The 52,525-nt window shown below is 65.5% G+C and carries 63 protein-coding genes, 1 tRNA gene and 1 pseudogene (1 of these 65 cut by a window edge); 32 read left to right on the top strand and 33 right to left on the bottom strand.

Annotated elements, in window-relative coordinates; genetic code table 11:
* Nucleotides 1-580, bottom strand: partial view of a hypothetical protein gene (locus tag CHB74_RS21645; RefSeq protein ID WP_144033802.1) — the 5' portion only. The gene continues 218 nt to the left of window position 1, outside the view; 580 of the gene's 798 nt are visible here — the first part of the coding sequence; it begins with the start codon at nt 578-580; its stop codon lies off the left edge, out of view.
* 159 nt (nt 581-739) lie between these two features.
* Nucleotides 740-3,637: an excinuclease ABC subunit UvrA gene (gene uvrA, locus CHB74_RS14810; protein WP_089220407.1), complete on the bottom strand. Its 2,898-nt coding sequence runs from the start codon at nt 3,635-3,637 to the stop codon at nt 740-742.
* Nucleotides 3,638-3,775: 138 nt separating this feature from the next.
* Between uvrA and CHB74_RS14805 the strand changes: the two genes are divergently transcribed.
* Nucleotides 3,776-4,255, top strand: a complete 480-nt coding sequence (locus CHB74_RS14805) for a GFA family protein (protein WP_245842944.1) — start codon at nt 3,776-3,778, stop codon at nt 4,253-4,255.
* Here CHB74_RS14805 and CHB74_RS14800 read toward each other — a convergent pair whose 3' ends face one another.
* The 3 genes from CHB74_RS14800 to CHB74_RS14790 are packed head-to-tail and all read right to left on the bottom strand — an operon-like array spanning nt 4,256 to nt 6,799.
* Nucleotides 4,256-4,849, bottom strand: coding sequence for a hypothetical protein (locus CHB74_RS14800; RefSeq protein WP_089220406.1), 594 nt, complete (start codon nt 4,847-4,849; stop codon nt 4,256-4,258).
* 10 nt (nt 4,850-4,859) lie between these two features.
* Complete coding sequence (locus CHB74_RS14795; RefSeq protein ID WP_089220405.1) at nt 4,860-6,038, bottom strand: M48 family metallopeptidase; 1,179 nt, start codon at nt 6,036-6,038, stop codon at nt 4,860-4,862.
* A gap of 8 nt (nt 6,039-6,046) precedes the next feature.
* A complete protein-coding gene (locus CHB74_RS14790) occupies nt 6,047-6,799 on the bottom strand; it encodes a hypothetical protein (protein ID WP_179220852.1) in 753 nt (250 codons plus the stop codon).
* A 224-nt stretch (nt 6,800-7,023) separates the two neighbouring features.
* Between CHB74_RS14790 and CHB74_RS14785 the strand changes: the two genes are divergently transcribed.
* Together CHB74_RS14785 and CHB74_RS14780 are read left to right on the top strand one after the other, a co-directional pair.
* Nucleotides 7,024-7,299 (top strand): GlsB/YeaQ/YmgE family stress response membrane protein, encoded by a 276-nt coding sequence (locus CHB74_RS14785; RefSeq protein ID WP_179220851.1) that lies wholly within the window; start codon nt 7,024-7,026, stop codon nt 7,297-7,299.
* Between the two features lie 275 nt (nt 7,300-7,574).
* Nucleotides 7,575-8,423 carry an HpcH/HpaI aldolase/citrate lyase family protein gene (locus CHB74_RS14780; RefSeq protein WP_089220404.1) on the top strand — a complete coding sequence of 283 codons (849 nt, stop codon included), beginning with the start codon at nt 7,575-7,577 and terminating at the stop codon, nt 8,421-8,423.
* Nucleotides 8,424-8,439: 16 nt separating this feature from the next.
* Here the strand turns inward: CHB74_RS14780 and CHB74_RS14775 are convergent, their stop codons facing one another.
* Nucleotides 8,440-9,339, bottom strand: coding sequence for a LysR family transcriptional regulator (locus CHB74_RS14775; protein WP_089220403.1), 900 nt, complete (start codon nt 9,337-9,339; stop codon nt 8,440-8,442).
* Between the two features lie 269 nt (nt 9,340-9,608).
* Between CHB74_RS14775 and CHB74_RS14770 the strand changes: the two genes are divergently transcribed.
* The gene (locus CHB74_RS14770; RefSeq protein WP_144033801.1) at nt 9,609-10,436 is read left to right on the top strand and encodes a hypothetical protein; all 828 of its coding nucleotides are present in this window, start codon (nt 9,609-9,611) and stop codon (nt 10,434-10,436) included.
* Nucleotides 10,437-10,439: 3 nt separating this feature from the next.
* On the opposite strand, the gene CHB74_RS14765 is transcribed toward CHB74_RS14770, so the two are convergent.
* Nucleotides 10,440-11,741 carry a dicarboxylate/amino acid:cation symporter gene (locus CHB74_RS14765; RefSeq protein ID WP_281253551.1) on the bottom strand — a complete coding sequence of 434 codons (1,302 nt, stop codon included), beginning with the start codon at nt 11,739-11,741 and terminating at the stop codon, nt 10,440-10,442.
* A gap of 222 nt (nt 11,742-11,963) precedes the next feature.
* On the opposite strand from CHB74_RS14765, the pseudogene CHB74_RS14760 reads away from it, so the two are divergent.
* The 3 genes and pseudogenes from CHB74_RS14760 to CHB74_RS14750 all read left to right on the top strand — a co-directional run bounded on the left by CHB74_RS14760 (nt 11,964) and on the right by CHB74_RS14750 (nt 14,255).
* Nucleotides 11,964-12,254 (top strand): annotated as a pseudogene (locus CHB74_RS14760) (GIY-YIG nuclease family protein).
* Between the two features lie 250 nt (nt 12,255-12,504).
* Nucleotides 12,505-13,014 (top strand): hypothetical protein, encoded by a 510-nt coding sequence (locus CHB74_RS14755; RefSeq protein ID WP_089220400.1) that lies wholly within the window; start codon nt 12,505-12,507, stop codon nt 13,012-13,014.
* 614 nt (nt 13,015-13,628) lie between these two features.
* Nucleotides 13,629-14,255, top strand: coding sequence for a glutathione S-transferase family protein (locus CHB74_RS14750; RefSeq protein ID WP_089220399.1), 627 nt, complete (start codon nt 13,629-13,631; stop codon nt 14,253-14,255).
* A gap of 294 nt (nt 14,256-14,549) precedes the next feature.
* Here the strand turns inward: CHB74_RS14750 and tig are convergent, their stop codons facing one another.
* The 3 genes from tig to CHB74_RS14735 all read right to left on the bottom strand — a co-directional run bounded on the left by tig (nt 14,550) and on the right by CHB74_RS14735 (nt 17,072).
* The gene (tig, locus tag CHB74_RS14745; protein ID WP_089220398.1) at nt 14,550-16,160 is read right to left on the bottom strand and encodes a trigger factor; all 1,611 of its coding nucleotides are present in this window, start codon (nt 16,158-16,160) and stop codon (nt 14,550-14,552) included.
* Nucleotides 16,161-16,226: 66 nt separating this feature from the next.
* A tRNA-Leu gene (locus CHB74_RS14740) sits at nt 16,227-16,311 on the bottom strand.
* 170 nt (nt 16,312-16,481) lie between these two features.
* Nucleotides 16,482-17,072, bottom strand: a complete 591-nt coding sequence (locus tag CHB74_RS14735) for a DUF924 family protein (protein ID WP_089220397.1) — start codon at nt 17,070-17,072, stop codon at nt 16,482-16,484.
* On the opposite strand from CHB74_RS14735, the gene dapF reads away from it, so the two are divergent.
* Genes dapF through ispZ form a run of 4 tightly spaced genes read left to right on the top strand, consistent with a single transcriptional unit; the run spans nt 17,071 to nt 20,664 of the window.
* The gene (dapF, locus tag CHB74_RS14730; RefSeq protein WP_089220396.1) at nt 17,071-17,865 is read left to right on the top strand and encodes a diaminopimelate epimerase; all 795 of its coding nucleotides are present in this window, start codon (nt 17,071-17,073) and stop codon (nt 17,863-17,865) included. The genes CHB74_RS14735 and dapF overlap by 2 nt on opposite strands.
* Complete coding sequence (gene mtaB, locus CHB74_RS14725) at nt 17,862-19,130, top strand: tRNA (N(6)-L-threonylcarbamoyladenosine(37)-C(2))-methylthiotransferase MtaB (protein WP_089220395.1); 1,269 nt, start codon at nt 17,862-17,864, stop codon at nt 19,128-19,130. Before dapF ends, mtaB begins: the two co-directional genes overlap by 4 nt.
* Nucleotides 19,127-20,053: a signal recognition particle-docking protein FtsY gene (gene ftsY, locus CHB74_RS14720; protein WP_089220394.1), complete on the top strand. Its 927-nt coding sequence runs from the start codon at nt 19,127-19,129 to the stop codon at nt 20,051-20,053. The genes mtaB and ftsY overlap by 4 nt, the downstream gene beginning before the upstream one ends.
* On the top strand, nt 20,050-20,664 hold the full coding sequence (gene ispZ / locus CHB74_RS14715) for a septation protein IspZ (RefSeq protein WP_089220393.1): 615 nt from the start codon (nt 20,050-20,052) through the stop codon (nt 20,662-20,664). The genes ftsY and ispZ overlap by 4 nt, the downstream gene beginning before the upstream one ends.
* Before the next feature lie 28 nt (nt 20,665-20,692).
* Here ispZ and CHB74_RS14710 read toward each other — a convergent pair whose 3' ends face one another.
* The 3 genes from CHB74_RS14710 to pspF all read right to left on the bottom strand — a co-directional run bounded on the left by CHB74_RS14710 (nt 20,693) and on the right by pspF (nt 22,995).
* Complete coding sequence (locus CHB74_RS14710) at nt 20,693-20,962, bottom strand: hypothetical protein (protein WP_089220392.1); 270 nt, start codon at nt 20,960-20,962, stop codon at nt 20,693-20,695.
* A gap of 141 nt (nt 20,963-21,103) precedes the next feature.
* Nucleotides 21,104-21,730, bottom strand: coding sequence for a superoxide dismutase (locus CHB74_RS14705; protein ID WP_089220391.1), 627 nt, complete (start codon nt 21,728-21,730; stop codon nt 21,104-21,106).
* A gap of 215 nt (nt 21,731-21,945) precedes the next feature.
* Nucleotides 21,946-22,995 (bottom strand): phage shock protein operon transcriptional activator, encoded by a 1,050-nt coding sequence (pspF, locus tag CHB74_RS14700; RefSeq protein WP_089220390.1) that lies wholly within the window; start codon nt 22,993-22,995, stop codon nt 21,946-21,948.
* A gap of 251 nt (nt 22,996-23,246) precedes the next feature.
* Here pspF and CHB74_RS14695 point away from each other — a divergent pair, with 251 nt between their 5' ends.
* The 8 genes from CHB74_RS14695 (at nt 23,247) to CHB74_RS14660 (ending at nt 26,497) form a co-directional block, all read left to right on the top strand.
* On the top strand, nt 23,247-23,756 hold the full coding sequence (locus CHB74_RS14695) for an energy transducer TonB family protein (protein ID WP_179220849.1): 510 nt from the start codon (nt 23,247-23,249) through the stop codon (nt 23,754-23,756).
* An 81-nt stretch (nt 23,757-23,837) separates the two neighbouring features.
* Nucleotides 23,838-24,512, top strand: a complete 675-nt coding sequence (gene pspA / locus CHB74_RS14690) for a phage shock protein PspA (protein WP_089220388.1) — start codon at nt 23,838-23,840, stop codon at nt 24,510-24,512.
* 7 nt (nt 24,513-24,519) lie between these two features.
* Nucleotides 24,520-24,831: an envelope stress response membrane protein PspB gene (pspB, locus tag CHB74_RS14685; RefSeq protein ID WP_089220432.1), complete on the top strand. Its 312-nt coding sequence runs from the start codon at nt 24,520-24,522 to the stop codon at nt 24,829-24,831.
* A 28-nt stretch (nt 24,832-24,859) separates the two neighbouring features.
* Entirely contained in the window at nt 24,860-25,240 is a 381-nt protein-coding gene (gene pspC / locus CHB74_RS14680; RefSeq protein WP_089220387.1) for an envelope stress response membrane protein PspC, read from the top strand.
* 26 nt (nt 25,241-25,266) lie between these two features.
* Nucleotides 25,267-25,560, top strand: a complete 294-nt coding sequence (locus CHB74_RS14675; protein ID WP_089220386.1) for a hypothetical protein — start codon at nt 25,267-25,269, stop codon at nt 25,558-25,560.
* 66 nt (nt 25,561-25,626) lie between these two features.
* Nucleotides 25,627-25,956: a hypothetical protein gene (locus CHB74_RS14670; protein ID WP_089220385.1), complete on the top strand. Its 330-nt coding sequence runs from the start codon at nt 25,627-25,629 to the stop codon at nt 25,954-25,956.
* 32 nt (nt 25,957-25,988) lie between these two features.
* Nucleotides 25,989-26,240, top strand: a complete 252-nt coding sequence (locus CHB74_RS14665; RefSeq protein WP_089220384.1) for a hypothetical protein — start codon at nt 25,989-25,991, stop codon at nt 26,238-26,240.
* A gap of 14 nt (nt 26,241-26,254) precedes the next feature.
* Complete coding sequence (locus CHB74_RS14660; protein ID WP_089220383.1) at nt 26,255-26,497, top strand: hypothetical protein; 243 nt, start codon at nt 26,255-26,257, stop codon at nt 26,495-26,497.
* A gap of 23 nt (nt 26,498-26,520) precedes the next feature.
* Here CHB74_RS14660 and CHB74_RS22640 read toward each other — a convergent pair whose 3' ends face one another.
* The gene (locus CHB74_RS22640) at nt 26,521-26,646 is read right to left on the bottom strand and encodes a hypothetical protein (RefSeq protein WP_281253548.1); all 126 of its coding nucleotides are present in this window, start codon (nt 26,644-26,646) and stop codon (nt 26,521-26,523) included.
* A gap of 39 nt (nt 26,647-26,685) precedes the next feature.
* On the opposite strand from CHB74_RS22640, the gene CHB74_RS14655 reads away from it, so the two are divergent.
* Both CHB74_RS14655 and CHB74_RS14650 read left to right on the top strand, forming a co-directional pair.
* A complete protein-coding gene (locus CHB74_RS14655; protein WP_089220382.1) occupies nt 26,686-27,108 on the top strand; it encodes a SufE family protein in 423 nt (140 codons plus the stop codon).
* Nucleotides 27,105-27,482 carry a SecDF P1 head subdomain-containing protein gene (locus tag CHB74_RS14650; protein ID WP_089220381.1) on the top strand — a complete coding sequence of 126 codons (378 nt, stop codon included), beginning with the start codon at nt 27,105-27,107 and terminating at the stop codon, nt 27,480-27,482. Before CHB74_RS14655 ends, CHB74_RS14650 begins: the two co-directional genes overlap by 4 nt.
* 146 nt (nt 27,483-27,628) lie before the next feature.
* On the opposite strand, the gene CHB74_RS14645 is transcribed toward CHB74_RS14650, so the two are convergent.
* Together CHB74_RS14645 and CHB74_RS14640 are read right to left on the bottom strand one after the other, a co-directional pair.
* On the bottom strand, nt 27,629-28,150 hold the full coding sequence (locus CHB74_RS14645; RefSeq protein ID WP_089220380.1) for a GNAT family N-acetyltransferase: 522 nt from the start codon (nt 28,148-28,150) through the stop codon (nt 27,629-27,631).
* Nucleotides 28,151-28,253: 103 nt separating this feature from the next.
* Nucleotides 28,254-29,804: a M23 family metallopeptidase gene (locus CHB74_RS14640; RefSeq protein ID WP_089220379.1), complete on the bottom strand. Its 1,551-nt coding sequence runs from the start codon at nt 29,802-29,804 to the stop codon at nt 28,254-28,256.
* A 227-nt stretch (nt 29,805-30,031) separates the two neighbouring features.
* Here CHB74_RS14640 and CHB74_RS14635 point away from each other — a divergent pair, with 227 nt between their 5' ends.
* The 4 genes from CHB74_RS14635 (at nt 30,032) to CHB74_RS14620 (ending at nt 34,047) form a co-directional block, all read left to right on the top strand.
* On the top strand, nt 30,032-32,575 hold the full coding sequence (locus tag CHB74_RS14635) for a helicase-related protein (RefSeq protein WP_089220378.1): 2,544 nt from the start codon (nt 30,032-30,034) through the stop codon (nt 32,573-32,575).
* A complete protein-coding gene (locus CHB74_RS14630; RefSeq protein ID WP_089220377.1) occupies nt 32,568-32,858 on the top strand; it encodes an RNA-binding S4 domain-containing protein in 291 nt (96 codons plus the stop codon). Before CHB74_RS14635 ends, CHB74_RS14630 begins: the two co-directional genes overlap by 8 nt.
* Nucleotides 32,859-32,942: 84 nt before the next feature.
* Nucleotides 32,943-33,281 (top strand): ferredoxin FdxA, encoded by a 339-nt coding sequence (gene fdxA / locus CHB74_RS14625; protein ID WP_089220376.1) that lies wholly within the window; start codon nt 32,943-32,945, stop codon nt 33,279-33,281.
* A 247-nt stretch (nt 33,282-33,528) separates the two neighbouring features.
* A complete protein-coding gene (locus tag CHB74_RS14620) occupies nt 33,529-34,047 on the top strand; it encodes a CarD family transcriptional regulator (protein WP_089220375.1) in 519 nt (172 codons plus the stop codon).
* A 145-nt stretch (nt 34,048-34,192) separates the two neighbouring features.
* Here CHB74_RS14620 and CHB74_RS14615 read toward each other — a convergent pair whose 3' ends face one another.
* The 7 genes from CHB74_RS14615 to CHB74_RS14585 all read right to left on the bottom strand — a co-directional run bounded on the left by CHB74_RS14615 (nt 34,193) and on the right by CHB74_RS14585 (nt 39,715).
* Nucleotides 34,193-35,599 (bottom strand): aldehyde dehydrogenase family protein, encoded by a 1,407-nt coding sequence (locus CHB74_RS14615; protein ID WP_089220431.1) that lies wholly within the window; start codon nt 35,597-35,599, stop codon nt 34,193-34,195.
* A gap of 110 nt (nt 35,600-35,709) precedes the next feature.
* Nucleotides 35,710-37,059 (bottom strand): sensor histidine kinase, encoded by a 1,350-nt coding sequence (locus CHB74_RS14610; protein ID WP_089220430.1) that lies wholly within the window; start codon nt 37,057-37,059, stop codon nt 35,710-35,712.
* Nucleotides 37,060-37,185: 126 nt separating this feature from the next.
* On the bottom strand, nt 37,186-37,851 hold the full coding sequence (locus tag CHB74_RS14605; RefSeq protein ID WP_089220374.1) for a response regulator transcription factor: 666 nt from the start codon (nt 37,849-37,851) through the stop codon (nt 37,186-37,188).
* A gap of 7 nt (nt 37,852-37,858) precedes the next feature.
* A complete protein-coding gene (locus tag CHB74_RS14600; RefSeq protein ID WP_245842943.1) occupies nt 37,859-38,161 on the bottom strand; it encodes a hypothetical protein in 303 nt (100 codons plus the stop codon).
* Between the two features lie 250 nt (nt 38,162-38,411).
* On the bottom strand, nt 38,412-38,696 hold the full coding sequence (locus tag CHB74_RS14595) for a TFIIB-type zinc ribbon-containing protein (protein WP_089220429.1): 285 nt from the start codon (nt 38,694-38,696) through the stop codon (nt 38,412-38,414).
* 195 nt (nt 38,697-38,891) lie between these two features.
* Nucleotides 38,892-39,326, bottom strand: coding sequence for a DUF488 domain-containing protein (locus tag CHB74_RS14590; protein WP_089220372.1), 435 nt, complete (start codon nt 39,324-39,326; stop codon nt 38,892-38,894).
* Nucleotides 39,326-39,715, bottom strand: a complete 390-nt coding sequence (locus CHB74_RS14585) for a VOC family protein (protein WP_089220371.1) — start codon at nt 39,713-39,715, stop codon at nt 39,326-39,328. Before CHB74_RS14585 ends, CHB74_RS14590 begins: the two co-directional genes overlap by 1 nt.
* A gap of 51 nt (nt 39,716-39,766) precedes the next feature.
* Between CHB74_RS14585 and trmFO the strand changes: the two genes are divergently transcribed.
* Nucleotides 39,767-41,089 (top strand): methylenetetrahydrofolate--tRNA-(uracil(54)-C(5))-methyltransferase (FADH(2)-oxidizing) TrmFO, encoded by a 1,323-nt coding sequence (gene trmFO / locus CHB74_RS14580; protein ID WP_089220370.1) that lies wholly within the window; start codon nt 39,767-39,769, stop codon nt 41,087-41,089.
* Nucleotides 41,090-41,113: 24 nt separating this feature from the next.
* Here the strand turns inward: trmFO and CHB74_RS14575 are convergent, their stop codons facing one another.
* Both CHB74_RS14575 and CHB74_RS14570 read right to left on the bottom strand, forming a co-directional pair.
* The gene (locus tag CHB74_RS14575) at nt 41,114-41,578 is read right to left on the bottom strand and encodes an EF-hand domain-containing protein (protein ID WP_089220369.1); all 465 of its coding nucleotides are present in this window, start codon (nt 41,576-41,578) and stop codon (nt 41,114-41,116) included.
* 48 nt (nt 41,579-41,626) lie between these two features.
* Nucleotides 41,627-42,268 carry a hypothetical protein gene (locus tag CHB74_RS14570; protein WP_089220368.1) on the bottom strand — a complete coding sequence of 214 codons (642 nt, stop codon included), beginning with the start codon at nt 42,266-42,268 and terminating at the stop codon, nt 41,627-41,629.
* A gap of 222 nt (nt 42,269-42,490) precedes the next feature.
* On the opposite strand from CHB74_RS14570, the gene CHB74_RS14565 reads away from it, so the two are divergent.
* The 3 genes from CHB74_RS14565 to CHB74_RS14555 are packed head-to-tail and all read left to right on the top strand — an operon-like array spanning nt 42,491 to nt 45,494.
* The gene (locus CHB74_RS14565) at nt 42,491-44,137 is read left to right on the top strand and encodes a TadE/TadG family type IV pilus assembly protein (RefSeq protein WP_245842942.1); all 1,647 of its coding nucleotides are present in this window, start codon (nt 42,491-42,493) and stop codon (nt 44,135-44,137) included.
* Nucleotides 44,134-44,721 (top strand): TadE/TadG family type IV pilus assembly protein, encoded by a 588-nt coding sequence (locus CHB74_RS14560; RefSeq protein WP_089220366.1) that lies wholly within the window; start codon nt 44,134-44,136, stop codon nt 44,719-44,721. Before CHB74_RS14565 ends, CHB74_RS14560 begins: the two co-directional genes overlap by 4 nt.
* Nucleotides 44,718-45,494, top strand: coding sequence for a TadE/TadG family type IV pilus assembly protein (locus CHB74_RS14555; RefSeq protein WP_245842941.1), 777 nt, complete (start codon nt 44,718-44,720; stop codon nt 45,492-45,494). The genes CHB74_RS14560 and CHB74_RS14555 overlap by 4 nt, the downstream gene beginning before the upstream one ends.
* 30 nt (nt 45,495-45,524) lie before the next feature.
* Here the strand turns inward: CHB74_RS14555 and CHB74_RS14550 are convergent, their stop codons facing one another.
* The 3 genes from CHB74_RS14550 to CHB74_RS14540 form a co-directional block, all read right to left on the bottom strand.
* The gene (locus CHB74_RS14550; RefSeq protein WP_089220365.1) at nt 45,525-46,025 is read right to left on the bottom strand and encodes a nuclear transport factor 2 family protein; all 501 of its coding nucleotides are present in this window, start codon (nt 46,023-46,025) and stop codon (nt 45,525-45,527) included.
* 92 nt (nt 46,026-46,117) lie between these two features.
* Complete coding sequence (locus tag CHB74_RS14545; RefSeq protein ID WP_425442290.1) at nt 46,118-47,248, bottom strand: M14 family metallopeptidase; 1,131 nt, start codon at nt 47,246-47,248, stop codon at nt 46,118-46,120.
* A gap of 13 nt (nt 47,249-47,261) precedes the next feature.
* Nucleotides 47,262-47,852 carry a DUF4136 domain-containing protein gene (locus CHB74_RS14540; RefSeq protein WP_089220426.1) on the bottom strand — a complete coding sequence of 197 codons (591 nt, stop codon included), beginning with the start codon at nt 47,850-47,852 and terminating at the stop codon, nt 47,262-47,264.
* Between the two features lie 169 nt (nt 47,853-48,021).
* On the opposite strand from CHB74_RS14540, the gene ykgO reads away from it, so the two are divergent.
* From ykgO to CHB74_RS14525, 3 genes are read left to right on the top strand one after another with little or no spacing between them, the layout of a single operon-like run.
* Nucleotides 48,022-48,147, top strand: coding sequence for a type B 50S ribosomal protein L36 (gene ykgO / locus CHB74_RS14535; protein ID WP_004210176.1), 126 nt, complete (start codon nt 48,022-48,024; stop codon nt 48,145-48,147).
* Nucleotides 48,144-48,767, top strand: coding sequence for an HAD family hydrolase (locus CHB74_RS14530; protein ID WP_089220364.1), 624 nt, complete (start codon nt 48,144-48,146; stop codon nt 48,765-48,767). The genes ykgO and CHB74_RS14530 overlap by 4 nt, the downstream gene beginning before the upstream one ends.
* Before the next feature lie 3 nt (nt 48,768-48,770).
* Nucleotides 48,771-49,205 (top strand): DUF1810 domain-containing protein, encoded by a 435-nt coding sequence (locus tag CHB74_RS14525; protein WP_425442289.1) that lies wholly within the window; start codon nt 48,771-48,773, stop codon nt 49,203-49,205.
* Here the strand turns inward: CHB74_RS14525 and CHB74_RS14520 are convergent.
* The 5 genes from CHB74_RS14520 to CHB74_RS14500 form a co-directional block, all read right to left on the bottom strand.
* Nucleotides 49,198-49,995, bottom strand: a complete 798-nt coding sequence (locus CHB74_RS14520) for a DUF72 domain-containing protein (RefSeq protein WP_089220363.1) — start codon at nt 49,993-49,995, stop codon at nt 49,198-49,200. The two genes, CHB74_RS14525 and CHB74_RS14520, sit on opposite strands and share 8 nt — an antisense overlap.
* Entirely contained in the window at nt 49,992-50,339 is a 348-nt protein-coding gene (locus CHB74_RS14515; protein ID WP_089220362.1) for a GFA family protein, read from the bottom strand. The genes CHB74_RS14520 and CHB74_RS14515 overlap by 4 nt, the downstream gene beginning before the upstream one ends.
* Nucleotides 50,340-50,365: 26 nt before the next feature.
* The gene (locus CHB74_RS14510; RefSeq protein ID WP_089220361.1) at nt 50,366-50,713 is read right to left on the bottom strand and encodes an antibiotic biosynthesis monooxygenase family protein; all 348 of its coding nucleotides are present in this window, start codon (nt 50,711-50,713) and stop codon (nt 50,366-50,368) included.
* Between the two features lie 77 nt (nt 50,714-50,790).
* The gene (locus CHB74_RS14505; RefSeq protein WP_089220360.1) at nt 50,791-51,267 is read right to left on the bottom strand and encodes a VOC family protein; all 477 of its coding nucleotides are present in this window, start codon (nt 51,265-51,267) and stop codon (nt 50,791-50,793) included.
* A 292-nt stretch (nt 51,268-51,559) separates the two neighbouring features.
* On the bottom strand, nt 51,560-52,135 hold the full coding sequence (locus tag CHB74_RS14500) for a hypothetical protein (RefSeq protein ID WP_144033800.1): 576 nt from the start codon (nt 52,133-52,135) through the stop codon (nt 51,560-51,562).
* Between the last annotated feature and the right edge of the window lie 390 nt (nt 52,136-52,525).

Raw genomic sequence — 52,525 nt, 5'->3', positions numbered from 1 at the left:
CGCCCTCGACAGCGGTCAACAGGCTTCCCAACGCTGAGTAGAGTTTGCGCAATCGCTCCAAGGCAAACTCTACTTCATCTAATGGAGGGCCGCCGTTGTGGTTTGGCTTTTCCAAATGCTCGATAAGCGATCCGACGGCCGCTTGCGCAACAGGGATAAGGGTTTTGATTGCTTGGGCCTGCTGAGCGGCAGATTGAACGCCAGTCCAAGCACTCGCGTCATATGGCCCCGGCATTTGAGGTGACGGTTCGCCACCACCTCTTTCGAGAAAATCCAGAAGAGGTTCGAACTGTTCGCGAACAAACTGACGTCGCGGTTCCCAACTTCCATCAATGGATTTAGCGAAGGACCAAAGCGCCCCCAAATCGCGATTGCGGCGCAACCACGAAGGAGCGAGATTCCCGTAACGTGAATCTTCAAGTAACTCCTTGCGCATGGCTTGATAGTGGGATTCGCCGAGGCTTTTCCCACCTGCGAAATAGTCGATCAGTTCTGCCTGAAAGTTCAAGGCTCTCTGGAACAGTTCCGCAGATTGCAGGGGAATGCTGATTGAGGGAGCACGATTTGGATTGGAGGCCAAGGTATTTAACTCCCCACATGGCGCTGCAGCCGATGCCGCATTCTGTCGCCGAGGCTTCCATTCTACCAGTGCCCGTGTGCCCTCATCCAACTTCGGCTAGGCGGCAAGCGGCCAAGCCTTCGTATCCTTCTCTCGCCTGCGGGAGAAGGTTTGGGCGGCTTACTCTGCCGCCACCCTCTCCCCCTGCTCAAGCAACGGCGCCAAATAGCGCGCGGTGTAGCTGCGCTTCTCCTTGGCGACGTCCTCCGGCGTGCCGGTGGCGACGATCTCGCCGCCTTTGTCGCCGCCTTCGGGGCCGAGATCGATGATCCAGTCGGCCGTCTTGATGACTTCCAGATTATGTTCGATCACCACCACGCTGTTGCCCTGTTCCACCAGCGCGTGGAGCACCTCCAGCAGCTTGCGGACATCTTCGAAATGCAGGCCGGTGGTGGGTTCATCGAGGATGTAGAGCGTGTTGCCGGTCGCGCGGCGGCTGAGTTCCTTGGCGAGCTTCACGCGCTGCGCCTCGCCGCCCGACAACGTCGTCGCCTGCTGGCCGACCTTGACGTAGCCGAGGCCCACTTCGGCCAGCATCGCCATCTTGTCGCGGATCGGCGGCACGGCCTTGAAGAATTCCACCGCATCCTCGACCGTCATGTCCAGCACGTCGGCGATCGACTTGCCCTTGAACGTCACCTCCAGCGTTTCGCGGTTGTACCGCTTGCCGTGGCAGACATCGCAAGTGACGTACACGTCGGGCAGGAAGTGCATCTCGATCTTCAGCACGCCATCACCCTGGCATGCCTCGCACCGGCCGCCCTTGACGTTGAAGCTGAAGCGGCCGGGCTTGTAGCCGCGCGCCTCCGATTCCGGCAGGCCGGCGAACCAATCGCGGATATTGGTGAAGGCGCCGGTATAGGTGGCGGGGTTGGAACGCGGGGTGCGGCCGATCGGCGACTGATCGATGTCGATCACCTTGTCGAGATGCTGGAGCCCCTCGATCTTTTCATGATGGCCGGCGAGCATGCGCGCGCCGTTCAGCACGCGCGCGGCGGTGGCATAGAGCGTGTCGATGGTGAAGGTGGACTTGCCCGACCCCGAAACGCCGGTGATGCAGGTGAAGGTGCCGAGCGGGATGGAGGCGGTGACGTCCTTCAGATTGTTGGCGCGCGCGCCCTTCACCGTCAGCTTCTTGCCATTGCCCTTGCGACGCTTGGCCGGCACCGCGACCGTGCGGCGGCCGGAGAGATAATCGCCGGTGAGCGATCCTTCGGTGGCGAGGATATCGGCGAGCGCCCCCTGCGCCACGATCGCGCCGCCATGGACGCCCGCGCCCGGCCCCATATCGATGATATGGTCCGCCGTGCGGATCGCATCCTCATCATGCTCGACGACGATCACCGTGTTGCCGAGATCGCGCAGGCGGCGCAGCGTGACGAGCAGCCGATCATTATCGCGCTGGTGGAGGCCGATCGACGGTTCATCGAGGACGTAGAGGACGCCCGAGAGCCCCGAGCCGATCTGCGAGGCCAGGCGGATGCGCTGGCTTTCGCCGCCGGACAGCGTGCCCGACGTGCGATCGAGGTTGAGATAATCGAGCCCGACATTGTCGAGGAAGCCGAGCCGCTCGACGATTTCCTTGAGGATGCGCTCCGCGATCGCCCTTTGCTGATCGTTCAGGTGGCTGGGCAGATCGCGGAAGAAAGCGAGCGCGGGGCCGACCGCGCGCCGGGTGGACATGCTGATGTCCTCGCCGGCGATCTTCACCGCCAGCGCCTCGGGCTTCAAACGCGCGCCGCCGCAGGTCTCGCAGGGCTGCGACGACTGGTACTTGGCCAGTTCCTCGCGCATCCACGCGCTTTCGGTGGCGAGCATGCGGCGGTTGAGATTGCCGATCACGCCTTCGAACGGCTTCTTGACGTCATAGCTCTTCTTGCCGTCGACGAAGGTGAGCGTGACGGGCTTGCCGCCGGTGCCGTGGAGGATGATCAGGCGCACCTCACCCGGCAGATCCTTCCACGGAACATCGAGGCTGAAGCCGAATTCGCGCGCCAGGCTGCCCAGCACCTGCATGTAATAAGGCGACGGCGGGTTGGATTTGGCCCAGGGCGCCACCGCCCCCTTCTTGATCGACAGGCTTTCGTTGGGGACGACCAGTTCTTCCGAAAAGACCAGCTTTTCGCCAAGCCCGTCGCACACCGGGCACGCGCCCTGTGGGGCGTTGAACGAAAAGAGCCGCGGCTCGATTTCCGGGATGGTGAAGCCCGACACCGGACAGGCGAACTTTTCGGAAAAGACGATGCGGTTGGCGGGCACCGCGCCCTTCAGCCGGCTTTCTTCCGCCCCCGGCACATTGCCGTCGGCCAGATCGACATAAGCCAGCCCTTCGGCCAGCTTGAGCGCGGTTTCGAAGCTCTGCGCGAGGCGCGTATCCTGCCCTTCGCGCACGACGAGGCGATCGACCACGACCTCGATGTCATGCTTATACTTCTTGTCGAGCGCGGGCGCGTCCTCGATCTCGTAGAACTCACCGTCGATGCGGACGCGGGTGAAGCCCTGCTTCTGCCATTCCGCCAGTTCCTTGCGATATTCGCCCTTGCGGCCGCGCACCACGGGGGCGAGCAGGTAGAAGCGCGTCCCTTCCGGCAACTGGCCCACGCGATCGACCATTTGGCTAACCGTCTGCGCGGAAATCGGCAGGCCCGTGGCCGGCGAATAAGGCACGCCGACACGCGCCCAGAGCAGGCGCATATAATCGTAGATCTCGGTCACGGTGGCGACCGTGGAGCGCGGGTTGCGGCTGGTGGTCTTCTGTTCGATCGAGATGGCCGGCGACAGCCCTTCGATATGATCGACATCGGGCTTCTGCATCAGTTCGAGGAACTGGCGCGCATAGGCCGACAGCGATTCCACATAGCGCCGCTGCCCTTCGGCATAGATGGTGTCGAAAGCCAGGCTGGACTTGCCCGAACCCGACAGGCCGGTGATCACCGTCAGCGTTTCGCGCGGAATATCGACATCGACGCTCTTGAGATTGTGCTCGCGCGCGCCACGGACGGAAATATGAGTCAGCATGAGAGCGAATGTTCCATATTTGTTCACACGCGGCAAGGCGCTATCGTGGCGGGAGATGGGCGGCGCGGATGAGTCGCGCAACCCGTGCGGCGCGACAACGGCAGACAATGGCCCACCAGCACAAGACGGGAGGCCGGCATGGCGGAAGATGCAGAGATGGACGGCGGCTGCACCTGCGGCGCGGTGCGTTACCGGCTGCACGGCGCGCCGATGTTCGTCCACTGCTGCCACTGCACCAAATGCCAGACCGAAACCGGCAGCGCCTTCGTGCTCAACGCGCTGATCGAGGCCGACCGGGTGGAGGTGCGGCAGGGCAGCCCCGAAACCGTGCCGACGCCCACCGACAGCGGCCGCGGCCAGCAGATCACGCGCTGCCCAGATTGCCGCGTCGCGCTATGGAGCACCTATGGCGGGCGGGAGGCGATCCGCTTCGTCCGCATCGGCACGCTGGACGATCCGGGCGCGCTGACGCCCGACATCCACATCTACACCCGGTCGAAACTGCCGTGGCTGCGCCTGCCCGAAGGCGTGACGGCGGTCGACGCTTATTATGACCCGCAGACGATGTGGCCGGCGGCAAGCCTGGCGCGGCGCAACGCCGCGCTGGGCCGGATGTGATCAGAAGGCCGCGCTGTCCGCGAGCTGGCGGAAAGCCGGCAAGGTCTTGTCGAAATAATGCAGCGTCGGCGCCTCATAGGTGATGAGGAAGAGCTTGCCGCCGACGACGGCGGCGCGCGCCTCGCCCTTGCGGTGCAGTTCTTCGTTCGGGCGCGTGAAGCTGTAGGTGAAGCGCACGCCCTTGCCCCCGGCGAAGCTGGTCGGTTCAACCGTGTCGATCTTCATCAGCGGCGTATCATAAGCGATGCGATAGCTGGTTTCGAACAGCGTCGGAATGTCGGTCACCAGCATCGTCGACGACACGCGCGGCAGCGGCCGGTTCTTCTTGTCGACTTCGCGGAAGATGGGCAGGCCATCGGCGATGCCGCCATAGAAGGTGACGTCGTTCAGCTCGTCACCGTCGATCGTCCAGGTTTCGGTATTGGGCCCGAGGCGACGGCCGAGCTTGTTCCATTCGCCGTCGCTTCGGATCGACATGCCCGACTTGGCGACCTGCACCTTCGATCCCGGCGCGACCAGCGAATTGCCGGCCATGGCCGGTGCCGCCGCAACCAGCATCCCCGCGATCAGCGCGCCTGCGATCTTCCCCGCCATCACATCCCCCTTAATTGGCAACAAGCGTCGAGATGAGCGACGCATCGGCCGCATCCGGCTTGAGCTTCAGATATTCCTGGAGCGCGGCGCGCCCCTGTTCGACCTGCTGGCTGCGCATCAGCGAAAGGCCCAGGCCCCGCTGCGCTTCCGCCCCGGCATAGCCCTTGGCAATCGCTTCCTGATAGAATTGCGCGGCGCTGACGAGATCGCGCGGATTGCCCCGCTGGCGATACAATTCGCCCCGCGCATAGAGCAGCTGCGGCGTCCACTGATCGCCCGCAAGCTGGTTCAGCAGATATTCGGTGCCGCCGAAATCGTTGAGCTTGATCTGATCGTCCAGGAAATCCGGCAGGAATGCCGCCATGGTGGCGCGATAGGCGGCCTGCGCCGCATCGCCCGGATCAGGCGCCCTGGCCGCCGCTTCACGCAGATAGGTCGCGCGTGTCAGTTCGGTCGGATGGCTGGCGAAGAACCCTGCGCTGTAACGATGCTGGGCCTTGCGTTTGCGGCCGGCCGCCGTCGCATCCTGTTCCGCCATCAGCCGTTCCCAGACATTGGCGGCGGAAGCGGACGGATAAGGCGATGCCGCCAGATAGCTGAGGCCGAGCATATCGGCGTCCTGTTCCTGCCCGCGACTGAAGGCGAAGGCCGAACCGGCAATGCCCGTGGCGAGGGCGCCGCCGGTATTGGGCGCCAGGATCGCCAGCCACGTCATCACGTCCGATGCCGTGCGGCGCTGCTTGAAGCCGTTCAGGCTGTGTCGAAGTTCGAAATGGCCGAATTCGTGCCCGAGCACCGAGCCGAGTTCGGCTTCGTCCTTCACGCGCAGCAGCAGGCCGGAATGGACGACCATCATGCCATTGGGGGCCATGCTGGCGTTGAAGGCGGTATCGCGCACGACATAGATACGGACGGCGCGGCACCGATCATCGCCGACCGTGCGACACAGCACGCCCTGGACATAATCGACGAGCTTCTGGTCCTTGATGACGAAGCGCGAATCCCGGAGCTTCCGTTCGACTTCGTCGACCTCCATCCACAAGCCGCGCTCGTCGACCGTCGTCGGCTCATAGGCCTGGGCATAAGGCGGCAGCGGCGCGGGGGCCCGCACCTCCGCACCGGCGATCGCAGCCGGCAACAAGGCCGCCACAGCAGCGATCGCCGCCCGCGCCGCAAGCGTTCCGCGCATTGCCACGATCAATTCCCGGCGGTTACCGTCTGCGGTATCCCCGTCCGCCCAGGAAAGCCTTCGAACAGCTGCTCGACCCGCTTCTGCGCGCCTTCCGCGGTCCGCACGTCACCACCCATCTTCAGATCGGCGTTGAGCCAGACAAGCTCGCCCGTCTTGAGATCGACCAGGCCGGCATAGCCCTTGTGCACGCCCGTCGGCACGCTGACGCCGGCGAACGCAGCGAAGATCTGCGCCGCCTTGCGCCCGGCCGAGCCATAATGATCCTCGGTCGTGATGAAGAGCGCATAATCATTGCCGGCCATGCCCGGCAGCGCGGCGATGTCCGGGCCGAGCGTCCATTCGAACGCGTCATCGCGCTTCTTGGTCGGCAGCCGGTTGCCCGGAAAGAACTGATAGGTGATGACCGAATTGGCGACCGTGGAAAACAGGTTGCGATATTCGGCGACGGCCGCCGTATCCGCGCCGTTCGGCTCCTCATAATCGACAACGATATTGCCGAGCCGCCCCTGCGTCGCCGCGATGGCCTTGCCCAGATTTTCGCGGGCCTGCGCCGTCCAGTCGGCATTGGGTTCAAACATGCCGCCGGTCGATTGTTCGCCCACCTTCACCGATGGCCGCATCAGCACAATCCGTGCCGTGCCCGGTGCAATCGAAAACCCAGCCTTGTTTCCAGTCTTTTCCTGCGCTGCGGCCGGCGCCGACACCAACAAAGCAAACGCAGCCGCCGGCAGAAATACTGCCGCCCCCCAATTTTTCATTTACGCGCTCCCCCGAACACGAATCAATTTGATCGCTTTATTCCATGGACTTGGATGAATTCAATCAATGTTTGCGCGAACAACGAAATCAACGGTCGGGATTCGAGCGCCTGTCCCGATGCGGCGCAGCGGCAAGGCGATCAGATCGCTGTAAAAGCGGCGATCTTCGCTTATGATCGCGGTTGCGGCAGCGATATCGGCGCCGTTTTTGGGGAGGATCGCGGATGATTAACTTCCTTCTTGCGCTCATCATGGGCGGGATCATCGGCTGGCTGGCCAGCAAGGTGATGAACACCGATGCCCATCAGGGCGTGTTCCTGAACGTGGTTGTGGGGTGCATCGGATCGATGTTCGGCGGGTGGCTGTTCAGTTTCCTGACCGGGGGCACGCACAATCTGCGCGATGCGCCGTTCAACCCGATGACGCTGCTTGTCGCCTTTGGCGGCGCGGTGGTGCTGCTGGGCATCCTGAACCTGATCCGCCGCGGCAGCGTGCGCTGATCGCGGCCCGGCGGGGCTGCGCGACGGCCCCGCCGCGTCAGTGGATGTTTCCATGTGTTTCGAAACCAGGTGGATGGCGTGACGCGGTTTCCGAGCCAGCAGATGTTTCCATCTGCTTCGAAACCAGGTGGAACGCGTGACGCGGTTTCCGAGCCAGCAGATGTTTCCATCTGCTTCGAAACCGCTTGGATGGCGTGTCGCGGTTTCCGAGCCAGCAGATGTTTCCATCTGCTTCGAAACCGCTTTAGGACGGCCCCTTCAAGGAGGACCGCCCGATGACCATTCGCCCGCGCCGCAGCGCGCTTTACATGCCCGCTTCCAACGCCAAGGCGATCGACAAGGCGCGGACGCTGGATTGCGACGTGGTGATCCTGGACCTTGAGGATGCGGTGGCGCCCGAGATGAAGGCGGAGGCGCGCGCGGCCGCCGTGGCGGCGGTGGCGGCGGGCGGGTTCGGCCGGCGCGAGCTGGTGATCCGCACCAACGGGCTCGACACGCCATGGGGCGCCGACGATCTGGCCGCCGCCGCCGCCGCGCGGCCCGATGCCATATTGGTGCCCAAGGTGAATGATGGCGCCGATGTCGCCACCTATGCCAACGCGACCGGCGCGGTGCCGCTGTGGGTGATGATCGAAACGACGCGATCGGTGTTCCGGCTGGACGAGATCGGCGCGGCACTGGCCAAGGCCCGCGGCGGCGCCTTCGTGCTGGGCACCAACGATCTTGCCAAGGAAATGGGGGCGCGGCCGGGCACGCTGCGCGCGCCGTTCCAGGGAATGCTGGCCATGGCGGTGGCGGCGGCACGCGCGCATGGGCTGGTGCCGCTGGATGGCGTGTTCAACGGGCTGGACGACGAAGCAGGCCTTGCCGAACAATGCGCGCAGGGGCTGGAATTCGGCTTTGACGGCAAGACGCTGATCCACCCCAGGCAGATCGGCCCGTGCAATGCCGCCTTCACCCCCGATGCCGCCGCGATCGCATGGGCGCGCGCGATCGTCGCCGCCTTCGCCGAGCCGGACAATGCGCAAAAAGGGGCGATCCGCGTCGACGGCAAGATGGTGGAACGGCTGCATCTGGCACAGGCCGAACGCGATCTGGCGGTGGCGGCCTGGGCCGAGGGCTGAGCGGCTTCGAAAGCGTTCAGGCCGCGCAGCATTGCCGCAGCAGCGTGGCGAAATGATCCGCCGCCAGTGACAGCGATTTGGTCCGGCGGCGGACCAGGCAGGGGTTGAGGCTGAGCCCCAGACCCTGCAGCGGCTTCACCACGAAATCGGCGAAACCGACATGCGTGGCGAGGCTGCTGCGCGTCGCCAGGAAGATATGATCGCTGGTCGTGACGAGCGGCAGAGCGGCGCGGAAATCATCGCACACCACGGCCAGCTTGAACGGCGTCGTGCCGCGCTTGCGCAACGCCGCGATGAAGGGCGCCGCGATCTGCGACGGGGTGAACGGCGCGATCAGCGGAAAGGCCGAAATGTCCTGCGCGGCCACCTCCGCTCGGGTGGCGAGCGGATGGCCGGGGCGCATGGCGACGGCGATCTCCTCCTCCCCCAAGATGCTGACGTCGAGATCGGGATCGTCGTCCGCCGGCGACCAGGCGACGACCGCGAAATCCACCTCCCCGCCCTGCACCAGCCGCACCAGCGACGATGGCGCCCCGACGCGGATCGCCACGCGGATATGGGGGAAGCGGCTGACGAAATCGCGCAGCACGGTGCCGAGATAGGCTTCGCGCACAAGCGGGCCGATGCCGATGGTGATGCTGCCATATTCCAGCCCGCGCATCTGGCCGAGCGTATCGCCGAGATCGGCCAGCGCGAGCAGGATCGGCTTGCCGCGTTCGAGGGCGAGCCGCCCCGCCTCGGTGAGCGTGGCGCCCCGGCCATGGCGATCGAACAATGTGAGCTGCAGTTCATCCTCCAGCCGCGCGATCGCCTTGGACAAGGCCGGCTGGGTGAGCCCCAGGCTGATCGCCGCGCGCTGGATGCTGCCATATTGCGCCACGCGGGCAATATTGAGCAGATCGCGGGCTTCGAGCATCGGAACTTCCTATAACTTGGAGTTATATTTGAGCCGAAAAATTGGAATTATTCAATCGGGCCGAATATCGCAATAAGTGCGCCAAGTCGCAGCGAACACCCGGGGGGGAAGGGTCGCGCGCGGGGGCCGTCGCTGCGAGCGCGGAAACAATAGTCGCGACGGGCGGCGGCCTCCTTATCCCGTTCCGGGACCGGATCGACGGACCACGCGGGCCCGATTATCATCGCCACCCGCACCGATATGCCGCTGCCCGAGGGGGAGACAGCATCATGCGCCGACCGATGTTGAAGACTTTATTGTGGACGGGGCTTTTCCTGACCGGCGTCGCGCTGATCTGGCTGTTCTGGGATCCGCATGAAAGCCCGCCTTCGGCCACCACCACCTTCGCCGGCGCGATCGGGCTCATGCTGATCCTGCTGCCGCCTATCTTCGCGGTCCGCGCCGGGCTGGTGGCGATCGGCGCGGCGCGGCTGCGCGCGGGCCATGGCGAGCTTGCCCGCTGGCAGGTAACGGCGGACGACTGGAACCGCTTCCGCATGTTCGACCGACTGCGCACGCAGGAGGATGCTGATGCCGTCAACGATATGGCCGTCCGCCGCCGGCGATCGGGCAGCATGGTCGACGTGATCGTTGGCCGGCGCCAGCTGATCGCCGACGGTTCCTATCATGTGCTGCGCCCGCGCGGCCTGCCCGAACTGCTCGGCGCAAGCTGGCTGGCACCGATCGGCGCACCCGAATGCCTGGAGTTCCGCATCCTTTATGCCGGCCGTTATGGCAGCCGGCGCATGTGCCTGCGCGTGCCGGTGCCGGCCGATGCGCGATCGCTGGGTGAGCGCGTGCTGCACCACTATCAGCAACTGATCCCGCCACCGCGCGACGCGCTGGCCTATCGCCATCCCTGGCGCGTGATCGGCGGCGGACTGGCGGTGGCCGCCGCCGCGCTTGCCGCCGGCCTGACCGGCGGGGCGATGCTGGGGGCGGGCATGACCGGCGCCCTGCCGATCCTGCTACGCGGCATCGGCCTGGCGACCGCGGTCGCCGCCCTGATCTTCACCGCGATCATCGCGGTGGGGGTGCGGCCGTGGAAGAAGGGCTGAGGATCAATCCTCGCGCGGGCGGCCATCGAGCGCGGCATCGAGCGCCGCCTTGTCCAACCCCCCTTCCCAGCGCGAGACGACGATCGTCGCCACCGCATTGCCGATGAAGTTGGTGAGGCTGCGGCATTCGCTCATGAACCGATCGACGCCGAGGATCAGCGCCATGCCCGCCACCGGCACCGAGGGGACGACCGACAGCGTGGCCGCCAGCGTGATGAAGCCCGATCCGGTGACGCCGGCCGCGCCCTTGGACGACAGCATCGCCACCGCCAGCAGCAACAGCTGTTCCTGCAGCGACAGTTGGATGCCCGTCGCCTGCGCGATGAACAGGGCCGCGAGCGTCATGTAGATATTGGTGCCATCGAGGTTGAACGAATAGCCGGTGGGCACGACCAGCCCGACCACCGCCTTGGGGCAGCCCGCCACTTCCATCTTCTGGATCAGCGCGGGCAGCGCGCTTTCGGACGAGGACGTGCCGAGCACGAGCAGCAGTTCCGCCTTGAGATAGGCGATCAGCCGCAGGATCGAGAAACCGTTATACCAGGCCACCGCCCCCAGCACGACGAGCACGAACAGGATCGAGGTGAGGTAGAAGGTCGCGACCAGCAGGATCAGATTGGCGAGGCTGGCCAAGCCATATTTGCCGATGGTGAAGGCCATCGCCCCGAACGCGCCGATCGGCGCCGCGCGCATCAGGATGCCGACCAGCCGGAACACCGCATGCGCCACGGTTTCGAGCAGATCGACCACGGGCTGCGCGCGACCGCCCAGCATGGTGAGCGAGATGCCGAACAGGATGGCGACGAACAGCACCTGCAGGATTTCGCCGCCGGCCAGCGCGCCGAGAAAGGTATCGGGGATGATGTGGAGGAGGAAGCCGGTGAGCGACTGTTCATGCGCCTTCTGCGCATATTCGGCGACCTTGCCGCCTTCCAGCGTGGCGGGATCGATATTCATCCCCGCGCCGGGCTGGACGACATTGGCGATGATCAGCCCGACGATCAGGGCGAGCGTGGAGAAGGTGAGGAAATAAGCGAAGGCCTTCAACGCGACGCGGCCGACCACGCCCAGTTCCTTCATGCCCGCGATGCCGGTGACGATGGTGAGGAAGATCACCGGCGCGATGATCATCTTCACCAGCTTGATGAAGGCATCGCCCAGCGGCTTCAGCGCGGCGCCGACATCGGGCCAGAAATGGCCGATCAGGATGCCCGCCGCGATGGCGACAAGCACCTGCACATAAAGCTGGCCGGCCAGCCGCCGCCGGCGGGGCACATCGCCGACGACCGGCTCCTCAACCACGATCACGGCGGCCCTTCCCCCGACATGCTAACGATCCGCGCCTGTTTGCCGCCGCACGCCCGCGAAGTCGAGGCCGCGTGGACGATGGACCGATGCGGATCAGGTCCGCTGTCGATGTTTCCGCCTTAAACCTGACGGTCAGGACTGCGACATAGCGGACGCTCGTTCATATACGTCATGCCAGCGAAGGCTGGCATCGTATCGGGGCTGGTGTAGCGTCGCCGCATGCGCAGGGGCGGTTGGGCCTATATCCTTACGAACAAGCCGAACGGCGTTCTCTATATCGGTGTCACCACCGATCTCGTCGCGCGCGTGATGCAGCATCGCAGAGGTGCGGGTTCGGCCTTCTGCCGGAAATAAGGCCTGGATCGGCTGGTCCTGGTCGAGCCGCATGACAGCATCGTCGAAGCCATCACCCGCGAAAAGGCTCTGAAGGCGTGGCAACGCGCATGGAAAATCCGGTTGATCGAGACCGCCAATCCTCAATGGGATGATCTGTTCGAACGCATCCTGTAACCGCCAGCGATGCCAGCCTTCGCTGGCATGACGTTTTTGGGTGTGTCCCTTTTTTCCCGATTTCCTGCCCTTCGATTGCGGCGACAGGCATCCCGATTGCTGACGCTCAGCTCTCCGAGACCGGACAGGCAGGTATCGGTCATCGACGGAAAATTCCCGCCTGTCAGGACACGCGACATTGCGGACATCCGACAGATCGAAGCAACGGCTTGAAACCCGTCATACGTTCAAAAATGCCCGTGCCGCCCCGATGTCGGTCGTCACCCGCATAGGTCTTGTTGTTTGCTCCGTCGCGAAGCAGACAATGGCGATGGGCGTGAACGGGAACAAATCGATGGGGCGGTGGCGGAAGAGCATAATTGTTGCGGTGCTTCTGGCGGCCGCGTGCACCGGGGAACCGGACGCAAAGACCTCGGCATTGCTAGCGTCATATGAAAATCCGATGACGCTGACTGGAAACTGCCAGTGGACCGATGCGAAGGTCGGCCCTCCAATGAGTATACGAGGCAGCCTCGAATATGGTGACGAGCACTTTCCCGACCATTTCGTAGTGGCCGCAGAAAGCAAGTTCCCTACGAGAAGTCAGCTCGGGTTTCTCCCGTTCGTGTTCAAGAAGGGTAAGCCTGTCGCGGATTTCGGCACCCCTTTACTTGTGTCGGCCAGAATTGTGACTGGTTCGCTCCGCTGCTCAGGCAGCTTCCCGACAGGGCCTTTCGAGAAAGTGCTGCTTATCGATGCTGCACAGGAAGCGGCACCTTGAACCAAAAACGCGCTGTTTACGCTTAGAGTCGCTTAGCCAGCCGGATGCCTGCTTTCGCGTGATGCCACCCAAAAGCTGACTGTCCGCTTCCCCCGACTTTGCTGTCATCCAGCGGCAGGGCCGGGCCTCCGGTTTCCAGACCGTCAGCTCTCTGACACCGGACAGGCAGGTATCGGCCATCGGCCAACGATGGCTGCCTTTGTCGGGACACTCGCACTTTGCGGTCGTCGTCTACTGAACGTCCACCTTCGTCACCCCGGACTTGTTCCGGGGTCCAGCGTTCAGCACACATCGCCATTGATGATCGAGCGGGACAATCCGCCATGGAGTGACCTGGCGGTGTCTTTCAGGTTGGAGCCGCTGGCGGCATCGCCTGCGTGACGGTGGACGCCGCAACAAGTCCGGGGTGACGAGACAAAGATAGACCGCTTGCGCCGACTTTCCTGTCTTTTCGCCCCCTACCGGGCAGCCTGATTGCCGACCGTCAGCGATCCGATACCGGACCGACCGCTCTCCGCCGTCGCGCCGCAATCCGGCAACCGCCGGATTTTCAAACCGGGCCTTATAAGATTTGCTAGGATCGACCCGCTGTCGCATCAGGAAAGGGCCGGCGGATGATAACCGTGTGGGGCGGACAGACATCCCGATCGATCCGGGTCGTCTGGGTGCTGGAGGAGATGGGCCTGCCCTACCGGCTGCGGCAGGTGGACATGCTGGCTGCCGAGCGGGAACCTGAGTTCCTGACGATCAACCCCGCCGACTATATCCCGGCGATCGAGGACGGCGACGTCACCATGGTCGAGTCGATCGCAATCATGGAATATCTGATGGCGCGTTACGGGCCGACGCCGCTGGCACCCGCGCCGCACGACCCGAACTTTGCCGCCTATCAACAGTTCCTGCACCTGGGTGAAGCGGGCCTCGCGACCCTGATGATGCCCGTGCTCGTCAGCCGCTTCATCGCGCCCGAGGCCGAGCGGGACAATTGGGGCGCGACCTGGTGCCTGCAGTCGTTCCAGAAGCGGCTGACGCTGGTTAGCCGGCGCCTTGCCAACGCGCCCTACCTGGCGGGCGATGCCTTTACTGCCGCTGACATTTCAGTCGCCTATGCCCTGAACCTCGCCCAACGAAATTGCGGCATCACCCTCGGCGACGCCGAACAGGCCTATCTCGCCCGCGCCATGGGCCGGGACGCCTATAAGCGCGCGATGGAGCGTTCGCACGAGGGCGTGAACACGTAAACCTCTGCCTGCCCCGCGCCATTGGAGACGCGTGAGAGGCGCGCCCGGCGCCCGGAAGATCGTGGCGCGATAGCGCGAGCCGCTACCGTCAGCGCGGACCGCCTACCCGCCGCTTGCCTGCTGAGGCCCGGCCGGGTTCGTTCATCGCGATAGGCTCACGCGACCGCCGCGAGGGCGTTGCCCCAGTTCCGGCCTGGCGCCGCCGGGACAGCGGCGCATACCCGCCGACGCGCCCCAAACAAAAAGGGGGACGCCGCAGCGCCCCCCTTTCCGTTCAATCTCGCGATCGGCCGATTATTCGGCGGCCTTCTTCTTGGCCGGCGCCTTCTTCGGCTTGGCCGGTGCTTCCGCGGCGGCGTCTTCGGCCGGGGCATCGGCCTTCTTGGCCGCCGCCTTCTTGGCCGGGGCCTTCTTCGGCTTGTCCTCGGTCACGTCCTCGGCCGGCTCGGCGTCCTTGGCAGCCGCCTTCTTGGCGGGCGCCTTCTTCGCCTTGGGCTTTTCGGCATGATCATGGTCGTGATCATGGTGGTCATGGCCGCAGCCCGGGCCATGGACGTGGCCGCCGCCGATGCTGTCGTCCTCGGCTTCGATCGCCGCTTCCAGTTCCTCGCGGGTCACGCCGCGATCGCTGATCTCGGCCTTGTCGAACAGGAAGTCGACAACCTTGTCCTCATACAGCGGGGCGCGCAGCTGGGCGGCCGCCATCGGATCCTGCTGGACGTACTGGATGAAGCGCTCGCGGTCCTTCGGGTTATACTGCTGCGCGGCCTGCAGCACGAGGCGCTGCATTTCCTGCTGGCTCACCTCGACGCCGTTCTGCTGGCCGATTTCCGAAAGCAGAAGGCCCAGGCGCACGCGGCGCTCGGCGATCTTCTGATAATCGTCGCGGTCCTTTTCCATCTCGGCGCGGGCGGCCTCGGGATCGGCCTCGTGGCTCGCTTCATGCTCAAGCTGCGCCCAGATCTGGCCGAACTCGGCTTCCACCATCGTCGGCGGCACCGGGAAATCATGGGCAGCGGCCAGCTGATCGAGCAGCTTGCGCTTCATGTGGGTGCGGGTCAGGCCGTTCAGTTCCTGCTCGATCTGGCCCTTGAGCAGACCGCGGAGCTGTTCGATGCCTTCCAGGCCGAGCGCCTTGGCGAACTCGTCGTCGGCCACGGTGTCCTTCGGCGTGTTGATCGCGGTCACTTCCACCTCGAACAGCGCGTCCTTGCCCTTCAGCGTCGGCACCGGATAATCTTCCGGGAAGGTCACGTTGACCTTGCGGGCCTCGCCCACCTTGGCGCCGACCAGCTGGTCCTCGAAGCCCGGGATCAGGCGGCCCGAACCGATCTCGATCGACATCGCTTCGCCGGTGCCGCCTTCGAAGGCGACGCCGTCGACCGAGCCGGCGAAGTTCATGATCACCTGGTCGCCCTCGACGGCCGGGTGGCCCTCGGCGGCGGGATCGAAGCTCTTCTGCTGCGAAGCGATACGCTCCACGGCGGTGTCGATTTCGGCGTCGGTCGGCTCGACGGTCAGGCGCTCGAGCGTCAGGCCTTCGATCGCCGGGGTCGGCACGTCGGGCAGCACTTCGAGGCTCACCTTCACCTCGGCGTCCTTGCCGGCGGCATAGCCTTCGCTCAGCTCGACGGCCGGCTGCATCGCCGGGCGCAGCTTCTGCTCGGCGAGGAGCGACTGGACGCCTTCCTGAACGGCCTTGTTCAGGGCTTCCTGCTCAAGCTGCGGGCCATGCATCTTCTTGACGAGGTTGGCGGGCACCTTGCCGGGGCGGAAGCCGGGCATGCGGATCTGCGGGGCGACCTGCTTCACCTCGGCGTCGACGCGCGCGAGAATGTCCTTGGCCGAAATGGTCAGCGTGTAGGCGCGCTTCAGCCCCTCGTTCAAAGTCTCGACAGTCTGCATCGGGTTTCTTCCAGAGCCTTCCGGGTTGAATTTTTTTGGCGTCCACCCGCGCGCCATGGCGCGGACTGGTGCGGGCGAAGGGACTCGAACCCCCACATCTTGCGATACTGGAACCTAAATCCAGCGCGTCTACCAGTTCCGCCACGCCCGCAGGGACCGCCGGTCGGCGGGGTCTATAGCAGGACACACGCCGGGAGCAAGGCTCGAACCATCGCCTGATCGATCAACACCACTAAATCGAAGCATTGATCGCATGGCCAAGCGGTCAAGTCGCGTCAAGATCTCGCCGGATTGATCCTGCTATTGAACGGCACCTTCCCCTCAGAACCCCGCCCCCGGCTCGGCCAGCAGCTTCGCTTCCGCTGCCGTCGTCGCGCGGCCCAGTGCGGCGTTGCGGCCGGGGAAGCGGCCGAAGGTTGCGATCTGGGCGCAGTGGCGGCGGGCGAAATCGGCCACGAAATCGCTGACGCCGGCGAACAGCGGCAGCGATCGGATCTGATCGTCCAGCCGTTCGCAATGCATCAGCGGCAGATAGAGGAACTGGCGTTCGGTTTCGTCCATCGCCTTGTCCCAGCCCTTGGCGATCGCCTCGCCGGTCAACGCGCGGGCGAGCGGATCGTTGGCGAAGGCATCCGCCCGCCCCCGCCGGATATTGCGCGAAAACTGATCGAGCAGGACCACCGCCGCCAGCAACGTGCGCGGCGCCGCCCGCCAGCCCGCGCCATGGCAGGCCGCCACCTCGGCGATCCACGGGCCGAAGCGACGCGCGATCTCCGCATCCAGCGCGTCATCTTTGGCGAAGCGCCGCTCGGGCGGCACCTCGCCCAGCCAGAAGGAAAGTACGGCCTCAGCCTGTTCGTTAAGCGCCTGTCGGTGGACTTCCGGCGCCTGCTTGCCTAGATCGCGGGCCATGGCACTCCGCTTCCACAAAATGCACGGACTCGGCAATGATTTTGTCGTGGTCGACGCGCGCGAAGCCCCCGTCGCGATGGACGCCGACCGCGCCCGCGCCATTGCCGATCGCCACACCGGCATCGGCTGCGATCAGATCATCCTGATCGGCCCGGGCGACGACACCGATGTGTCGATGCGCATCTGGAATTCCGACGGGTCCGAAGTCGCGGCCTGCGGGAACGCCACGCGCTGCGTGCCGGTGCTGGTCGGCCGCGACGTTTCGATCCGCACGGCGGCCGGCGTGCTCCACGCCGCGCGCGAGGGTGACGGCGCCACGGTGGACATGGGGCAGCCGCGTTTCCAGTGGAACGAAATCCCGATCGCTTATGCGATGGACACGCAGCCGCTGCCGCTGGCCTGGGGGGAACTGGCCAATCCAGTCGCCGTCAATGTCGGCAACCCGCACCTTGTATTCTTCGTGCCCGATGTCGACGCGGTGCCGCTGGAGGCGCTGGGGCCGGACATCGAATATGATCTCGTCTTTCCCGAACGGACCAACGTCAACATCGCCCATGTCCTTGCGCCCGATCATCTCGTGATGCGGACATGGGAACGCGGCGCCGGCCTTACCCGCGCCTGCGGCACCGGCGCCTGCGCCACCTTCGCGGCCGGCCGCAAGCTCGGCCTGCTCGCGCCGTCGTGCCGGCTGGATCTGCCCGGCGGCACGCTGCATCTGGCCGAGGGGCCGGACGGGCAATTGCTGATGAGCGGCCCGGCCACCCACGTCTTTGCCGGAGAGGCCGCCCTTTGAGCGGGCCCGAGCTCATCACGCTCGGCTGCCGGCTCAACATCGCCGAAAGCGAAGCCATGCGCGGCCTCGCCGGCGACGCGGATGATCTCGTCATCGTCAACAGCTGCGCGGTGACGGCGGAAGCGGTGCGCGAAACCCGCAAGGCCATCCGCCGCGCCCACCGCGCCCGGCCCGACGCGCGGATCGTCGTCACCGGCTGCGCCGCGCAGATCGAACCCGAAAGCTTCGCCGCCATGCCCGAAGTGAGCCGGGTGGTCGGCAACACCGAAAAGCTCAACCCCGGATCGTTCCACTTCCCAGTGGCCGGGATCACGGACGCGGCCGACGTCCGCGTGTCCGACATCTTCGCCGTCCGGCAGACGGCGCCGCACATGGCCGCCGCCTTCGCCGAACATGCCCGCGCCTTTGTCGAGGTGCAGAATGGCTGCGATCATCGCTGCACCTTCTGCGTGATCCCTTATGGCCGGGGGAACAGCCGTTCGCTGCCCGCAGGCATCGTCATCGATCGCATCCAGGCGCTGGTCGATGCCGGCCATCGCGAAGTGGTGCTGACGGGCGTGGACCTGACCAGCTACGGCCCCGATCTTCCCGGCGAACCGACGCTGGGCCGGTTGGTCGAACGCATCCTCGCCCATGTGCCCACGCTCGGGCGTTTGCGCCTCTCCTCGCTCGATTCGATCGAGATCGACGACCGGCTGTTCGACCTGCTGACTGGCGAGGCGCGGCTGATGCCGCACGTCCACCTGTCGCTGCAGGCGGGCGACGACATGATCCTCAAGCGGATGAAGCGCCGCCACAGCCGCGCGCAGGCCGTCGCCATGGTCGAACGGCTGAAGGCGAAGCGGCCGGAGATCGCCATCGGTGCCGATCTTATCGCCGGCTTCCCCACCGAGGACGAAGCCATGGCCGCCAACACCCGCGCGCTGATCGACGATTGCGACGTGGTGTTCGGCCATATCTTCCCCTTCTCGCCCCGCGCCGGCACGCCCGCCGCGCGCATGCCGCAGCTCGATCGCGAGGTGATCCGCGCGCGGGCCAAGAGCCTGCGCGAAGCCGCCGAAGCCCGCCGCGCCGCGTGGCTCGAGACGCAGATCGGCACCATCCAGCGCGTGCTGGTCGAACGCGACGGCAAGACCGGCCACGCCGAAAATTTCGCGCGGGTGCGCCTTTCCGAAGCAAAGTCGGCAGGCGCCCTCGCCAACCGCATCCTCCCCGTCCGCGTCGCGGCGCGGGATCATGACACCCTCATCGCGGAACCCGCATGACCGACACCCCCTGGCATCAAAAGATTCTCGGCGGCTTCCGCCGCACGTCCGACAAGCTGGGCGAGAATCTCACCGGCCTGTTCACCAAGGCCGCGCTCGACAAGGCGACGCTCGACGAGATCGAGGAGGCGTTGATCGCCTCCGATCTCGGCCCGGCCACCGCATCGCGGGTCCGCGAACGGCTGGCCGACGAACGCTACGACAAGGGCCTCGACGAAGCCGAAGTCCGCGAAATCGTTGCGCAGGAAGTCGCGAAGATCCTCGCCCCCGTCGCCAAGCCGCTGGAGATCGAGGCCTTTCCCCGGCCGCAGGTGATCCTCGTCATCGGCGTCAACGGATCGGGCAAGACGACCACCATCGCCAAGCTCGCCCATTATCTGCAGGAGCAGGATTATTCGGTGATGCTGGTCGCGGGCGATACGTTCCGCGCCGCCGCCATCGGCCAGCTCAAGGTATGGGCGGACCGCATCGGCGTGCCGATCATATCCGGCAAGGAAGGCGGCGACGCCGCCAGCCTGGTGTTCGAAGGCGTCAAGCAGGGCACCGCCACCGGCATCGACGTGCTGATCGTCGATACGGCCGGTCGTTTGCAGAACAAGGCTGGCCTGATGGACGAATTGTCCAAGATCAGGCGGGTGTTGGGACGATTGAACCCGGCGGCGCCGCACGACGTTGTTCTCGTGCTCGATGCGACGACGGGCCAGAACGCGCTCAACCAGATCGAGGTGTTCCGCGATACGGCGGGCGTCACGGGGCTGGTGATGACGAAGCTCGACGGCACGGCGCGCGGCGGCGTGCTCGTCGCGGCGGCGGAAAAATATGGCCTGCCCGTCCACGCGATCGGCGTGGGCGAAGGGCTGGATGATCTCAGGCCGTTCGACGCGGTGGAAGTCGCGCGGGCGATAGCGGGTGCCAAGAAATGACCGACGTGACGGCTCAACCGACCAAGAAGAAAGCCGCCGGCGGTCTCGGCCTCGCGCTCGATTTCGGGCCGCTGCTGATCTTCTTCCTCGCCTATAAATTCTACGGCGTGTTCATCGGCACGGGCGTGTTCATGGTCGCGATCCTCGCAGCCCTGCTCGTGTCGAAGATCAAGCTCGGCCATGTCTCGCCGATGCTGTGGCTTACGGCGGTGCTGGTGATCGGCTTTGGCGGCCTGACCATCTATCTGCACGACGAACGCTTCATCCAGATCAAGCCGACGATCATCTATACCGGGCTTGCCGGGCTGCTGTTCGTCGGGCTGTGGCGCGGCAAGCCGATGCTCAAATATGTGCTCGAAGCCGCCTATGACGGGCTGTCCGAAACCGGCTGGCTCAAGCTGTCGCGCAACTGGGCGTGGTTCTTCCTCGCCATGGCGGCGGCGAACGAGGTGCTGCGCTACACCGTGTCGTTCGGCGAATGGCTGACGATCAAGACCTGGGGGCTCACCATCGTTTCGATCATCTTCGGCATCGCCCAGCTGCCGATGCTGATGAAGCACGGCCTCGCCATTCCCGAAACCGATAACCCGCCGGTGCCGCCGCAAGGCTGATCGACCGGCGGGCGCGGTTCAGCCCCGCTTACCAGCCGTTGCGATAATCGCGCCGGTCATGGCCATAACGGTCGTAGCGGCCATCACGGTGATAATCGCGGCGCGCCTCGCGCAGATCACGCTGATAGGCGCGGCGCGCCTGGGCGACTTCGCGGCGATTGTCGGCACGGCGCAACGCGCGCTCATAATCCCGGCGGGCATCGCGGACATCGCGACGATAATCCGATCGCGCGTCGTGGCGGTCGTTCCAGCCATGGGCGGCAGCCGCGGTGGGGGCGATGGTGGCGGCCGCCGGCAAGGCCGCGGCAAGGCCGCGGCAAGGCCGATCGCGATCATCAGTTTACGCATGTCCACTTCTCCTCAAGTCCGTTGGCAGGATTGGGAGAAGTGGACTGAACGCGTGCTTTATCGCCCTGTTATCGGGCGTTAATCCGCAGTCTTACTGCTGCTGGTCGGCGCGGCTGGCGCCCTGCCCGTCCAGGTTCTGCGACACGAAGTCCCAGTTCACGATGTTCTTGAGCACCGTATCGGCGAACTTCGGCCGCGCGTTGCGATAGTCGATGTAATAAGCATGTTCCCACACGTCGAGCGTGAGCAGCGGCACGCCATCGTCATGCACGATCGGCGTGTCGGCATCGTGGTAGGACGTGACGACCAGCTTGTCGCCCTTCAGCAGCAGCCAGGCCCAGCCGCTGGCGAAATGGCCCACGGCCTCCGCCGCCAGCTTCTCGATCAGCGCGTCGGTCGAACCGAAGCCCGCGTCGATCAGGCCCTGCAGCTTGTCCGACGGCTTGGTCGAACCGGCCGGCGCGAGGCCGTTCCAGAAGAAGGTGTGGTTCCAGACCTGCGCGGCGTTGTTGAACAGCCCCTTGTCGCCCGTGTCCTTCGCCTTCTTGGTGACGTCGATCAGCGACAGCCCTGCGAGGCCCTTTTCGTCGATCCAGCCGTTGACCTTTTCGACATAGGCATTGTGATGCTTGCCATGGTGATAATCGAACGTCTCGGCCGACATATGGGGGACGAGCGCGTCCTTGGCATACGGCAGGGGGGGAAGAATGAAAGCCATTGATACCTCCGGAGGGTGTGACGCACTGGCCCTGTAACGAACCCCCGGCGGATTCGTCCCACTGAAAATCTTCATGAGCTGACAAGATTTTTCGATCGCGGATCAGGCCGCGCGGGCGCCATCCCCACCCCGGATATAGCGGCCGACATAATCCGCCATCCGCTGCCCGTCGCACATTTCGCCATGCCAGCACGCCATGCCAGCATGAAGGGCGTTCAGTCGCTTTTGCGGTCGATCAGGTCGTGGCGGCGCAGTGCGTGGCGCAGCTGATCGTAGCTCAGCTTCAGCTGCGCCGCCGTCGCCCGCTGATTGTAGCGGCAGCGGCGGAGCGCGGCTTCCAGCAGCGCCTTTTCATGCGCGTCGCAGGCGGCGCGGAAATCGTCGCAATCGAGCGCGATCGTAGCGGATGACGCCGCCGCCGGCGCGGGGGCGACCATGACATGCGGCACCGCCGCCTCCGCCTGCCGCTTGGCCGCCGATCCCTTGGGCTGCCAGGGCGAATCGAACGGATCGAACTGGATGGCATCCACCGGCCGGTCGGGATCGTCCCAGCGATAGACCGCGCGTTCGACCACGTTGCGCAGTTCGCGCACATTGCCCGGCCAGTCATGCGTCAACAGCGCCTCGCTGGCCGCCACGCCGAAACCGGGCCAGAACGGCCAGTCCAGCTCGGCCGCCATCCGCCGGCCGAAATGATCGGCCAGCACCGGCACGTCGCCTTCGCGCACGCGCAGCGGCGGCAGCGTCACCACCTCGAAGCTCAGCCGGTCGAGCAGGTCGGCGCGGAACCGCCCCTCCTCCACCAATGTCGGCAGATGTTCGTTGGTCGCCGCGACGATGCGCACGTCGACGCGCACCGGCCGGCTCGATCCGATCCGCGTCACCTCGCCATATTCCACCGCGCGCAACAGCCGCTCCTGCGCGCCGGCGGACATCGTCGCCAGCTCGTCCAGGAACAGCGTGCCGCCATCCGCCTCCTCGAAGCGGCCGGCGCGTGCCTTGGTCGCGCCGGTGAAGGCGCCCGCCTCATGGCCGAACAATTCGGCCTCGATCAGCGTTTCGGGCAGCGCGGCGCAGTTCAGCGTCACCAGCGGGCCGCTCCATCGCGGGCTGAGGCGGTGGAGGCGTTCGGCCACCAGTTCCTTGCCCGTGCCGCGCTCGCCGATCACCAGCACCGGCCGGTTGAGCCCCGCCGCCCGGCTCGCCCGCTCGACGGAATCGAGGAACGCCAGCGACTGGCCGATAAACTGGTTGTCGCGATCCATCCGTTGCCGCCTCCTGCCCCCGATCGTCGAGGCCGCGAGGGCGCGAACGACGACCGGGGAAATCTTCCTACTTACAGTTGGCGCATTTTCCCAACATTTGGCAACAGACAATCATGCCAATCGCTCCGCCATTCAGAAAAATTGGCGGTTTTCCGGCGATTTTTCCACTTGGCACGCCTCCTGCAATGAACAGGACAAGCTCGGCAACAAGCCGGGCGCAAGGTTCAGGGAACAGGTTCAGGGAGGTAGTTATGCTGAAGTTCGACACCATCGATTTCCAGCGCATCGCGGTCTCTTCGGCCGGCGCGCTTCTGCTCTCCGCCGCTTGCGTGATGGGCGCGGTTGGCCCGGCCCGTGCGGCCGAAGCCAATGCCCCGCTCACGATCAGCGACTGGGCGCTGGATGTCAGCCAGCAGATCGACGCCGAGCTGCGGGCACCGTCCACCTTCCGGGGTGACGCGGCCACGGCGCGGGTCCAGATCAGCTTCGACGCCGCCGGCGCATTCACCGGCGCCAGCGTCGCCCGGTCGAGCGGCAATGGCTCGATCGATCGCGAAGCGGTCCGCGTCGCCAACGCCATCGCGTATCCGGCCTTCCCCGAAGGCCTGCGTGGCCAGGCGCAGACGGTGAACATGGAAGTCCACTTCGGCACCGCCGCCAACCCGCATTATGCGGCCCGCGAACGCCAGCTTGCCGAACGGCTCGCCGCGGCGCCGCGCAAGGCCAAGGACGTCGAGACCGCCGCGCTGCCGATCGGCTGAACGGCGTCAACCAGGCCGGGGCGGATTTCCCTTAGATCCGCCCCGGCCGCCACGTGAAGAAGTTCTGAAGGAGTAACGACCATGGGTATCTTCTCCCGCACCCGGGACATCATCGCCGCCAACGTCACCGATCTTCTTGATAAGGCGGAAGACCCGGCGAAGATGATCCGCATGATCATCCTCGAGATGGAGGAGACGCTGGTCGAGGTCCGCGCGTCTGCGGCGCGCAGCATCGCCGATCAGAAGGAGATGCGCCGCCAGATCGCCAAGCTGGAAAATGTGCAGGCGAGCTGGGTCGAAAAGGCCGAGCTGGCGCTGTCCAAGGGCCGCGAGGACCTTGCCAAGGCGGCGCTCGTCGAAAAGCAGAAGGCGGCCGATCTGGGCGAACAGCTGGCCGACGAGATCAACGTGCTTGACGAAAGCCTGAAGGCGTCCGAAGCCGATATCGCCAAGCTCCAGGGCAAGCTGCGCGAAGCGCGCGCCCGGCAGAATTCGATCGTCGCCCGCATGGAAAGCGCCAACAACCGGCTGCGCATGCGCGAAATCTATGCCGGCCCGAAGATGGACGAAGCGTTCAGCCGTTTCGACATGCTGGAACGCCGCGTCGACTGGGCGGAAGGCCGCGCCGAAGCCGCCGGCCTGGGCGCCACGCCCAAGAGCCTGGAGGAAGAGATCGCCGAACTGCGCTCTTCCGAAAAGGTTGAAGCCGAACTGGCGGCGCTGAAGGCGAAGGCCGCCGGCAAGCAGGAGGGCTGATCCGATGATGGAAGACGTGCTCCTTCCGATCGTGATCGTGGGCATGCTGTTCATCGGCCTGCCCTGGGTGATCTTCCATTATGTCACTCAGTGGAAGCGTTCGAGCAGCCTGACGGTCGAGGACGAAAACCTCCTCGACGAACTCCACGACACCGCCCGCCGGCTCGATGATCGGCTCCGTTCGATCGAACGCATCATCGCCGCCGACAATCCCGATTTCCGCCCCGACCAGCTTGGCGAGCGGGATCGCGATGCAAGCTTTCGCCGGGTCGACGAACCCGAGCGTATCGAAAACTGGCGCCGCAGCGATCGCCGCTGAGCTGGCTGCCAACAGGAGGGAAAGACCAATGTCCGCTCGCCGCACCAAATTCTATCTCGACAAGCGCAACGGCAAGTTGATGGGCGTGTGCTCCGGCATCGCCGATTATACCGGGGTCGACGTGCTGCTCGTCCGTATCGGCGTGGTTCTGCTCACCATCTTCGCGATGGGGCCGATCGGGCCGCTGGCCTATCTGGTCATCGGCTGGGCCGCGACCAACAAGCCGCGCGAATTCAACGACGACCCCGAAGAAGCGAAGTTCTGGCAGGGCGTCCGCGCCAAGCCGTCGGCCTCGGTCCGCGATGTCCGCAGCCGCTTCCGCGATATCGATCGCCGCCTCGCCGACGTCGAAATCTACGTCACCAGCCATAATCGCCGGCTCGCCGACGAGATTGACAGCCTGCGCTGATCGCCGGGCCTGATGGGAGAAGAGAGATGAACTGGGGTTCTCCGATCGCCGTCATCGCCATCATCGCGGTCTGCTATGGCGGCTGGCTGATCAGCACCTGGATCCGCGCCAAGCATGGCTATCCGGTCGAAGGTGAATTCGGCGGCATGGTCCACAAGGGCAGCGGGCCGGATACCGATCGCAAGATCGAGCTTCTGGCCAGCGAAAACGGCCGGCTGAAGGATCAGGTGCTGCGGCTGGAGGAGCGGATCGCCGTCCTCGAACGCATCGTCACCGACAAGGCGGCCCGCCTGAGTGACGAGATCGAGAATCTGCGTTGATCGAACCCGGCCTGCGGTTCGTCGAAAAGGCGAAGATCGCGGCCGGGCAATAGAGAGGAACAAGGGATGGAACCCGGAAAAGTTGCATTTCTGATCGAACTGGTCCCCGTGATCGCGCTGCTTGGCGTGATCGGCGTGGTGGGCTGGGTCATCACCACCTGGCTCAGGGTCAAGAACGGCTATCCGCTGGATGGCGCCTGGGGCCAGGCCGTCTATCCCAAGGGGCCGGACGAGGAAATGATCGAACGCATCCGCCTGCTGTCTGGCGAGAACGCCCAGCTCCGCGCGGAACTCGGCTCGATCAAGGATCGTCTCGCCACGGTCGAACGCATCGTCACCGACGCCAGCTACCGCCTCGATCGCGAGATCGAAGGGCTGCGCGGTCCGGCCAACTGAAACCGATTTGAGCCCGCAGGGAGGCTTCACCGATGTTTGACAACCCGTTCTCGATGGTCGTGGCGATCGTCCTCATCGTGTCGATCGCGGGCGTGCTCCGCGCCAAATATCGCCGCGACGATGAAGCCGCCAGCGCCCCCGTCCGCGATCCCGATGCCGATCGCCTGCGCGACGAGATCAAGGCGCTCAAGGAACGCGTCGCCGTGCTCGAACGCATCGCCACCGACACCAATCGCGGCGTCTCGCTCGATCGCGAGATCGAAGCGCTCCGCCACCGCGACTGACAGGATAGACCGTCATGACCGATCCCACCCTCTGGCTCGCCGTCACCGCCGCCGGTCTCGCCGGGCTCACCATCGTCACCCAGGCGGCGCTCAAGGGCTGGCGCGGCTGGCTCGATCTGCGCCGGCTGGAAATCGATCGCCGGCACGACGATCAGGCCCACGCCGCCGCGCCCTCGCCCGCCTCGCGCATCGAACTCGCCGATCTCAAGGAACGCGTCCGCAAGCTCGAAGCGATCGCCGCCGGCGTCGACCTGTGAACAAGAGGATCGGCGGGAAGATTTCACATAAAAATATGATCTAAAAAGAAATCTACAATTCCGCCGCTTTCCGCCCGGCCCGCGGCACCGCGAACCAGCCGCGCAACCGCCCAGCCAACAATCAGGGTTAAACCGGCGTAAAGCGCCATTCGCTTTCGGCCGGCAGCGGCATGTGATAGCGGCGCAGCATGACCGCACCGACCTCGCTTTCCGACGCACTCGAGGAATATGAGTTTCTCGACGCCGATGATCGTTATCGCCTGCTGATCGATCTTGGCCGCGCGCTGGAGCCCATGCCCGATCCGCTGAAGACCGATGCGACGCTGGTGCGCGGCTGTTCGGCGGCGGTGTGGGTCTATCCCACCCGGCTGGACGACGGGCGACTGCATTTCCTGGCCGATTCCAACGCGGCGATCACCAAGGGCATCATCGCGCTGGTGCTGCTGACGGTGCAGGATCGCGCGCCGGCCGAAATCGCGGCGGCGGACATCGAAGGCGCGCTCGCCCCGTTCGACCTGCGCAACCAGCTGAGTTCGAACCGCACGCAGGGCATCCCCAACATGATCGCCCTGATCCGCGCGACCGCCGATCGCTATGGAGCCGAAGGATGAAGCCGATCGCCACCGCGCTGGCCGCCCTGCTGCTGATGGCGCAGGCCGCCGGTGGCTTCGCGATCGGCGGGCAAGCCTTCCAGCAGGCCGAGATCCTCGACGCCCGCGCCATGCCCGAACTGGACGGCACGGCGAGCATCATGCTGACGCTCGATCCCGCGGCGGCCAAACGGCTTGAGGCGATCACCCGCGCGCATCTGCAAAAGCCGGTCGAAGTGACGCTGGACGGCGCGACGATCGCCGCGCCCGTGGTGGCTGAGCCTATCACCGAAGGCGTGCTGACCATCGCCGGCACCTTCACGCTGGCGCAGGCCGAGGCCATGGCCAAGCGCATCTCCGGCAAGGACCCGCTGCCCGAAGAATTCGAGGAATAATCGCGCCGGGGCCGTCCGTGCCGCGACTTTCACCCGGCGCCAAAGCATATTCCGGCCGACAGGATCGGCTCGGATAAACCGCTCTATACCTTGGTTATACTGAGCCTTCCGCGCCAGCGGACGACTTCATCCGCTTCGCAATCGGCCTAAGCCACGCCCAGCGGACGGGCGAGGACGACATCGTCATAGTCGCGATGGCCGACGCGGAAGCGGCGTTCGCCGATCTGTTCGAAACCCTGCTTGCGGTAGAAGGCGATCGCGCGCGCATTCTGGCCATAGACGCCGAGCAGGAGGCGCGAGGCGCCCTGCGCCGCCGCCCGATCGACCGCATGGCGCATCAGCGCCGCGCCGAGCCCGCCGCCATGGCAGCGTGACAGCGTGTAGATGCGCTTCAGTTCCAGATCGCCGGGTTCGGCGCCGGGCAGATCGGGTGCGGTGACGAGCGCATAGCCGATCGGGGCGCCGCCTTCGGCCGCTTCCGCGAGCCAGGCGCTGGCGCCGGCTTGCAGATAGCGGGCATAGACGCCCGCATCATGCTGGCGCGCGCAATGTTCGACGATCGCCGCGCCATCGAGGATACCGGCGAAACTTTCAAGGAACGTGGCCGCGCCGACCAGCGCCAGCCGGCCGATATCATCCTGCCCCGCCGGGCGAATCTGCCAATCCATATGCCGCATCCTCCATCCGGGAAGGCGCGGGTAGCGGGAAATGCGGCGCGCGGCCAGTGCGCGTCACCAGTGCGCGCGACCGATGCGCGTGAGCGGTGCGCGATCAGCCGCGCGGCGGCGTGGCGATCTGGGCGGCGTCGGCGCTGGCTTCCGCCTTGGGCGCGGCGGCGGCGCCCGGCTTCACCGCCAGCAGCCGGTTGAGCTGCGCCTTGAAGCGGGCGAGATCGCCCCCAGCAAGTTGCGAGGTCGTCGTGAAGCTCATCGTGCGCGGGTTGACCGCGACACCGTTCTTGTAAACTTCATAATGCAGATGCGGGCCGGTCGACAGGCCGGTCGACCCGACATAGCCGATCACCTGCCCCTGCGCGACGCGCTGGCCGGACTTGGCGACGATGCGGCTCATATGCGCATAGGCCGTGGCGAGGCCGCCATTATGGTTGAGCTTCACATATTTGCCGTGGCCGCCATGCCAGCCGGCGAAGGACACCACGCCATCGACCGCGGCCAGAATGGGCGAGCCATAAGCCGCGCCGAAATCCTGCCCCTTGTGCAGGCGGCTATAGCCGAGCAGCGGATGGCGGCGCATGCCGAAGCCCGATGTCATCCGGCCGGCGACGGGCATGCGCATCATGCCTTTCCGTTCGCCGACGCCGGACGCTTCATACCATTGGGTGGAGCCGCCCGCCGTCCACTGCATCAGCCGCGTCTGGCGGCGCCCCTGATTCAGCCCGGCGTAGAGCAGCTTGCCGACTTCCACCTCGCCGGTTTCGGCGCGGCGATGTTCGACGATGATGTCGAAGCGGTCGTCGGACCCGACATCGCGGCCGATCGACATGCGGCTGCCGATCGCGCGGATATAGGCTTCAACCGCCTTGGCCGGGGCGCCAGCCGCGCGCGCGGCGCGATAGAGGCTGGAGCCGACCAGCCCCTGAATGCGGAGCGGCGTATCATCGACCGCGATCGGAATCCGCCGAAGCGCGAGCCGGCCATCGACGCGCTCGACCGCGAGCTTGAGATCGAAGCGGGCGCGGAACAGCAGATTATCGAGCGGGCGCGCATCGGATTTGCGCGCGCGGCGGCCGAGCGTGACATCCATCCGCGTGCCCGGCCGGAGATCGCCCAGCGACACGATTCCGGCCACCATTTTGGCGACATCCTGCGCTTCACTGCGCGCGACGCCGGCGCGTTCGAGCACGCGGGCGAAGCCATCGCCCTGGCCGATGGTGGCGACGAGATCGATCGACGGGCGTTCCGGCGTGTCGGCCAGCGGCGCGGCGGCATCGGTGGGCGCCATCCGCCGCCCGGTATCGGCGCCAAGGCCCAGCGGCGCGATCGCGATGGCGCGGGCTTCCTGCCACTGCGCTTCGGCCATGGCCGGCGGCGCGGGCGCGGCGACGGAGCCAAAATCGGGGAAGAAGGCGATCGGCGCGGCGCAGAGCGCGAGACAGGTCGCCAGCCCGCGAAACCAGGTGCGGCTGCCAATGCGCGAGCCGAGATCGACCACCAGATCGAGATCATGGACCGTGGCGCGCCAGCCGGTGAGTTCGGGCAAGACCGGCGCGGACACGCCCAGCGAACGACGCAGGCCGCCATCGAGCGCCAGCGCCGTAGCGCCACCGCCCTGGCCGAATCCGGCTTCGTCCCGCTGATACAAGGCTGGCTTCCCCCCGCCGGTGTTGCAAACCCCCGCCGCGTTCTCCCTCAAGGGTCGCGCGATCGAACGACAGGAATCTTTCGAAAAGGGGTTAAAGTCAAATTAAAGGGCGGATTTCTGCGGAGTTGCTGCGGTGAGCCGGGGGATGAAAGCGATGAGCCGCCCGGATGCCGAATCCGCGCGCTACCCCCTTGTGTTTATCGAGGCGGCGGACAATCTTGGCCGGCATGTCGCGCTTCGCCGCTTCGCCCATCGCCGCTGTGCTGGGTCCGACCAATACGGGCAAAACCCACCTCGCGATCGAGCGGATGTGCGGACATTCCTCCGGCATGATCGGCTTTCCGCTGCGCCTGCTGGCGCGCGAAGTCTATGAACGGGTGGTGGCGATCAAGGGCCGCGAGCGGGTGGCGCTGATCACCGGCGAAGAAAAGATCCTGCCCGATCATGCCCGCTGGTTTTGCTGCACCGCCGAATCGATGCCGATGGAACGCGAATTCGCCTTCGTCGCGCTGGACGAAGCGCAGCTGGGCGCGGACCCGGAACGCGGCCATGTGTTCACCGATCGCCTGCTGCGCGCGCGTGGCCGCGACGAAACCATGATCCTGGGATCGGAAACGCTGCGCCCGATGCTGCGTGCGCTGGTGCCCGATGCCGAGATCATCAACCGGCCGCGTTTTTCGACGCTGACCTATGCGGGGCCAGCCAAGCTTTCGCGCCTGCCGCCGCGATCGGCGATCGTCGCCTTCTCGGCCGAGGAAGTCTATGCCGTGGCCGAGGCGCTGCGCCGCCTGCGCGGCGGCGCGGCGGTGGTGATGGGCGCGCTTTCCCCGCGCACCCGCAACGCCCAGGTGGCGATGTTCCAGGCCGGCGAGGTCGACTATCTGGTCGCCACCGACGCGATCGGCATGGGCCTCAACATGGATGTCGCCCATGTCGCCTTCGCCTCGCTCAAGAAGTTCGACGGAAAGCGATCGCGCCGGCTGACGGTTTCGGAAATGGCGCAGATCGCAGGCCGTGCCGGCCGCCACCAGCGCGACGGCACCTTCGGCACGCTGGCGGTGGAAGGCGGGCGTGGCGGCTTTGACGAGGAGGAGGTGGAGGCGATCGAGCAACACCGCTTCCCGCCGCTCGACTTCCTCTACTGGCGCGAGGGCGCACCCGATTTTTCGAGCGTCGACGCGCTGATCGCCTCGCTGGAAAAACGCCCGCAGGCGCAGGTGCTGCGCATGGCGCCCCAGGCGATCGACCTGGCCGTGCTGAAGCGCCTGGCGGAAGAAGCCTGGGTGCGCGAACGGACGCGCGGCACGCGGCTCGTCCAGCGGCTATGGGCGGCGTGCGGGCTGCCCGATTTCCGCAAGACCGGCGCGGAGCCGCATGGCCGCTTCGTCGCGCGGATCTATCGCCATCTCAGCGAAGGCAACGGCCATATCCCGGCGCAATGGTTCGCCGACGAGATCGCCCGGCTGGATAGCGTGCAGGGCGATGTCGAGACGCTGGCCGACCGGATCGCGGCGGCGCGGACCTGGGCCTATATCGCCCACCGCGCCGACTGGCTGGACGATCCGGCGAAATGGGCCGAGCGCACGCGCACGCTGGAAGAAAAGCTGTCCGACGCGCTGCACCAGCGGCTGACCCAGCGCTTCGTGGACCGGCGGACGGCGGTGCTGATGCGCGATCTTGGCGCGCGCGGCGTGGATGCGCTGCCGGTGACGGTGGCGGAAGACGGCGCCGTCGCGGTGGACGGCGAGACGATCGGCCGGCTCGAAGGCTTCCGTTTCAAGGCCGACCATCTGGCCCGCCATCACGACATGAAGCGGATGATGGCGGCGGCCGAACGGCGGCTGGGGGGCGAACTTTCACGCCGCGCCAAGGCGCTGGTGGCCGATGGCGACCCCGCCTTCAGCCTCGACACCGATGCCGGGCGGCCGGTGGCGATCTTCTGGCGCGGCGACATCGTTGGCCGGCTGGCGCGCGGGCGCGACCTGCTGACGCCCAAGATCACGCTCTACAAGGCGCTCGACGCGCTGGCGCCCGACGAGCGCAAGGCCGTGGCCGACCGGCTGGCGGCATGGATCGCGTTCGAGGTGGACCGGGTGCTGAAGCCGCTGGCCGCGATCAGCAACGCCGCGCGCGACAAGACCGTGCCGCCGGCGCTGCGCGGGCTTTACGCGCCACTGGCCGAAGCCGGCGGCATCGCCGATCGCCGCACGCTGGAGCCCGCGATCGCCGCGATCGACCGCGAGATGCGGCAGGCCGCCGCCAAGACCGGGCTCAAGCTGGGCACGCTCGACGTCTATTTCCCCGCGCTGCTGAAGCCCGAGCCGGTGCGCTGGCGGCTGGCGCTGGCCGCCGCCTTCGACAATGGGGTGATGCCGGCGCTGCCGCCGGCCGGCGCCGCGACATTGGCGACGCCCGCCGACGGCGACGCCTTTGCCGCGTTCGTGCGCGCCGGCTATCGCCCGCTGGGCGCGCAGATGCTGCGCGTCGATCTGGCCGAGCGGCTGGCCCGGATCGCCCATGACCGCCGGATCGGCGCGAGCGACAGCGGCCGCGCCGCCTTTGCCCCCGACCCTGCCTTGGCCACCTCACTCGGCCTCAGGCCGCCAAGCTTTGCCCAGCTGATGCTCGCTTTGGGTTTCCGGCCGGCCGAGGGCGATGGCGACGCGCGGGCGCGCTGGGCGTGGCGCGGCGCACGGCGACCGCGCCGCCGCGAACCCGCCCGCCCCGGCAATGCCTTCGCCGCGCTCGCCGCGATCCGCGCCGATGAGTGAGGCGATTCGCATCGACAAGTTCCTGTGGTTCGTCCGGCTGGCGAAAACGCGCAATGTGGCGCAGGCGATCGTGACGGCCGGGCGCATCCGCGTCGCCGGCCGAATTATCGAACGCGCGCACGCCCAGGTGCATGTCGGTGACATATTGACCTTTCCGCTGCATGGGCGGGTTCGCGTGATCCGCGTCGAGGCAATTCCCGAACGACGCGGCCCGGCACCCGAAGCACAATCATGCTATACCGACCTTGCACCGGCCACCGAGGCGATCGACATCGCGATTTGAGAACGTCTCGCAGGTGCACACGAAATGTTGACGCGCCCGTTCCAGAGCCATAGCAGGGCGGCGTTCGAGGAGAGAGAAGCGACCATGACCTACGTCGTCACCGATGCCTGCATCCGCTGCAAGTATATGGATTGCGTCGAAGTTTGCCCGGTCGACTGCTTCTATGAAGGCGAGAACATGCTCGTCATCAACCCGAACGAATGCATCGACTGCGGCGTCTGCGAGCCCGAGTGCCCGGCCGAAGCGATCCTGCCCGACACCGAAAGCGGCCTGGAAAAGTGGCTTGAACTGAATTCCACTTATTCGGCGCAGTGGCCCAACCTGACCCGCAAGGGCGAGCAGCCGGCCGATGCCGACGAGCATAAGGGCGAAGAGGGCAAGTTCGAGAAATATTTCTCGGCCGAACCCGGCCAGGGCGACTAAGTTCCTGTAAATACAGGCCGCATTAGCGCGGGCGCGGGCGATGAATCACGTCTGTTGACATCGCTGTCTGCAGTGCTGGCCTTTTTCTGGCGAATCTGTTACAAAGCGTACCTAAGATGCGTGTGTAAGCGCATTTCCGTATCGGGACGCAGATTCGTCGTCGCTAGTCGCTACCGGCAAGGGCTTCCTATGTAGGGAGCCTGACCGTTTAGGACGTGACGGCAATTCCAGGGAAAGGTCGTAATTGATGGCTGCCAAGGCGCTGAGCTTCGTTGTCGGCGATTATGTGGTATATCCCAAGCATGGTGTGGGCCGGGTCGTAGAACTGCAAAGCCAGGAAATCGCTGGCGCCAAGCTCGAACTCTATGTCCTTCGTTTCGAAAAGGAGCGCATGACGCTCCGCGTGCCGACCAACAAGGCGGAAGCCGTTGGCATGCGCAAGCTTTCGTCCAGCGTGACGCTGCAGGAAGCGATGCAGACGCTGAAGGGCAAGCCCAAGATCAAGCGCACGATGTGGTCGCGTCGCGCCCAGGAATATGAAGCGAAGATCAACTCGGGCGATCTGGTGTCGATCGCCGAAGTGGTCCGCGATCTGTTCCGCGCCGACGACCAGCCCGAGCAGAGCTATTCGGAGCGCCAGATCTTCGAAGCGGCCACCAGCCGCCTCGCCCGCGAGCTCGCCGCGATGGAACAGACGGACGAGCCGGCCGCGCAGGAAAAGATCCTCGAGATCCTTCGCGCTGCCGCCGCGATCCACAACAAATAAGCCCGTTACGGCCACAGGCCGGGCAGAAAAGGGGCGGCCCCAGCGGGGCCGCCCCTTTTTCTTTGCCGGTATCGCGCAGGCGCCCCGGTGAGGGCCGGCCGGTGGGGGCCCGCCGCGGCCAGCCCCCCGAGCCTTTGCCCTCGGATTATTGCCGCGAAACGCTGACCACGCTGCGCTGGGCAAATTCGGTCAGCCCTTCCTTGCCGAATTCGACGCCGAGGCCCGACTGCTTGGCGCCGCCGAACGGAATGTGCGGGCCGAAATGGGTGTGGTGGTTGATCCACACCGTGCCGCTTTCGATCTGCGCGGCGACGGCGAGCGCCTTGTCGATATCCTCCGACCAGACCGACCCGCCAAGGCCATATTCGGACGCGTTGGCGCGCGCGATGACATCGGCGGGATCGTCATAAGCGATCACCGGCAGGATCGGCGCGAACTGTTCCTCATCCACCAGCCTGGAGCCTTCGGCGATGTCGCGCACCACGGTCGGCTCGATGAAATAGCCGCCGCCTTCGCGCACCTGGCCGCCGGCGATGATCCGGCCATCGGCATGCGCGGCGGCGAGATAGGTCTTCGCCTTTTCGAACTGCTGCGCGTTCTGCACCGGCCCGACGCGCGTGCCCTGTTCCAGCCCGTCACCCAGCGCATATTCCGCCGCCTCGCGCGCGATCGCCTCGCACATTTCCTCGTAGATCGAACGGTGGACGTAGAGGCGCTTGAGCGCGATGCACACCTGCCCGGCATTGTTGAAGGCGCTGCCCACCGCACGCTGCGCGGTCTTGGCGATATCCGCGTCGGGCAGGACGATGCCGGCATCGTTGCCGCCCAGTTCGAGCGTGAGGCGCTTGAGCGAGGAGGCCGCCGCCTCCATCACCTTGCGGCCCGTGGGGGTGGAGCCGGTGAAGCTGATCTTGGCGACATCGGGATGCGCGGTCAGCACCGCGCCCAGATCATTCTTGTCGACAAGCACGTTGACCACGCCGGCCGGGAAGATGTCCTTCGCGAGATTGGCGATCATCAGCGCCGTCACCGGCGTCGTCGGCGCGGCCTTCCAGATGAAGCTGTTGCCGAGCAGCACCGCCGGCGCGAGCTTGTAGCAGCCGATCAACAGCGGGAAATTCCACGGCGTGATGCCGGCGACGACGCCGAGCGGACGATAATGCGCCTGGATGTGATAGCCTTCATCTTCCTGCACGGTTTCCGGTTCCAGCGACTGCTGGGCGAAATGGCGGAGGAAGATGGCGGCATAAGCGGTTTCGGCCTGCGCCTGTTCGAGCGGCTTGCCCTGTTCCATCACCAGCGTGCGGGCGAGATCGACGGCATTGGCATCGATCGCGTCGGCGAGCTTGACGAGCGCGGCCTGGCGATCGGCGAGCGGCGTGGCGGCCCATGCCGGCTGCGCCTTCTTCGCCGCCGCAATCGCGCGCAGCATATCATCCTCGTTCGCGCGGGCGACGGTGGTGAAGGGCGACCCGGTGGCGGGGTTGATCACGTCGAGCGCCTGCGCCCCATCGGCCAGCGCGCCATCGATCAGCATCTTGTGTTCGGCCATCTCATCATCCTCTGCTTGCCGGCTGATGCCGGTCACGCGCGGAGGCTAGGCGATGGCGTGGAGTCGGTCCTAGTCCGTTTGGACGGGAAACTAATTGTTCGCGAGGGCCGTCAGGCCGCCGCCGGCAGCCGCAGACGGACGAGGAGACCGCCGAGATCCTCGCTTTCCTCCAGGCTGACCGTGCCTTCATAGATTTCGACGACATCGCGGACGATGGCGAGGCCGAGCCCGGTGCCGGGCTTGCCGGTATCGAGCCGCGCACCCCGGACGAAGAGGTTGCGACGATCGGCCTCGGGAATGCCGGGGCCGTCATCCTCGATGATGATTTCAACGAAGCCGGCATCGCGCCGCACCTCGACGAAGACGCGGCCCTGGCCGTATTTGGCGGCATTTTCGATCAGATTGCCGAGGATCTCCTCCAGATCCTGATGCTCGACATGGACGACCGCATCCTTGACGCCGGCCAGATCGACGGTGACGTGGCGGTGGAGCCGCGCCATCGCCCGTTCGACCGCCTTCAGCGCTGGCCACACCTCCGCGCGGCTCTGCGCCGAACCGCGCCGGCCGACCGCGCGAGCGCGGGCGAGATGGTGATCGACCTGACGGCGCATCGTCGTCGCCTCGCGGATGATCGTGTCCTTGAGGTCCGCGCTGTTCGCCGTCGCCTCGTTCATGATCACCGACAGCGGCGTCTTGAGCGCATGGGCGAGATTGCCGGCATGGCGCCGCGCCTCCTCCGCCTGCTTTTCATTATGGGCGAGCAGCGCGTTAAGTTCTTCCACCATCGGCGCGATTTCGTTGGGCAGGGCATCGTCGATCCGCTGGATCTGCCCCGTCCGCACTGCATAGATGCCGCGCCGGATCTTGCGCAGCGGCCACAGCCCATAAGTGGCCTGCAAGGCCGACGCGACGATCAGCCCGAGCCCGAGCAGCGCGAAGGCGCGGACCAGGGTGCGCCTGAGCGTCGCGATCTGTTCGTCGAGCGCGGCGCGCCCTTGCGCGACCTGAAAGCGCCAGCGCACCTGCGACGCCGGCAGGCGGATATCGCGTTCGAGGATGCGCAGCGGCTCATCACCGAATTCGTGGCTGTCATAGACATGGACGTCATCGTCGCCATGCTGCGCCTTCACCGTCAGCGCGCGATCCCAGAGCGAGCGTGAGCGGAAGGTTTCGAAACCACGGCCGCTGATCTGATAATAAAGCCCCGAATAGGGTTCCAGAAAACGCTGGTCGGCGAGCGGGCGGTTGAAGCGGACCTCGCCATCGGGGCCGATTTCCGACGAGGCGATCATCGCGGTCAGCACATATTCGAGCTGCGCGTCGAAATTGCGGGTGATCGCCGATGTCAGCACGCGATCGAGCTCAAGCCCGCCGCCGACGAGCAGCAGGAAGATCCAGAGCGAGGATATGCCGATCATCCGGCGGGTGAGCGAACCCGTCGATCGTTCGGTGGCGGGCATCGGCCGCAACCGCGTGCGGATCAGTCGCAGGAAGGCAGGCAGGCGGAAACGGGGCGGCGCTTCGGCCGCCGCCGGTGGAGGCGGGTTGCTATCGGTCACGTCTCCACCCCGATCCGCTCAGGACGCTCAGGCGTCCCGTTCCTCGAGGCTGTAGCCGAGCCCGCGGATGGTGGTGATCACGTCCTGCCCCAATTTCTTGCGGATGCGCGTGACGAACACCTCGATCGTATTGGAATCACGATCGAAATCCTGATCGTAAATATGTTCGATCAATTCGGTGCGGCTAACCACCTTGCCCTTGTGGTGCATCAGGTAGCTGAGCAGCTTATATTCCTGCGCGGTCATCTTCACCGGCTCGCCGGCGAGCGTGACCTTGCCCGAATGCGTATCGAGGCGGACATCGCCCGCAATCAGTTCGGACGAGGCATTGCCCGATGCACGGCGGATAAGCGCGCGCAGGCGGGCGATCAGTTCTTCGGTCTGGAACGGCTTGGCGAGATAATCATCGGCGCCCGCATCGAGCCCCGCCACCTTGTCCGACCAGCTGTCGCGCGCGGTGAGCACGAGGACGGGCATTTCCTTGCCATCCTTGCGCCACCGATCGAGCACCGTCAGCCCGTCGAGCTTCGGCAGGCCGAGATCGAGGACGACGGCATCGTAATTTTCGGTGCTTCCGAGAAAATGGCCATCCTCGCCATCGGTGGCGAGATCGACCGCATAGCCGGCGCCTTCCAGCGTGGCGCGGAGCTGACGGCCGAGATTCGGCTCGTCCTCGACAATCAATACCCGCATATTTCAGTCATTCTCCCGAACGGCGGAGGATCTGGCCGGTGCGTCCGTCCACGTCGATCCATATCACGGAACCGTTCCGCATGAACTTCATGCGGTACATGTTCGATCCGGGATCATATTCGGGTCGGCCGAGATAGTCGCCCCTGATCTGCGGCAGCACGCGGCGTTCGAGGACCGGCAGCGGCTGGCTGCGGCCGCTGCGCACGGCTTCGAACGCGGCGTCCTGATCGCGGCGGCCGGCCTCCGCAGGCGCAGCCAGCGAGGTAACGGCAAGGGTGCCCGCGATACAGGGCAGGACTAAAGTCTTCATCGGCATGGGCTTGTGGCATAGCCAGGCCGCCTTGAATAGGCGATGAATGCCACATTGGGCCGCCGTTCATCGAGCAACATGCCGAACGCCCGGGCGACGGAAGCACCCTGCCCCATCGCCCAGGCGGCAATTCCAGCCGGATGGCGCCTAAAGCGTTTTCCAAGCAGGTGGAATCAGATGCTGACTCGGAAAACGCGGTAAACAAAGAGCTTAGAGCATTCGAGCCGACGCAGTCGGATCGGAAACTGCTCTAGTCGAACAGTTCCTCGAGGAACGACTTCTTGCGCTTGTGATAGCCATAAGGCTGCGGGGCGTGGCCGCGATGGCCGCCGTCCCAGGGCGAGGGCTGGCTGCGCGGCGCGGGCTGTGCGGGGGCGGGGGCGGCCGCCGGCGCGGCATCGCGCGTGCTGCGTTCGATGATCTTGTCGAGTTCGCCACGATCGAGCCAGACACCGCGGCATTGCGGGCAATAATCGATCTCGACGCCCTGACGTTCGCTCATCACCAGCGGCACCCGACAGACGGGACAGGGCATTCCGACGGCGGCATTGGTCACTTCACGATCTCCTCATGCTGCGCCCGACCGCCGAATCGCGCACATCGCCGACCAGCATCGAGCGCACTCGATGCGGTCCGACATCGCGACCGGTGAAACGATCGCCAGAGGGGCCCGGCCCGCAACCGCGAGATGCGATGCGCGACCGCCGATTTCAACACGGGCTTTCGTAACTTATTGTGCGAACAGATCGACCACATCGGCATCAGGCGCGACGGCGCGGACCAGCAGGCTGCGATGGCATTGCGCGGGATCGCGCTCGAAACAGAGCAGCGCGCTTGGCCGTTCCGCCGCCAGTTCGCGCAGCTGCGCCGCCTGCACGATGGCTTCCGGCAGATCGAGCTGGGCGGCATAGACGCGTTCGAGCCCGGCATGATCGCCCCTGCGCGCCGCCTCGCGCCCGTCCGGCGGGGTGCCAAGCGCCTTCAGATGCACATAAGCGATGCCCGCATCCTTCAACCCGGCGGCGAGGACATTCTTGGAAAAACCGGGCTTGCGCGACAGCGGCACGGCCCGCACGTCGATCACCTGTCGAACATCCGCCGCCTGCAGCGCGGCGATCAGCCCGGCCTGGGTGGCGCCTTCATAGCCGATGGTGAAGAGGCGCATCAGGCCTGCCGGTGGCAGACGGCCTCGACATTGATGCCGTCGGGATCGAGCACGAAGGCCGCGTAATAATCGGGATGATAATGCGGGCGCAGGCCCGGCGCGCCATGATCGGTGCCGCCCGCCGCCAGCGCCGCCGCGTAGAAGGCATCGACCGTCGCGCGATCATCGACCGCGAAGGCGATGTGCGTGCCCTGCCCCGGCTGTTCATTGTCGCCGATCCAGAAGAAGGGCTTGCCGCCCCTGCCCAGCCCCAGCGCGGTGCCGCCGGATGCCGTCATCTCCGGCGTCACTTCCATCAGCACAGCAATCCCGAGCGGTTTCAGCGCGGCTTCGTAGAAGGCGCGCGAACGGGCGATATCCGACACCGCGAGACCGACATGATCGAGCATCCGCCTTCTCCCACTCGCATCCTGCGGGCTTTGCTTCTATCGCACTTCGCCATGACTCACGACATCCATATCATCGGCGGCGGGCTCGCCGGATCCGAAGCCGCGTGGCAAATGGCCGAGGCCGGATATCGCGTCCGCCTGTCGGAAATGCGCGGGGTGGAAGGCACGCCCGCGCACAAGACCGACGACCTGGCCGAACTCGTCTGTTCCAACAGCTTCCGGTCCGACGATGCCGAAAGCAACGCCGTCGGCCTGCTCCACGCCGAACTGCGGCAGATGGGGTCGCTGATCATGGCCTGCGCCGACAAGCATCGCGTGCCGGCGGGATCGGCGCTGGCGGTGGACCGCGACGGCTTTTCCGCCGCGGTGACCAGCGCCGTCGCCGGACATGAGCGGATCGAACTGGTGCGTGAGCGCGTCGACGGGTTGCCGCAGGGCCCCGCGATCATCGCGACCGGGCCGCTGACCGCATCCGCGCTGGCCCAATCCATCCTGGCGGAAACGGGCGAGGAGCAGCTGGCCTTTTTCGACGCGCTGGCGCCGATCGTCCACCGCGACACGATCGACATGGACGTGGCCTGGTTCCAGTCGCGCTGGAACAAGGGCGAGGGCAAGGATTACATCAACTGCCCGATGAACAAGGACGAGTATCTCGCCTTCATCGACGCGCTGCTCGCCGGCGAAAAGACCGCGTTCAAGGATTGGGAGGCCGACACCCCCTATTTCGACGGTTGCATGCCGATCGAGGTGATGGCCGAACGCGGCGTCGACACGCTGCGCCACGGGCCGATGAAGCCGGTCGGCCTAGATGATCCGCGCACCGGGCGCTGGCCCTATGCCGTCGTCCAGCTGCGGCAGGACAATGCGCTCGGCACGCTGTGGAACATCGTCGGTTTCCAGACCAAGCTGAAACATGCCGAACAGGTGCGCGTGTTCCGCACCATACCGGGGCTGGAAAAGGCCGAATTCGCGCGGCTGGGCGGGCTGCACCGCAACACCTTCATCAATTCGCCGCGCCTGCTGGACGGCGAATTGCGGCTGAAGAGCGCACCCAATATCCGCTTTGCCGGCCAGATCACCGGCTGCGAAGGCTATATCGAATCCGCCGCCGTGGGCCTGCTTGCATCCCGCTTCGCCGCCGCCGAGCTGGCCGGCCGGACGATGCCGCGCCCGCCCGTGGAAACCGCGCTCGGCGCGCTGCACAACCATATCACCGGCGGCGCGGAGGCCGAAACCTTCCAGCCGATGAACGTCAATTTCGGGCTGATGCCGCCGCTGACCGGGATCGGCCGGACCAAGAAGGCCGATCGCAAGCTGCTCTACACCGCGCGCGCGCGGGAAAAGCTGGCGGGCTGGCTGGAAAGCGCGGCCTGATCGCCCCTCAACGCTGATGAGCTCTCAGCCCTCCTCCGCCTCGTCGCGGCCGGGCGGGGGCGGCGGGCAATCAGGCTTGGCGGGCGTCTTGCGGACAATGCGGGTGGTGGCGAATTCGCGGGCGTCGAGCGCGCCCGAACGATCCCCATCCGCCCTGGCGAACTTCTCGCTCGTCTTGACCGCATATTCCTCGAACGACAGGCGCCCATCGCCGTCGCGATCGAGCCTGGCGAACGCCTTGCGCCGCGCCGCCAGATATTCGTCGCGCGCCACCGCGCCGTTCCGATCGCGATCATAGCGAGCGAAGCGCCGTTCCTCGCGCGTCTGTTCGCTCGCCTGCGGCGGCGGCGCGAGCGGATCGGCGGGCGCTGGCGCGGCGAGCAGCGGGGCCGGCGGCACCGGGCTTTCGGCGCGGCTGCCGCTCCACCAGAAAATCCCCGCCGCCGTCAGCAGCAGCGCCGATGCGACACCCGCAATGAACCGGCCCATGCCAGCCTCCCCCATCGTCCCCGGCGCGGGAGGCTAGCGGCAAGTGGCTCAGCGGCCAAGCATTCCCGCAGCCAGCGCGCGGAACAGCCGGCGCGGCGATCCCTGCCGGCGGGATTCCAGCCCGCCCGGCCGGGCATCGCGCCGCGCCAGAGCCGCGAGCACAGCCAGCGGACGCGGCAGGCGGACGGGGGCGAGCAGTTCGAGCGCATGGCCGCGCAGCGCCTCCGCCTCCTCGCCGCCATCGCCCATGGCGATCCGATCGATCAGCGCCCAGCCTTCCCCCGCATTGCCGATCGCGCGATCCACCGGCCAGCCGAGCAGGCGCGCGGACAACTCGAACAGCGGGCGACCGCGCGTGCGGGCGTGGCGGGCGAGATCGGGGGGCAGATCGCCCAGCGCCGCCCAGCCTTCCTCCAGCGCGGCGCAATCGGCGCCGCTGAGGCCGAGCGGCAGAATGTGGCGAACCACATCCTGCAACAAGGGTTCGTCGGGCGGCGGCCCGCCATCCAGCGCCTCCAGCGCCTCACGCCACCAGGCGAGGCGGATCGCGCGGATCATCGGTTCATGCGCGGCGGCGAGCACCTGGCCCATGCGTTCGTCCAGCCGCCACAACACGGCCAGCGCCTCGCGCCGATCCTGCGGGGCATAAACCAGCGCGAGCGCGCGTTCGGGATCGTCAGGCTGGATCATCCCTTCCCCATAACCGCCGCGCAAAAGCACGCAACAGCGCGTTAACCGTCCGGCTTCAACAAGCATTAGCCCTTCTTTGGCATTGCGGTGCAACGGGCGCCTGTGGGGGCGCCGAGCAGGACAATCCGCATGGCGCACGCAGGCAAGAGCAAGGAAGGGGCCCGGAGCGCGAAGGGCAGAACGGGGCCGGACGCGGCAGCCCGCCCCCCATTTCTGGCCCGGTTGCGCGACAACACGGCCGGCAATGTCGCCGTGATCACCGCCGCCGCCTTCATCCCGCTGGTCTGCCTGATCGGATCAGGCGTGGACATCAGCCGCGCTTATGCCGCGCAGAGCCGCCTGCAGGTGGCGTGCGACGCCGCGTCGCTCGCCGGCCGCCGCGCGATGAGCAACGGCGAGGTCGACCAGACCGTGCGCGACGAAGTGACGAAGTTCTTCAACTTCAACTTCCCACAAGGCAGCTTCCAGACGGCGGCCTTCACGCCGACGACGGCGAAGGGCCAGGACATTTCCGTCGTCGTCACCGCGCAGACGACCATTCCGACATCGATCATGAAGCTTTTTGGCTTCGGCACGCTGCCGATTTCGGCGACGTGCAACGCCAAGCAGGATTTCGTGAACACCGACATTCTGCTGGTGCTCGACGTCACCGGATCGATGGATCAATCGATCGGGGGCACCAAGAAGATCGCGTCGCTGCGCACGGCCGTTCTGGCGCTTTATGACGAATTGAAACCCGTGCAGGACAAGCTTGCCGCCCAGGGGTTACGACTGCGGTACGGCATCGTGCCTTATTCGACGAACGTGAATGTCGGCAAGATCGTCAAGGCACAGAACGCCAACTACATCGTTTCGGACAACTGGACCTACCAATCCCGCACACCGCGCTACCGCCATCGCGAATATGGCGTGACCAAAGAATATTGCGACACCAAAGGCGGCAGCTGGCGCAACGAGGATGGGACCGCCAACGACCGCTGCACCTGGTACAACAAGGATTCATCGGGCACGCGAAGCGATTGGTTCTACGAGCCGGTTTCCATCGATGTTTCCGGCTATGTAACCGGCAACAGCACGGCCGTGCCGACACGCGATATCGGCACGACGGAAAATGTGAAATGGGCCGGATGCATCGAGGAACGGCAGACGGTGAGCACGATCGTGCCTTCGACCAACCTGACCATTCCGTCGGGAGCCAAGGACCTCGACATCGACCTTATCCCATCGGACAACACATCGCGCTGGGCGCCGTTCTGGCCCGAAGTGGAATATAACCCCGACGGCAGCGGCGACCGCCTGACGGCCTATTGCCCGGCAGAAGCCAAACGGCTGACCGTGATGACGCGCAGCGAGATGGACACCTATGTCAAATCGCTGTCACCGACCGGGAACACATATCTCGATTCCGGCCTCATCTGGGGCGCCCGTTTCATCTCCCCCAAGGGCATATTCAAGAGCAATGCCGAAGCACTTCCCTGCAACTCCACCGATGCAGGAAATTCGGTCAGCTATTGCAGCATGCCGGTCGCGCGCTTCCTGATCTTCATGACCGATGGCGAGATGGTCACCAGCAGGTCGAACTACACGCTCTACGGCGCCGAACAATGGGACAAGCGTGTCACCGGCGGCTGGACAAGCGAAAGTGACCAGGACAACCGGCACATGCAGCGCACGAAGATGATGTGCAATGCCGTCAAGGGCATGAACGTCTCGGTCTGGACAATCGCGTTCGGGACCAGCCTGACCGATACGCTGCGTGACTGCGCCAGCAGCACATCGCAGGCATCAACGTCCGCCAACCAGGCCGAGCTGATCGCCAAGTTCGTGGAGATCGGCAAGAACATCGGCTCGCTGAGGTTGACGCAATGAGGCTGCGGCATCTCCATCGCCGGATCCGGGAGGATCGGCGCGGCATCGCGGCCGTCGAGTTCGCGCTGGTGGCGCTGCCCCTGTGCGGCATCATCCTCGCGCTGTTCGATTTCGGTTATCGCATGTATCTGGGATCGGTAATCGAGGGCACGCTGCACCGCGCGGCGCGCAATTCGGCGATCGGCAATCTGACGGCCCAACAGGTCGACGATTATATCGACAGCCAGCTCGAAAGCTTTTCCAATACTGCGACCATCGAGATCGAGAAGAAAAGCTATTATGAATATTCCGGCATCGGGAAGCCGGAAAAGATCAAGCAGGATACCGACCCTCTTGGCGAATATAATGTCGGCGACTGTTATGAAGATCTGAACGGAAACGGCATTTACGACAGCGTCGCCGGCCGCACCGGTTTGGGCGGATCGGATGACATCGTCTATTACAAGGTCACGGCGACCTACAACCAGCTGATGCCGCTAACCAAGATCTTCGGCTTCTCGTCCGTGGCGACGGTGAGCCGCAGCACGGTGCTGCGCAACCAGCCCTTTGCCGCGCAGACCATTCCGACGGTGAAGTGCACATGACGCCCGCCCGCCATTGGCTGCGCCGCCTGCGCCACGACGCCAGCGGCATCGCGCTGACCGAGTTCGCGCTCTACATGGTGCCGGCGCTGTTCCTGGGCCTGGCAGGCCTTGAAACGGTCAACTATGTGATCGCGAATGTTCGCGTCGGCCAGATCGCCATGGCGACCGCGGACAATGCCGCACGTGTGCGCGATTCGATCGACGAGCATGACGTGAACGAGCTTTTCATCGGCGCCAAGCTGGCCGGTGAAGGCATCCACTTTGCCGAACAGGGCCGCATCATCCTGTCCAGCGTCGAACCGCGCAGCGTGGCGCCACTGACCACCAATATCAACGGCACCGACGTGCCGAACCAGTGGATCCGCTGGCAGCGCTGCTATGGCATGAAAGACGCCTCATCCAGCTACGGCACGCCGCGCACCAGCGGCGACGGCACGATCACCGATGGATCGGAGGCCTGGAAACGCAGCGACCCGACCAAGGCTTCGGCCGCGCCGAGTGACCAGATCAAATCGGTGCCGATGATCGGCAACAGCGCATCCCCGACCAAGATCGGCACCGCGACCAAGAATGTCGCCGCGCTGGGCGGCACGGCCGTCATGTTCGTCGAGATCGTCTATGATTATAAGCCGGTTTTCTGGGGCGGCCTGATCGGCGACCGGACGATCCGCGACATCATCGCGTTCAACGTCCGCCAGCGTGCCGATCAGGTGCTGAAGCCCGGGGGGCTTGCAGCGACAAGCTGGTCCACCTGCAGCCGCCGCTACGTCTGACCCGCGCACGCGCCAGACGAGGCGTCAGGTTCAGCGCGGCAGCACCCCGCCCAGCATCGGCGCGCCGAAACGGGCGAAGGCGTGGCTGCTCAGCTCAATCGGCTCCTTCAGCATCTCGACGCGTTCGAACAGGCGCACATAGCCCGAATGCAGGATCCGCCATTCGCCATCGCGGCGGACATAGCGATCCTGATAAAGCGCCGAGCCATGCGTCATCCGGTTGGTCGCCATGTTCACCGCCCAATCGATCATCGTCCAGCGGCCTTCCGCATTGTCGGCATCGTGGACGGTGATTTCCGGCATGAGGGCGAGGTGCATGCCGACGAACTGGTTGTTCTGCATCTGGCTGAGCATGCCTATGATCTCATCCCGGCTGCCGGCTTCGTAGAGGTAGGAACCGCCTTCGTAGCGGATCGTCGCCTCGGGCACGAAACAGGCGGTCAGCCCATCATTGTCGCCGCTATCCAGCATCCGCATGTAGCGATGCTTGAGCTGCTTGATCAGCTCGATCTCTTCCAGCCTGAGCGTCATTCGGCCATCCTTCCTTATGATGGCCCCGTTAGGCGGCGTCCGGCCCGGCGAAGCAACCCCCGACCGGCCCGCCGCCCTATCTTCATGTCCTTTTAGATATCGCCGATCATTTCGTTGAGCGTGGCCAGGCAGTCCGCCGCCAGTTGCTTCGATCGCGCCGGCGACCAGCCATAGGCCGGATCGGGCAGATCATCATTGTCCTTGAACGGCATTTCCAGCGTCATCGCCACGCAGCCGAAGCGATTGGCGAGCTGGTTGGTCGACATCGACAGATTGGCCTTGCCGGGTGCCGCGACATCATAGCCCCGCGCCGTCTGGAAATCGGGCGTGCGCCGGGCCAGCGTGTCGCGGAAGCGATGATAAAGCTCGCCCTGACGATCGGTCCAGGCGGGAATCCCCTCGAACCCGGCGATGAAGACGTGCGGGATCGCTTCGTCGCCATGGACGTCCATCGCGAAATCGACACCGCTTTCCTGCATCGCGGCGAGCGTATGGAGCACTTCCGGGCTGCGTTCGGCCGAGGGCTCATGCCATTCGCGATTGAGGTTTACGCCCACCGCATTGGTGCGAAGATGCCCACGCCGCGAACCATCTGGGTTCATATTCGGCACGATATGGAACGTCGCCGCCGCGCGCAGCGCCCGCGCCACGCTGTCCTGATCGTCGGTCAGCCGCTCCAGCGCGCCTTCCATCCACCATTCGGCCATGGTCTCGCCCGGATGCTGGCGCGCATAGAGCCACACCTGCTTCGCGCCCGTGCCGACCGTCAGACAATCCAGTTCCTGCCCGTCGAGCGTTTGCCCGAGCGAGCGATGGCGCACCCCCGGCCGCACCGCCATGCGCGCGACCAGATCATGGTGCCGTTCCATCGAATAAGGCGCGAAATAGGCGAACCACGCATTGTTGGTGGCCGGGCGGTGCCGGATCGTCAGCACGCCATCGGCATAGCCGGTTTCCGCCTGATGCCAATGCTGCCGATCTTCCGACACCCGCGCATGGTAGCCGGGCCAGCCACCGGGATAAGCGGCGCCACCGGCGTTCAGGATCCGCAAGGTCACATCCCGCCCGGCAGCGCCGGTCAGCCGGAAATGGAACCATTGATAGAAATCCGATTCGTGGTCGCGCGCGATCTCCAGATCGAAGCGATCGCCCTCCTGCCCGACGACGATGATATTACCGCTGTCGAACGCGGCCGAGATTCCGAGTGCCAATTTCGCGCCCATCTTGTTGTTCTGCCTATTTAACCGTCACCGTGCGCCCGGATTCGCCGGGGAAATCCTTGAACATTGCCGATGCCAGCCGCCTAACGGTGGCCGACGGTTCGGCATAGGGGGTTCCCGCCCGCGCTTCGCTGCGCGCACGGCCTTCCCATACCACGGTTCCTTCCGAACGCCGCTTGAGCTGGACGGCAAGCTCGGTCAGCACCATCTGGCGCGAGTTGGACTTGCCGATCGGGAAGCTGACGCCCCCGCCAATGCCGACCCCGCCGCCATAGCTGCCCCCGCCGATGCCGACCGACATGCCCGATCCGCCGCTCATTTCATCGCGGAAGCCCTGGGTGACGGCAACCACCGCGACGAGTTCCGAACGGCTGATGCCGGGCGCCAGCCGGAAACCGAGCCGGGCGAGCTCGGCGCTCACCGCTTCGGCCTGATCGCGAAACTCCAGGCTGTTCGCCATCGCCGGGTTCAGCGGCTCCACCACGATCTCGCCCCGGGCGAGCGGCTGGCCGAGATGGAATCGCGTCACCTGCGCCGGCGGAACGGACGACGCGCAACCGGCAACCGCAAGCGCGTAACCCAGAATAGCAAGGCGGCGTAGCGACATGGCATTTGGTTCCTTTTTCAGCCCCGGCATCACATGGACGCGGATTGAAACGCTTGTCCAACGTCTTTTGCTGCATCGGCCTGCTTCGGCTTGACTCTGGTTCGGCCGTTGAATAGGGGAGCGCCTCACTTTTCCCGACGACGACTTAGATAAGGCAGGCGTTCTAGCCATGAAGATCCGCAATTCGCTCAAATCGCTCAAGGGGCGTCACCGCGACAATCGCGTGATCCGTCGTCGTGGCCGCACCTATGTGATCAACAAGACCAACCGCCGCTTCAAGGCGCGTCAGGGCTGAGCGCAAAGCCGCTCCGGGCCGTCGTCTTCGACGTCGGCCATGTCCTGTACGACTGGCATCCCAGATACCTCTACGCCCGCCTGATTTCCGATCAGGCGGCGTTGGAGGATTTTCTGGCGCGCGTCGTAACCGTCGAATGGCATTTCCAGCACGATGCCGGCCGCCCGTTCGCTGAAACGAGCGCCGAGCTTGCCGCGCGTCACCCCGAACATGCCGATCTGATCGCGCAGTTCGGCCCGCGATTCGGCGAAACGATTCCCGGCCCGATTCCGGGCAGCCCGGAAATCGTGGAAACGCTGGATGCCGCTGGCGTGCCGCTGTTCGCCATCACCAATTTCTCGGCCGAATTCTGGGCACCGTTCCGCGCGGATCACGCCGCGCTGTTCGATCGCTTCCGTGATATCCTCGTTTCCGGCGAGGAAAAGATGGTGAAGCCCGACCCCGCGATCTTCGATCTGGCGATGCGCCGTTTCGGCCTGGCACCGGGCGAGGCGCTGTTCGTCGACGACCGGGCCGAAAATGTCGCCGCCGGCGAGGCCGCGGGGCTGATCGGCCATGTGTTTCGCGATGCTCCCACGCTGCGCGCCGACCTCGTTGCGCGCGGGCTGATAGCGGCCTGAACCATGGATATGGGCGATCCCTTCGATCTCGCCCGCTTCATCGCCGCGCAGGCCGACAGCTATGATCGCGCACTCGTGGAATTGCAGGCCGGCGCAAAGCGCAGCCACTGGATGTGGTTCATCTTTCCCCAGATCGCAGGGCTCGGCTTCAGCGCGATGGCGCAGCGTTACGCGATCGGCTCGCTCGCGGAAGCGCGGGCCTATCTCGATCATCCGCTGCTCGGTGAACGCCTGCGCGACTGCACGCGCGCGCTGCTGACGCATGCCGGGCAGGATGCGGAAACGATCATGGGCGGGATCGATGCGGTCAAGCTACGCTCGTCGCTCACCCTGTTCGACGCGGCCGCCGATGACCCGGCGGCCGAACCGTTCGGCGATGCGCTCAACGCCTTTTACGGCGGCGAACGCGACCCGCGCACGATCGCCCTGCTCAGCTGACCCGATCGATCAGGGCCTGCGCCGCCGCTGGGTTGCGCACCTTCGCGCCGCTGATGAAGAAGATATAGACATCGCGCGCGGCCAGCTTGGGCGATGCCGTTGCGACATAGTGCAGGCCGTCAGGCGCTTCCCCCGCCGCCCAGCCCTTCGCCACCGCAGCCCAGCGATCGAGCGCCGCCGGCGCATAGCCCGCCGATTCCTGCTCCTCGCTCTGCTGCAGGCGTGCATAGGCGAAATCGGCGGTCAGATCGGCGATCGCCGGATATTCGGCATGATCGGCAAAGACGATCGCCGCGCCATGATCGCGGGCGAGATCGACAAAGGCCGGATCGACGAAGCTTTCGTGGCGCACCTCCAGCGCATGCCGCAGGGTGCGATCGCCGAGCTTGCCGGGCAGCAGCTTCAGGAACGCGGCCATATCCTCGCGATCGAACTTCTTGGTGGCCATGAACTGCCAGAGGATCGGCCCAAGCCTGTCGCCAAGCCGAGCCATCCCCTGCCCCAGAAACTTGGCGATCGAATCCGCGCCTTCGGCCAGCACCCGCCGGTTGGTGCAGAAGCGCGAGGCCTTGACCGTGAAGACGAAATCGCCGGGCACGGCATCCGCCCATTTCTGCCAGCTTTCGGGCTTCTGCGTGCTGTAATAGGTGGCGTTGATCTCGATCGCGGTCAGCCGTTCGCCGGCAAAGGCCAGTTCCTTCGCCTGCGCCAGTTTTTCGGGATAGAAGGTTCCGCGCCACGGCTCGAACGTCCATCCGCCGATGCCGATATGGATGCGGCCCGCGCTCAAAGGCTCGCCCCGTCGAAATGGCGGACGGGTATCGCATCGGGATCCACCTCGTCCACGCAGCGCAGGTTGACTGCCCGCACCGGGCTGCCATCCGGCCCCTTGCCGATCGCAAAGGCCTGCGTGCCGCAGGTGCGGCAGAAACGATGCTCGATCGCGTGGCGATTGAAGAAATAGCTTTCCGTCGCATCCTCGCCGCGCAGCAGCTGGAACTGTTCCGGCGGGTAGAAAGCGAGCAGGAAGCCCTTGCGCCGGCAATGGGAGCAATTGCAGCCGATCGCCTCGGCCGGAACATCGGCATCGACGGTGAAGGCCACCGCACCACAATGGCAACTACCGTGCAGCATCCGCCTCTCCCTTCATCCCCCTGCCCTCATCCCCGCCCCTGATCCTCGTCGGCCAGCGCCAGCGTCCGCAGCAGCAGATCGTCGGTCACCTCCATCGCCAGCAGCGGCTCACGCGGGGCATCGGCGATCGCATCGACGAAGGCCGCGCGGGTGGCGGGTTCGTCATAGACCATCTTCGCTTCGAACGCGCGCCGCCAGCTCGCCTCGTCCGGCCATTCCGCGATGCCGACGAAGCGGCCGTCCGCCGTGCGATGCAGACGCGAACCATGGCTGCCGTAGATCGCGGTGATGAGTTCCGTGCCCCGTCGCCATGCGGCGCGGAACTGATCCTCCTTACCGGGATGGACACGCCACCAATAGACCGCGACGAACATGGCCTTCTCCTTCGCGCGGCGGGCACTATCCCATGCCCCGGCCGGCCTTGCCAGCCCGCGCGACGGCGAAGCCCGGTTCAGGCCGCGTCGCGGGCACGTTCCAGCGCGGCGATGTCGATCTTGTGCATGCCCAGCATCGCCTGCATCACCCGCTTGGCCTTCGCGGCATCGGGATCGGCGAGCATCTCGCCCAGCGCGCGCGGCACGATCTGCCACGAAACGCCGTAGCGATCCTTCAGCCAGCCGCATTGTTCGATCGATCCGCCGGCGGAAAGCCCCTCCCACAGCCGATCCAGCTCGGCCTGGTCGGCGCATTCGAAATGGAGGGAAATGGCGTGGGTATATTCGAAGCGGATACCGCCGTTGAGCGCCAGGAAGCGGTTGCCACCGATGGTGAACGCCACCATCAGCACCCCGCCCTCGACATTGCCGGGGCTGTCGGCCACCGCGCGCTGGACATGATCGATCCGCGCATCGGGCATCAGCGAGACATAATAATTGGCCGCTTGTTCGGCCTCATCAGCAAACCAGAGACAGGGAGCAATCCGCGACATCGGGTATCTCCTTCATCGAACCGGCGGCCCATCGGTCAAAGCCGCGCCCCAAGGACGCAGCCGCACCGGCCGATCCGACATAGCAGATGGAATTTTGTTCCCCGAACGCGGGGGGACGATGGAGGAGCCAATAGCACGGCACGTCGCCCCGGCTATCGACGGTGAACGGTGGTCAGGTTTTGGGAAGGCGCACGGGATGGTCAGATGGCGGTTAGGTCGGGGGAAGCGGACGATACCTATCGTTGCACAGGGATATTTCGTAGACCGTCGGCGATAGGCTTTCCTGGCAGCCTCACTCCTTTTGGGCGTTCTTAAGCCAGGTTCCTGCAGCGAAATGTTCGGCACCGGCCAGATCAAGCTGCAGTTGTTGTTGCGCCGTGCGACTCTTGCCTTCCCCAGCAGCCCGCGTGGCGACCACGAGGTTCTGATATGTTTTGGGGCACAATTGCCTGCCAACTTCCACAAAGGCTTGAATGCGGCTCTCCTCACTCTTCTTCAGCGTGTCAGCGAGCCATTCGTCGCCAAAGAAGACGGAAGAGAATTTGATTCCACCTGCTGATCTAGAGCACTCAATATAGCGCGCTTGCATCTCGCCCACGGTAGGATCGAGCCCAGAGGGAACGGCTACACTTTCTCCGCCCTCCAATCGATTAATGATAACATTCCACGCTGCCACACGAGCCTTGGCACCGACATATTCAAGCGAAAGGGTTTCCTCATCGGACGCCCCCGTTTCTACGCCTTGATCAAGTGACTTGGCTGACGCATCAATTTCAGCAGCGCACTGTTTCGCCGCGTCCTCAGCAATCGCGAAGATATTCCGCCGCTGAAAGGTCGCGGCCTCTGCGAACTTGCTCGCACATGCCATGGCGCTTGCATACTCATCCGCAGCGCGGGAAGCCGAGGGGCTGCTGATAGCTTGAGCTGAGAAGAGCGAGAAGATTACTAAATTAATCACTGGACCATTCTGCCATCCATAATGCTCAGCCGTCCTCTGACTGCCCCGCGCGCGTTACACTGAGTTCATGCTGGCAGCCCTCGTCAATGTCCGCAATGTCGGCGTGTCCTGACAGGCGGGATTCAGGCCGTGAACTCAAATACCGGCCGCACCCGCTTCGCCGCAGCCGCGCCTAGCGCTCATCGACATGATCGCGCACGGCCCGCAGCTTTGGCGTTTCGGCGATGGGCTGGCCGGCATATTCGCGCAGGCCCCAGGCGCCCCACTGACTGACGGGGCCGGTATTGTTGTACAGCGTCA

The organism is Edaphosphingomonas laterariae, assembly GCF_900188165.1.
Taxonomy (GTDB): Bacteria; Pseudomonadota; Alphaproteobacteria; order Sphingomonadales; family Sphingomonadaceae; genus Sphingomonas_E; species Sphingomonas_E laterariae.
The sequence above is the reverse complement of the archived record's forward strand: the minus strand, read 5'-3'. Positions and strand labels throughout refer to the sequence as shown.

Excerpts from the sequence above, each read along its gene's own strand:
- CHB74_RS14670 (WP_089220385.1), top strand. The coding sequence starts at position 25,627 with ATGGAACCCGGAAAAGTTGCATTTCTGATCGAACTGGTCCCCGTGATC.
- trmFO (WP_089220370.1), top strand. The coding sequence starts at position 39,767 with ATGACTCACGACATCCATATCATCGGCGGCGGGCTCGCCGGATCCGAA.
- pspB (WP_089220432.1), top strand. The coding sequence starts at position 24,520 with ATGGAAGACGTGCTCCTTCCGATCGTGATCGTGGGCATGCTGTTCATC.
- CHB74_RS14705 (WP_089220391.1), bottom strand. The coding sequence starts at position 21,730 with ATGGCTTTCATTCTTCCCCCCCTGCCGTATGCCAAGGACGCGCTCGTC.
- CHB74_RS14645 (WP_089220380.1), bottom strand. The coding sequence starts at position 28,150 with ATGGATTGGCAGATTCGCCCGGCGGGGCAGGATGATATCGGCCGGCTG.
- CHB74_RS14560 (WP_089220366.1), top strand. The coding sequence starts at position 44,134 with ATGAGGCTGCGGCATCTCCATCGCCGGATCCGGGAGGATCGGCGCGGC.
- CHB74_RS14650 (WP_089220381.1), top strand. The coding sequence starts at position 27,105 with ATGAAGCCGATCGCCACCGCGCTGGCCGCCCTGCTGCTGATGGCGCAG.
- CHB74_RS14735 (WP_089220397.1), bottom strand. The coding sequence starts at position 17,072 with ATGGCCCGCGATCTAGGCAAGCAGGCGCCGGAAGTCCACCGACAGGCG.
- ftsY (WP_089220394.1), top strand. The coding sequence starts at position 19,127 with ATGACCGACACCCCCTGGCATCAAAAGATTCTCGGCGGCTTCCGCCGC.
- pspA (WP_089220388.1), top strand. The coding sequence starts at position 23,838 with ATGGGTATCTTCTCCCGCACCCGGGACATCATCGCCGCCAACGTCACC.
- CHB74_RS14590 (WP_089220372.1), bottom strand. The coding sequence starts at position 39,326 with ATGCGCCTCTTCACCATCGGCTATGAAGGCGCCACCCAGGCCGGGCTG.
- CHB74_RS14795 (WP_089220405.1), bottom strand. The coding sequence starts at position 6,038 with ATGCGCGGAACGCTTGCGGCGCGGGCGGCGATCGCTGCTGTGGCGGCC.
- CHB74_RS14800 (WP_089220406.1), bottom strand. The coding sequence starts at position 4,849 with ATGGCGGGGAAGATCGCAGGCGCGCTGATCGCGGGGATGCTGGTTGCG.
- CHB74_RS14755 (WP_089220400.1), top strand. The coding sequence starts at position 12,505 with ATGTCGGTCGTCACCCGCATAGGTCTTGTTGTTTGCTCCGTCGCGAAG.
- CHB74_RS14805 (WP_245842944.1), top strand. The coding sequence starts at position 3,776 with ATGGCGGAAGATGCAGAGATGGACGGCGGCTGCACCTGCGGCGCGGTG.
- CHB74_RS14600 (WP_245842943.1), bottom strand. The coding sequence starts at position 38,161 with ATGAAGACTTTAGTCCTGCCCTGTATCGCGGGCACCCTTGCCGTTACC.
- ispZ (WP_089220393.1), top strand. The coding sequence starts at position 20,050 with ATGACCGACGTGACGGCTCAACCGACCAAGAAGAAAGCCGCCGGCGGT.
- CHB74_RS14660 (WP_089220383.1), top strand. The coding sequence starts at position 26,255 with ATGACCGATCCCACCCTCTGGCTCGCCGTCACCGCCGCCGGTCTCGCC.
- CHB74_RS14780 (WP_089220404.1), top strand. The coding sequence starts at position 7,575 with ATGACCATTCGCCCGCGCCGCAGCGCGCTTTACATGCCCGCTTCCAAC.
- CHB74_RS14515 (WP_089220362.1), bottom strand. The coding sequence starts at position 50,339 with ATGCTGCACGGTAGTTGCCATTGTGGTGCGGTGGCCTTCACCGTCGAT.
- CHB74_RS14775 (WP_089220403.1), bottom strand. The coding sequence starts at position 9,339 with ATGCTCGAAGCCCGCGATCTGCTCAATATTGCCCGCGTGGCGCAATAT.
- CHB74_RS14655 (WP_089220382.1), top strand. The coding sequence starts at position 26,686 with ATGACCGCACCGACCTCGCTTTCCGACGCACTCGAGGAATATGAGTTT.
- CHB74_RS14570 (WP_089220368.1), bottom strand. The coding sequence starts at position 42,268 with ATGATCCAGCCTGACGATCCCGAACGCGCGCTCGCGCTGGTTTATGCC.
- CHB74_RS14595 (WP_089220429.1), bottom strand. The coding sequence starts at position 38,696 with ATGCCCTGTCCCGTCTGTCGGGTGCCGCTGGTGATGAGCGAACGTCAG.
- CHB74_RS14575 (WP_089220369.1), bottom strand. The coding sequence starts at position 41,578 with ATGGGCCGGTTCATTGCGGGTGTCGCATCGGCGCTGCTGCTGACGGCG.
- CHB74_RS14610 (WP_089220430.1), bottom strand. The coding sequence starts at position 37,059 with ATGCCCGCCACCGAACGATCGACGGGTTCGCTCACCCGCCGGATGATC.
- CHB74_RS14505 (WP_089220360.1), bottom strand. The coding sequence starts at position 51,267 with ATGTCGCGGATTGCTCCCTGTCTCTGGTTTGCTGATGAGGCCGAACAA.
- pspF (WP_089220390.1), bottom strand. The coding sequence starts at position 22,995 with ATGGATCGCGACAACCAGTTTATCGGCCAGTCGCTGGCGTTCCTCGAT.
- CHB74_RS14585 (WP_089220371.1), bottom strand. The coding sequence starts at position 39,715 with ATGCTCGATCATGTCGGTCTCGCGGTGTCGGATATCGCCCGTTCGCGC.
- CHB74_RS14555 (WP_245842941.1), top strand. The coding sequence starts at position 44,718 with ATGACGCCCGCCCGCCATTGGCTGCGCCGCCTGCGCCACGACGCCAGC.
- CHB74_RS14510 (WP_089220361.1), bottom strand. The coding sequence starts at position 50,713 with ATGTTCGTCGCGGTCTATTGGTGGCGTGTCCATCCCGGTAAGGAGGAT.
- CHB74_RS14635 (WP_089220378.1), top strand. The coding sequence starts at position 30,032 with ATGTCGCGCTTCGCCGCTTCGCCCATCGCCGCTGTGCTGGGTCCGACC.
- CHB74_RS14545 (WP_425442290.1), bottom strand. The coding sequence starts at position 47,248 with ATGGGCGCGAAATTGGCACTCGGAATCTCGGCCGCGTTCGACAGCGGT.
- CHB74_RS14550 (WP_089220365.1), bottom strand. The coding sequence starts at position 46,025 with ATGACGCTCAGGCTGGAAGAGATCGAGCTGATCAAGCAGCTCAAGCAT.
- fdxA (WP_089220376.1), top strand. The coding sequence starts at position 32,943 with ATGACCTACGTCGTCACCGATGCCTGCATCCGCTGCAAGTATATGGAT.
- CHB74_RS14665 (WP_089220384.1), top strand. The coding sequence starts at position 25,989 with ATGTTTGACAACCCGTTCTCGATGGTCGTGGCGATCGTCCTCATCGTG.
- CHB74_RS14770 (WP_144033801.1), top strand. The coding sequence starts at position 9,609 with ATGCGCCGACCGATGTTGAAGACTTTATTGTGGACGGGGCTTTTCCTG.
- uvrA (WP_089220407.1), bottom strand. The coding sequence starts at position 3,637 with ATGCTGACTCATATTTCCGTCCGTGGCGCGCGCGAGCACAATCTCAAG.
- CHB74_RS14605 (WP_089220374.1), bottom strand. The coding sequence starts at position 37,851 with ATGCGGGTATTGATTGTCGAGGACGAGCCGAATCTCGGCCGTCAGCTC.
- tig (WP_089220398.1), bottom strand. The coding sequence starts at position 16,160 with ATGCAGACTGTCGAGACTTTGAACGAGGGGCTGAAGCGCGCCTACACG.
- dapF (WP_089220396.1), top strand. The coding sequence starts at position 17,071 with ATGGCACTCCGCTTCCACAAAATGCACGGACTCGGCAATGATTTTGTC.
- pspC (WP_089220387.1), top strand. The coding sequence starts at position 24,860 with ATGTCCGCTCGCCGCACCAAATTCTATCTCGACAAGCGCAACGGCAAG.
- CHB74_RS14500 (WP_144033800.1), bottom strand. The coding sequence starts at position 52,135 with ATGGCATGTGCGAGCAAGTTCGCAGAGGCCGCGACCTTTCAGCGGCGG.
- CHB74_RS22640 (WP_281253548.1), bottom strand. The coding sequence starts at position 26,646 with ATGGCGCTTTACGCCGGTTTAACCCTGATTGTTGGCTGGGCGGTTGCG.
- CHB74_RS14675 (WP_089220386.1), top strand. The coding sequence starts at position 25,267 with ATGAACTGGGGTTCTCCGATCGCCGTCATCGCCATCATCGCGGTCTGC.
- CHB74_RS14615 (WP_089220431.1), bottom strand. The coding sequence starts at position 35,599 with ATGGCCGAACACAAGATGCTGATCGATGGCGCGCTGGCCGATGGGGCG.
- CHB74_RS14620 (WP_089220375.1), top strand. The coding sequence starts at position 33,529 with ATGGCTGCCAAGGCGCTGAGCTTCGTTGTCGGCGATTATGTGGTATAT.
- ykgO (WP_004210176.1), top strand. The coding sequence starts at position 48,022 with ATGAAGATCCGCAATTCGCTCAAATCGCTCAAGGGGCGTCACCGCGAC.
- CHB74_RS14785 (WP_179220851.1), top strand. The coding sequence starts at position 7,024 with ATGATTAACTTCCTTCTTGCGCTCATCATGGGCGGGATCATCGGCTGG.
- CHB74_RS14695 (WP_179220849.1), top strand. The coding sequence starts at position 23,247 with ATGCTGAAGTTCGACACCATCGATTTCCAGCGCATCGCGGTCTCTTCG.
- CHB74_RS14525 (WP_425442289.1), top strand. The coding sequence starts at position 48,771 with ATGGATATGGGCGATCCCTTCGATCTCGCCCGCTTCATCGCCGCGCAG.
- CHB74_RS14790 (WP_179220852.1), bottom strand. The coding sequence starts at position 6,799 with ATGAAAAATTGGGGGGCGGCAGTATTTCTGCCGGCGGCTGCGTTTGCT.
- CHB74_RS14750 (WP_089220399.1), top strand. The coding sequence starts at position 13,629 with ATGATAACCGTGTGGGGCGGACAGACATCCCGATCGATCCGGGTCGTC.
- CHB74_RS14540 (WP_089220426.1), bottom strand. The coding sequence starts at position 47,852 with ATGTCGCTACGCCGCCTTGCTATTCTGGGTTACGCGCTTGCGGTTGCC.
- CHB74_RS14630 (WP_089220377.1), top strand. The coding sequence starts at position 32,568 with ATGAGTGAGGCGATTCGCATCGACAAGTTCCTGTGGTTCGTCCGGCTG.